Source organism: Streptomyces noursei (genome assembly GCF_001646665.1).
Taxonomy (GTDB): domain Bacteria; phylum Actinomycetota; class Actinomycetes; order Streptomycetales; family Streptomycetaceae; genus Streptomyces; species Streptomyces lavendulocolor.
On the sequence record NZ_LWBU01000169.1, the window covers coordinates 58,493 to 116,163 of the forward strand.

General features: G+C 72.3%; 49 protein-coding genes (2 of these 49 running past the window's edge). 24 read left to right on the forward strand and 25 right to left on the reverse strand.

Going from position 1 to position 57,671, the window contains the following annotated elements; genetic code table 11:
• From A4V12_RS13975 to A4V12_RS14000, 6 genes are all read left to right on the forward strand, one after another.
• Positions 1 to 2,961, forward strand: partial view of a putative T7SS-secreted protein gene (locus A4V12_RS13975; RefSeq protein WP_064069652.1) — the 3' portion only. 1,734 nt of this gene lie to the left of the window's left edge; 2,961 of the gene's 4,695 nt are visible here — the last part of the coding sequence; its start codon lies off the left edge, out of view; the stop codon is at positions 2,959 to 2,961.
• The gene (locus A4V12_RS13980; protein ID WP_064069653.1) at positions 2,951 to 3,283 is read left to right on the forward strand and encodes a hypothetical protein; all 333 of its coding nucleotides are present in this window, start codon (positions 2,951 to 2,953) and stop codon (positions 3,281 to 3,283) included. Before A4V12_RS13975 ends, A4V12_RS13980 begins: the two co-directional genes overlap by 11 nt.
• 308 nt (positions 3,284 to 3,591) lie before the next feature.
• A complete protein-coding gene (locus A4V12_RS13985; protein ID WP_064069654.1) occupies positions 3,592 to 4,026 on the forward strand; it encodes an ATP-binding protein in 435 nt (144 codons plus the stop codon).
• A 270-nt stretch (positions 4,027 to 4,296) separates the two neighbouring features.
• Positions 4,297 to 5,157, forward strand: a complete 861-nt coding sequence (locus A4V12_RS13990; RefSeq protein WP_064069655.1) for a hypothetical protein — start codon at positions 4,297 to 4,299, stop codon at positions 5,155 to 5,157.
• 103 nt (positions 5,158 to 5,260) lie between these two features.
• Positions 5,261 to 5,842, forward strand: a complete 582-nt coding sequence (locus tag A4V12_RS13995) for a DUF6932 family protein (RefSeq protein WP_064069656.1) — start codon at positions 5,261 to 5,263, stop codon at positions 5,840 to 5,842.
• Positions 5,839 to 6,768: a hypothetical protein gene (locus A4V12_RS14000; RefSeq protein WP_064069657.1), complete on the forward strand. Its 930-nt coding sequence runs from the start codon at positions 5,839 to 5,841 to the stop codon at positions 6,766 to 6,768. The genes A4V12_RS13995 and A4V12_RS14000 overlap by 4 nt, the downstream gene beginning before the upstream one ends.
• A 101-nt stretch (positions 6,769 to 6,869) precedes the next feature.
• Here A4V12_RS14000 and aspS read toward each other — a convergent pair whose 3' ends face one another.
• Positions 6,870 to 8,690, reverse strand: coding sequence for an aspartate--tRNA ligase (aspS, locus tag A4V12_RS14005; protein ID WP_064069658.1), 1,821 nt, complete (start codon positions 8,688 to 8,690; stop codon positions 6,870 to 6,872).
• 122 nt (positions 8,691 to 8,812) lie between these two features.
• Between aspS and A4V12_RS14010 the strand changes: the two genes are divergently transcribed.
• On the forward strand, positions 8,813 to 10,927 hold the full coding sequence (locus A4V12_RS14010; RefSeq protein ID WP_064069659.1) for a SpoIIE family protein phosphatase: 2,115 nt from the start codon (positions 8,813 to 8,815) through the stop codon (positions 10,925 to 10,927).
• A 93-nt stretch (positions 10,928 to 11,020) separates the two neighbouring features.
• Here A4V12_RS14010 and A4V12_RS14015 read toward each other — a convergent pair whose 3' ends face one another.
• From A4V12_RS14015 to A4V12_RS14030, 4 genes are all read right to left on the reverse strand, one after another.
• Positions 11,021 to 12,058 (reverse strand): AI-2E family transporter, encoded by a 1,038-nt coding sequence (locus A4V12_RS14015; RefSeq protein WP_064069660.1) that lies wholly within the window; start codon positions 12,056 to 12,058, stop codon positions 11,021 to 11,023.
• A 317-nt stretch (positions 12,059 to 12,375) separates the two neighbouring features.
• Complete coding sequence (locus A4V12_RS14020) at positions 12,376 to 13,368, reverse strand: pirin family protein (protein WP_064069661.1); 993 nt, start codon at positions 13,366 to 13,368, stop codon at positions 12,376 to 12,378.
• Between the two features lie 140 nt (positions 13,369 to 13,508).
• The gene (locus A4V12_RS14025) at positions 13,509 to 13,904 is read right to left on the reverse strand and encodes a hypothetical protein (RefSeq protein WP_159028869.1); all 396 of its coding nucleotides are present in this window, start codon (positions 13,902 to 13,904) and stop codon (positions 13,509 to 13,511) included.
• A gap of 52 nt (positions 13,905 to 13,956) precedes the next feature.
• Positions 13,957 to 14,409, reverse strand: coding sequence for an SseB family protein (locus tag A4V12_RS14030; protein ID WP_064069663.1), 453 nt, complete (start codon positions 14,407 to 14,409; stop codon positions 13,957 to 13,959).
• Positions 14,410 to 14,651: 242 nt separating this feature from the next.
• Between A4V12_RS14030 and A4V12_RS14035 the strand changes: the two genes are divergently transcribed.
• Positions 14,652 to 16,478, forward strand: coding sequence for an acyl-CoA dehydrogenase (locus A4V12_RS14035; protein WP_064069664.1), 1,827 nt, complete (start codon positions 14,652 to 14,654; stop codon positions 16,476 to 16,478).
• A 222-nt stretch (positions 16,479 to 16,700) separates the two neighbouring features.
• Here the strand turns inward: A4V12_RS14035 and A4V12_RS14040 are convergent, their stop codons facing one another.
• Complete coding sequence (locus A4V12_RS14040) at positions 16,701 to 17,138, reverse strand: DUF6083 domain-containing protein (RefSeq protein ID WP_234372181.1); 438 nt, start codon at positions 17,136 to 17,138, stop codon at positions 16,701 to 16,703.
• Between the two features lie 134 nt (positions 17,139 to 17,272).
• Here A4V12_RS14040 and A4V12_RS14045 point away from each other — a divergent pair, with 134 nt between their 5' ends.
• From A4V12_RS14045 to A4V12_RS14055, 3 genes are all read left to right on the forward strand, one after another.
• The gene (locus A4V12_RS14045) at positions 17,273 to 18,565 is read left to right on the forward strand and encodes a M18 family aminopeptidase (RefSeq protein WP_064069666.1); all 1,293 of its coding nucleotides are present in this window, start codon (positions 17,273 to 17,275) and stop codon (positions 18,563 to 18,565) included.
• Between the two features lie 67 nt (positions 18,566 to 18,632).
• Positions 18,633 to 18,857 carry a DUF6458 family protein gene (locus A4V12_RS14050; protein ID WP_064069667.1) on the forward strand — a complete coding sequence of 75 codons (225 nt, stop codon included), beginning with the start codon at positions 18,633 to 18,635 and terminating at the stop codon, positions 18,855 to 18,857.
• Between the two features lie 149 nt (positions 18,858 to 19,006).
• On the forward strand, positions 19,007 to 19,378 hold the full coding sequence (locus A4V12_RS14055; protein ID WP_064069668.1) for a hypothetical protein: 372 nt from the start codon (positions 19,007 to 19,009) through the stop codon (positions 19,376 to 19,378).
• A gap of 3 nt (positions 19,379 to 19,381) precedes the next feature.
• On the opposite strand, the gene A4V12_RS14060 is transcribed toward A4V12_RS14055, so the two are convergent.
• Positions 19,382 to 21,235, reverse strand: a complete 1,854-nt coding sequence (locus A4V12_RS14060; RefSeq protein WP_064069669.1) for an NHL domain-containing thioredoxin family protein — start codon at positions 21,233 to 21,235, stop codon at positions 19,382 to 19,384.
• Between the two features lie 132 nt (positions 21,236 to 21,367).
• On the opposite strand from A4V12_RS14060, the gene A4V12_RS14065 reads away from it, so the two are divergent.
• A complete protein-coding gene (locus A4V12_RS14065) occupies positions 21,368 to 21,853 on the forward strand; it encodes an LURP-one-related/scramblase family protein (protein ID WP_064069854.1) in 486 nt (161 codons plus the stop codon).
• Between the two features lie 96 nt (positions 21,854 to 21,949).
• On the opposite strand, the gene A4V12_RS14070 is transcribed toward A4V12_RS14065, so the two are convergent.
• Positions 21,950 to 22,744, reverse strand: coding sequence for a carbon-nitrogen family hydrolase (locus tag A4V12_RS14070; RefSeq protein ID WP_064069670.1), 795 nt, complete (start codon positions 22,742 to 22,744; stop codon positions 21,950 to 21,952).
• Positions 22,745 to 22,880: 136 nt separating this feature from the next.
• On the opposite strand from A4V12_RS14070, the gene A4V12_RS14075 reads away from it, so the two are divergent.
• On the forward strand, positions 22,881 to 23,705 hold the full coding sequence (locus A4V12_RS14075) for a maleylpyruvate isomerase family mycothiol-dependent enzyme (protein ID WP_064069671.1): 825 nt from the start codon (positions 22,881 to 22,883) through the stop codon (positions 23,703 to 23,705).
• Between the two features lie 102 nt (positions 23,706 to 23,807).
• Here A4V12_RS14075 and A4V12_RS14080 read toward each other — a convergent pair whose 3' ends face one another.
• Together A4V12_RS14080 and A4V12_RS14085 are read right to left on the reverse strand one after the other, a co-directional pair.
• Positions 23,808 to 25,112 (reverse strand): MFS transporter, encoded by a 1,305-nt coding sequence (locus A4V12_RS14080; protein ID WP_064069672.1) that lies wholly within the window; start codon positions 25,110 to 25,112, stop codon positions 23,808 to 23,810.
• The gene (locus A4V12_RS14085) at positions 25,109 to 25,750 is read right to left on the reverse strand and encodes a GntR family transcriptional regulator (RefSeq protein WP_199831286.1); all 642 of its coding nucleotides are present in this window, start codon (positions 25,748 to 25,750) and stop codon (positions 25,109 to 25,111) included. The genes A4V12_RS14080 and A4V12_RS14085 overlap by 4 nt, the downstream gene beginning before the upstream one ends.
• Before the next feature lie 261 nt (positions 25,751 to 26,011).
• Here A4V12_RS14085 and A4V12_RS14090 point away from each other — a divergent pair, with 261 nt between their 5' ends.
• Entirely contained in the window at positions 26,012 to 26,938 is a 927-nt protein-coding gene (locus A4V12_RS14090) for a D-alanyl-D-alanine carboxypeptidase family protein (RefSeq protein ID WP_064069674.1), read from the forward strand.
• An 87-nt stretch (positions 26,939 to 27,025) separates the two neighbouring features.
• Here the strand turns inward: A4V12_RS14090 and A4V12_RS14095 are convergent, their stop codons facing one another.
• From A4V12_RS14095 to pdhA (A4V12_RS14105), 3 genes are read right to left on the reverse strand one after another with little or no spacing between them, the layout of a single operon-like run.
• On the reverse strand, positions 27,026 to 28,471 hold the full coding sequence (locus A4V12_RS14095) for a dihydrolipoamide acetyltransferase family protein (protein ID WP_064069855.1): 1,446 nt from the start codon (positions 28,469 to 28,471) through the stop codon (positions 27,026 to 27,028).
• 29 nt (positions 28,472 to 28,500) lie between these two features.
• Entirely contained in the window at positions 28,501 to 29,481 is a 981-nt protein-coding gene (locus A4V12_RS14100) for an alpha-ketoacid dehydrogenase subunit beta (RefSeq protein WP_064069675.1), read from the reverse strand.
• Between the two features lie 2 nt (positions 29,482 to 29,483).
• Complete coding sequence (pdhA, locus tag A4V12_RS14105; protein WP_064069676.1) at positions 29,484 to 30,653, reverse strand: pyruvate dehydrogenase (acetyl-transferring) E1 component subunit alpha; 1,170 nt, start codon at positions 30,651 to 30,653, stop codon at positions 29,484 to 29,486.
• A gap of 357 nt (positions 30,654 to 31,010) precedes the next feature.
• Between pdhA (A4V12_RS14105) and A4V12_RS14110 the strand changes: the two genes are divergently transcribed.
• Together A4V12_RS14110 and A4V12_RS14115 are read left to right on the forward strand one after the other, a co-directional pair.
• The gene (locus A4V12_RS14110; protein WP_064069677.1) at positions 31,011 to 31,670 is read left to right on the forward strand and encodes a response regulator; all 660 of its coding nucleotides are present in this window, start codon (positions 31,011 to 31,013) and stop codon (positions 31,668 to 31,670) included.
• Between the two features lie 109 nt (positions 31,671 to 31,779).
• A complete protein-coding gene (locus A4V12_RS14115) occupies positions 31,780 to 32,793 on the forward strand; it encodes a phosphotransferase (protein ID WP_064069678.1) in 1,014 nt (337 codons plus the stop codon).
• Positions 32,794 to 32,892: 99 nt separating this feature from the next.
• Here A4V12_RS14115 and A4V12_RS14120 read toward each other — a convergent pair whose 3' ends face one another.
• A complete protein-coding gene (locus A4V12_RS14120; RefSeq protein WP_064069679.1) occupies positions 32,893 to 34,497 on the reverse strand; it encodes a protein kinase domain-containing protein in 1,605 nt (534 codons plus the stop codon).
• A 344-nt stretch (positions 34,498 to 34,841) separates the two neighbouring features.
• Here A4V12_RS14120 and A4V12_RS14125 point away from each other — a divergent pair, with 344 nt between their 5' ends.
• From A4V12_RS14125 to A4V12_RS14155, 6 genes are all read left to right on the forward strand, one after another.
• Positions 34,842 to 36,467 (forward strand): protein kinase domain-containing protein, encoded by a 1,626-nt coding sequence (locus tag A4V12_RS14125; protein ID WP_064069680.1) that lies wholly within the window; start codon positions 34,842 to 34,844, stop codon positions 36,465 to 36,467.
• 495 nt (positions 36,468 to 36,962) lie between these two features.
• The gene (locus tag A4V12_RS37505; protein ID WP_159028870.1) at positions 36,963 to 37,643 is read left to right on the forward strand and encodes a hypothetical protein; all 681 of its coding nucleotides are present in this window, start codon (positions 36,963 to 36,965) and stop codon (positions 37,641 to 37,643) included.
• 86 nt (positions 37,644 to 37,729) lie between these two features.
• Entirely contained in the window at positions 37,730 to 38,362 is a 633-nt protein-coding gene (locus A4V12_RS14140) for a PadR family transcriptional regulator (RefSeq protein ID WP_064069683.1), read from the forward strand.
• Between the two features lie 283 nt (positions 38,363 to 38,645).
• Positions 38,646 to 39,437, forward strand: a complete 792-nt coding sequence (locus A4V12_RS14145) for an ABC transporter ATP-binding protein (protein WP_423563349.1) — start codon at positions 38,646 to 38,648, stop codon at positions 39,435 to 39,437.
• Positions 39,434 to 42,298, forward strand: a complete 2,865-nt coding sequence (locus A4V12_RS14150; protein ID WP_064069685.1) for an FtsX-like permease family protein — start codon at positions 39,434 to 39,436, stop codon at positions 42,296 to 42,298. The genes A4V12_RS14145 and A4V12_RS14150 overlap by 4 nt, the downstream gene beginning before the upstream one ends.
• Positions 42,299 to 42,398: 100 nt before the next feature.
• The gene (locus A4V12_RS14155) at positions 42,399 to 42,938 is read left to right on the forward strand and encodes a bacterial proteasome activator family protein (protein WP_064069686.1); all 540 of its coding nucleotides are present in this window, start codon (positions 42,399 to 42,401) and stop codon (positions 42,936 to 42,938) included.
• A 236-nt stretch (positions 42,939 to 43,174) separates the two neighbouring features.
• Here A4V12_RS14155 and A4V12_RS14160 read toward each other — a convergent pair whose 3' ends face one another.
• From A4V12_RS14160 to pdhA (A4V12_RS14190), 7 genes are all read right to left on the reverse strand, one after another.
• Positions 43,175 to 44,161, reverse strand: a complete 987-nt coding sequence (locus A4V12_RS14160; protein WP_064069687.1) for an NAD(P)H-quinone oxidoreductase — start codon at positions 44,159 to 44,161, stop codon at positions 43,175 to 43,177.
• A 10-nt stretch (positions 44,162 to 44,171) separates the two neighbouring features.
• The gene (locus tag A4V12_RS14165; RefSeq protein WP_234372182.1) at positions 44,172 to 45,254 is read right to left on the reverse strand and encodes a potassium channel family protein; all 1,083 of its coding nucleotides are present in this window, start codon (positions 45,252 to 45,254) and stop codon (positions 44,172 to 44,174) included.
• Complete coding sequence (locus tag A4V12_RS34870) at positions 45,251 to 46,648, reverse strand: molybdopterin molybdotransferase MoeA (RefSeq protein ID WP_107415407.1); 1,398 nt, start codon at positions 46,646 to 46,648, stop codon at positions 45,251 to 45,253. Before A4V12_RS34870 ends, A4V12_RS14165 begins: the two co-directional genes overlap by 4 nt.
• Positions 46,645 to 47,619 carry an NTP transferase domain-containing protein gene (locus A4V12_RS14175; RefSeq protein ID WP_064069689.1) on the reverse strand — a complete coding sequence of 325 codons (975 nt, stop codon included), beginning with the start codon at positions 47,617 to 47,619 and terminating at the stop codon, positions 46,645 to 46,647. Before A4V12_RS14175 ends, A4V12_RS34870 begins: the two co-directional genes overlap by 4 nt.
• A 102-nt stretch (positions 47,620 to 47,721) precedes the next feature.
• Positions 47,722 to 49,164 (reverse strand): dihydrolipoamide acetyltransferase family protein, encoded by a 1,443-nt coding sequence (locus tag A4V12_RS14180; RefSeq protein ID WP_064069690.1) that lies wholly within the window; start codon positions 49,162 to 49,164, stop codon positions 47,722 to 47,724.
• Entirely contained in the window at positions 49,164 to 50,189 is a 1,026-nt protein-coding gene (locus tag A4V12_RS14185; RefSeq protein ID WP_064069691.1) for an alpha-ketoacid dehydrogenase subunit beta, read from the reverse strand. Before A4V12_RS14185 ends, A4V12_RS14180 begins: the two co-directional genes overlap by 1 nt.
• Positions 50,189 to 51,322 carry a pyruvate dehydrogenase (acetyl-transferring) E1 component subunit alpha gene (pdhA, locus tag A4V12_RS14190; protein WP_064069692.1) on the reverse strand — a complete coding sequence of 378 codons (1,134 nt, stop codon included), beginning with the start codon at positions 51,320 to 51,322 and terminating at the stop codon, positions 50,189 to 50,191. Before pdhA (A4V12_RS14190) ends, A4V12_RS14185 begins: the two co-directional genes overlap by 1 nt.
• Positions 51,323 to 51,519: 197 nt before the next feature.
• Here pdhA (A4V12_RS14190) and A4V12_RS14195 point away from each other — a divergent pair, with 197 nt between their 5' ends.
• Positions 51,520 to 52,032 (forward strand): Lrp/AsnC family transcriptional regulator, encoded by a 513-nt coding sequence (locus tag A4V12_RS14195; RefSeq protein ID WP_064069693.1) that lies wholly within the window; start codon positions 51,520 to 51,522, stop codon positions 52,030 to 52,032.
• Between the two features lie 204 nt (positions 52,033 to 52,236).
• Here the strand turns inward: A4V12_RS14195 and A4V12_RS14200 are convergent, their stop codons facing one another.
• Positions 52,237 to 52,830: a TetR/AcrR family transcriptional regulator gene (locus A4V12_RS14200; RefSeq protein ID WP_064069694.1), complete on the reverse strand. Its 594-nt coding sequence runs from the start codon at positions 52,828 to 52,830 to the stop codon at positions 52,237 to 52,239.
• 16 nt (positions 52,831 to 52,846) lie between these two features.
• On the reverse strand, positions 52,847 to 54,358 hold the full coding sequence (locus A4V12_RS14205; protein WP_199831287.1) for a 3-hydroxyacyl-CoA dehydrogenase: 1,512 nt from the start codon (positions 54,356 to 54,358) through the stop codon (positions 52,847 to 52,849).
• Between the two features lie 123 nt (positions 54,359 to 54,481).
• Between A4V12_RS14205 and paaN the strand changes: the two genes are divergently transcribed.
• Entirely contained in the window at positions 54,482 to 56,176 is a 1,695-nt protein-coding gene (gene paaN, locus A4V12_RS14210; protein ID WP_064069695.1) for a phenylacetic acid degradation protein PaaN, read from the forward strand.
• 105 nt (positions 56,177 to 56,281) lie between these two features.
• On the opposite strand, the gene A4V12_RS14215 is transcribed toward paaN, so the two are convergent.
• A complete protein-coding gene (locus A4V12_RS14215; RefSeq protein WP_064069696.1) occupies positions 56,282 to 56,938 on the reverse strand; it encodes a TrmH family RNA methyltransferase in 657 nt (218 codons plus the stop codon).
• Positions 56,935 to 57,671: the 3' portion of an HTTM domain-containing protein gene (locus A4V12_RS14220; protein ID WP_064069697.1), read on the reverse strand. The gene runs 490 nt beyond the window's last position; the window shows 737 of its 1,227 coding nt (coding positions 491-1,227); its start codon lies beyond the right edge, outside the window; it ends in the stop codon at positions 56,935 to 56,937. The genes A4V12_RS14215 and A4V12_RS14220 overlap by 4 nt, the downstream gene beginning before the upstream one ends.

The window sequence follows — 57,671 nt, forward strand, 5'->3', positions numbered from 1 at the left end:
GGCTACACGGACGGTCATCTGACCGAGGTCACCAACTCGTCGGGCCGTCCGCTGTCCTTCGGCTACGACGAGCACGGCCGCATCACGTCGTGGACGGACACCAACGGAAGCCACTTCGACTACGTCTACGACGACCGGCACCGCTGCGTCTACCAGTCGGGGTCCAACGGCCACCTCGAATCCCACTTCACCTGGGACGACACGGACGCGGACACCGGCCTGCGGCAGACGTCCGTCACCGACGCCCTGGGCCACACCACCCGCTTCCTCATCAACGAACGGTTGCAGGTCGTCGGCGAGATCGACCCTATGGGCGCGGTCGTCCGCTCCGAGTACGACCACCACAATCGGCTCCTCTCCCGCACGGACCCCCTCGGCCACGTGACCCGCTTCACCTACGACGAGGCGGGTCGGCCGACCGCGGTGGTGAGACCGGACGGCCGCGAGATGTCCGCCGAGTACAACGCGCTGGGCCTGCCGGTCCGGGTGCGCGGCGCGGACGGCACGGTGGTGCGCCAGACGTACGACGAGAAGGGCAACCCCACGTCGGTCACCGACCCGACGGGCGCCACCACCGCGTTCACCTACGACGCGACCGGCCACCTCACGACGACCACCGACGCGCTCGGCCACTCGACCGCCCTGCGCTGCGACCGCGCCGGCCTCCCCGTCGCGATCACCGACCCACTCGGTGCGACCGTCCACTACGAGCGCGACGCCTTCGGCCGCCCGGTCACCATCACCGACCCGCTGGGCTCGGTGACCCGCCTGGGGTGGACCGTCGAAGGCAAGCTGGCCCGGCGCACCGAACCGGACGGCACCGAGCAGTCGTGGACGTACGACGGCGAGGGCAACTGCCTGTCGCACACGGACGCGATGGGCGGGGTCACGCGGTTCGAGTACACGGACTTTGACCTGCTGACGGCCCGTACCGGCCCGGACGGAGTGCGCTACGAGTTCCGGCACGACGCGAACCTGCGACTGACGCAAGTGCTCAACCCCCAGGGGCTGGCCTGGACGTACACGTACGACGCCGCCGGACGCCTCCTGTCGGAAACCGACTTCGACGGGCGCGTCCTGACCTACGCGCATGATCCGGCAGGCCGACTGACCTCCCGCACGAACGGCCTGGGGCAGACGGTCCGGTTCGATCACGACGCCCTCGGCCGGATCGTCCGCAAGGACGCCGAAGGGGCGGTCAGCACCTACGAGTACGACGTCTTCGACGAACTGGCGGTGGCGACGAGCCCGGGCGCAAGGCTGGAACGAATCCGCGACCGCCACGGCCGTCTGAGGTCGGAGACGGTCAACGGCGCCTCGATGTCGTTCACCTACGACGCCCTCGGTCGCCGTACCGGCCGCACGACCCCGACCGGTGCGGCCAGCACCTGGTCGTACGATGCAGCGGGCCGTCGCACCGAACTGGTGACGGGCGGCCGGACGCTGACGTTCGAGCACGACGCCGCGGGCCGAGAACGGGCCCGGCACATCGGTGACACGGTCAGTCTCCTGCACGAGTTCGACGCCCTCGGCCGCCTCACGGACCAGCAGGTCAGGGGCCTCGGCCGCACGGTCCAGCACCGCACGTACACCTACCGCCCGGACGGCAACCTGATCGGCCTCGAGGACCAGCTCGCCGGAGACCGCACCTTCGACGTCGACGTCACCGGCCGCGTCACCACCGTCCACGCGGACGGCTGGTCCGAGCGGTACGCCTACGACGCCGCCGGCAACCAGACGGAGGCCACCTGGCCCACCTCCCACCCCGGCCACGAGGCCACTGGCCCCCGTGCCTACACGGGAACCCGCATCACCCGCGCGGGCAACGTCCGCTACGAACACGACGCCCAAGGCCGAGTCCTGGTCCGCCAGAAGACCCGCCTCTCCCGCAAGCCGGAGACCTGGCGCTACGCGTGGGACGCGGAGGACCGGCTGGTGTCCGTGATCACCCCGGACGGCACGGTGTGGCGCTACCTCTACGACGCGCTCGGCCGCCGCATCGCGAAGCAACGTCTGGCGGCGGACGGTGCATCCGTGGCGGAGCAAGTCCTCTTCACCTGGGACGGTGCGACCCTCTGCGAGCAGACCACCTCCGGCGACACGCTCCCCAGCCCCGTCACCCTCACCTGGGACCACGACGGCCTGCACCCGCTGACCCAGACAGAACGCCTTGGTGCCGCGGACGCTGCGCAGGACACGGTCGACGAACGCTTCTTCGCCATCGTCACCGACCTGATCGGCACCCCGAGGGAACTCGTCGACGAGTCGGGCGCCCTCGCCTGGCACACCCGCAGCACCCTGTGGGGCACCACTGCCTGGGCATCCTCCAGCACGGCCTACACACCACTTCGCTTCCCGGGCCAGTACTTCGACCCGGAAACGGGGCTGCACTACAACTTCTTTCGGCACTATGACCCGGAGACGGCCCGTTACTTCACGAAGGACCCACTTGGTCTCATTCCGGCGCCGAACCCATCAACGTATGTTGTCAATCCGCATACCGTTTCTGACCCAACTGGGTTGTCACCGTGCCCTGAGCACCTTTTCCGTGGGACAACCAGAGGGTTCGAGGGAAGTCCGGGGGTACAGCGGCACGGCATCACACCGACGTCGTCAGACCCGGGTGTCGCCACCGTGTTCGCGACTCAGGCAGAAAGATTCGGGGATGCGATCGTCGAGGTTTATACACGGGCAGCGCTGGAGGGAGTACCAGTCCACCCCGGGTACATTGCTCGCGAAGCCGAATGGCCGGTGGAGCTGAGTCCGGCGGAGCTGTCGTCCCGCGCATCAGTACAGGTGCCTTCTTCGGTAGCACGGGACATTTTGGCCGGGATGGGGATACACGTGCCACGTAAGATTGGCAACGGTGACATCGATCCCATTCTTGAATACGACGTACCCAAACTTACCGCGGAGCAGATCGCCCGCTTCGTCGAGGAGGCGCACCGACGTGCTGGATAATTCGGATGAGAAGGCGACTCTCACCATCGAAACGATCGAGTCCCTGAAACCAGGTCACGTCGGTGGGAACGACGACATCGCCGTGTGTGTGGTTCGGTGTATCGAGGGAACGGCCCGGCTGGGCATGCTGTTCCAGCACCCCGGGGGGGCCACAGGCGACGCCGACACTGTGGCGGCCAAACTCCGGCTTTCTTCCATCGAGTGGTACGGCAAGCAGGTCGACCAGCTGGATACCGTTCACTCCGGTAAGGTCACGCTGACCGGGGTTGGCGCGGCAACGCTATCCAGGCGGGATGTCTTGAGCTCGGTAGCGCACGGCTAACCGACATCCGCCTTGACGTCCCACGAGCGTCCCGTGGCGCGCTAGGGTATCTAAGGTGGATTTTGAGCTGTGAATGGTCACAGTTATGCGAATGTTTTCACGGACGAGCAGTGGTTGGTATTGGCGGCATCGTTACCAAAGGGGGCGAAGGCAGGTGGCCGCCCGTCTCGCCCGGCGACAGTTGACCGACGGAATACGGCTCAAGGTCCAGCCCCTTTTTCCCGTGCGGGGCGTCCTCGTCGAGTACGGATTATGGGGGCCGGGTCCACTCTGGTACGAAACGGACGGGGAAGGCCACGCTCAGTCCTGTGAATCAGACCAGCGTCGCTCAACTCTCCTGCCGCTCCGACCACTTCCGCGTCCTGCTGTCCCCCACGCCTCGCGGCGCGCGGCTCGCCCGGCTGCTGGCCGTCGAGTGGCTCAGGACCCGGCACGAGGTGCCGTACCGCGTGGCCGAGGCCGCCGCACAGGTCGTCGCGGAGCTGGCGGCGAACGCCGCCACGCACGGGCGGGTGGCCGGCCGGAGCTTTCGGCTCACGCTCCTCTGCGACGGCGGTGTCCTACGGGTCGAGGTGACGGACACCCGGGCCGACGACCTCCCTCGCCGCCGATCGTCGGCGCCCGACGCGGAGTCCGGTCGTGGGCTGCTCCTCGTCGAGGCGCTCGCCGACCGCTGGGGCGCCGGGGCCGGGCCCGCGCCGCAGAAGACCGTGTGGGCGGAACTCGACCTTTTGCTGTCCTGACCGGCGTACGGGAAACGGGAGTTCGGTGGGCCCACCGGTCTACCAAGCAACAACGAGAGAGAAAGAAACCGCACCGAACCCCACCCCTCCTCCCCCTCACCGAGCCGCTCACTCACGCGGGTGAAAAACACCAACTCGGCTGGCTTTGGGAAGGGTTGCTTGATCTACGCTCAGCGCGACACACCACATGACCGCTGACATACGTCGGCCCCCGCCGGGACCGCTAATCCCAGTGCGGGGGCCTGACCATCAAGGAAGAAGCGCTTCCCGATGGATAACCGGAACACTAGCGCGCGCCCGCGCGCCCAGTCCCGTAACGACGGGAAAAACCACCCCTCCCGGGGAGCCCGCAAGGCCACGCGCCGCGGCGGCGTCATCCACGACAACTCCCGCCACACCACCCGCTTCACGGTGATCGGCAACCACCTCGCCCAGCACGCCGAGCTGTCGCTCGTGGCGATCGGCCTGGCCGTCCACATCCAGTCGCTCCCCGCCGGGGCCCAAGTCGACATCGAGACCCTGGCCGACCGCTTCCCCGAGGGAAGGATCCGGATCGCGGGCGCCCTGCGCGAGCTGGAGGCCCACGGCTATCTGCGGCGCACGCGTGTACGCACCGACGGGGGCCTCATGGTCACCCGCACGGTGTCCTGCAACCAGCCCGGCCGGACCGGCGCCGCGGAGGAGCCGAAGCCCCGGCCCCGGCGCGGCACCGACCAGCCGGCCCGCCGCCGCGCGCTGCCCGCCGTACCGCAGCCCGCGTACCCCGCGCCCGACCTCCTCCAGACCGCCCTCGGGGTGCTTTCCGGTCTGCGCCGCGAGGATCCCCGGCTGCTGCTCTCCGCCACGGACGCCGACCACCTGGTCCCGGGCGTCGCCGCGTGGCTGGAGCGGGACCTCACGCCCGAGGCCGTCCAGCGGGCGCTGACCACCGGCCTGCCACCGGAGCCGCTGCATCGCCCGGCAGCCCTGCTGGCCCACCGCCTCGCCGCCCAGCTCCCGCCCCTGCCCGCCTTCCGTACACCGGACACGCCCGCGGCGGTCAGGCATCCGCTCCAGAACTGCGACACCTGCGACCGCGCCTTCCGCGGCCCGGAGCCGGGTACCTGCGGCCTCTGCTCCGCGGAACGGTGATTCGCCCGAAGGATCCCGCCGCCAGGGCCACACCGGGTGAGTCACGCGTACTGCCTCTCCCGACCACGCCGAAGCCGTTCTCCCGCACACGACAGGACCGCATGTGCCCACCTTCGCCGTCAACGGATTCCTGCCCCTGGGCCGTCACTCGGTCGCGCTCGGCGACGCGGAATCGATGCTGGTCAGCGCGCCACAGTTCCGGGACTCCCCGACGCGCCGGACACTTTGGGACGGGCTGATCAGCTATCTCGATGTCTTCCTCGCGCTGGAGGACACCTATGAAGGCCTGCTGAACGGCATCCCCCTCATCCACCGGGTATGGCTGGGCGGCAGTTTCGTCAGCACGAAGCTCGACCCGCGCAACATCGATACGACCCTGCTGATCGACACCGACGCGGAGCGTTCCGTCCGCGGGCATCCCGGCTCCAAATGGCTGACCACCGCCTTCCAGAGCCGCGACAGGATGCGGGAGAAGTACGGTGTCTCCCCCGTCCGTATCGGGTACCGACGTGTTGCCCATGTCTTCGAGCCGGAACGCTTCACACCCGAAGAGCGGACATACTTCACGGAAAGAGGTGTGTGGGACGACTGGTGGCAGCGCTGCCGACTGCCCGACCAGGAGGACCGATCGCCGTCCGAACGCAGTGCCGCCCCGGCACGCGGGTACCTGGAGGTGCGACTGTGACCGGCGACAGCTGGCGCGACCGCAGGCGCGCAGCCCTGGGCGACGACCCGGCCGCGAAAAGCGCTACGGCGCGCCTTCTGGAGACGCTGGGCACGGAGGACAGGGACGAAGACGAGATCGAGGCGGATCACCGGTCGAGCCGCCTCGCGGCGGTACGCGAGTACAGCCCGCACGCCCGCCTCGACGAGGAACTCCGAATCCGTCTGACCGGCCCCGACACCGACGGCGGTGCCCTGCGCTTCCAGTGGGGGCACGCCCTCCTCCACCCGGTCGAAGCCGCTGTCTCGACGGCCGCCGGCACACCGGTGCAACTGGAAGTCACCGGCATCTCCTCGGGCAGTACGGTCATCCATGCCCGGCCGGTCACCAACCCCGCCGCCGGCCCGCCCGGCACGTTCGACGCACGCACCGCATCGGCGGCGAGCACGGGCATGGGCGCACTCACCGCACTCCTGCGAGCCCTTGAGAACGAGAGCGACGTCCGTGAGTGGGCCCGGCTCTTCGATGCCGTCGACTCGCTGTCCCGGGCCCTCGGCAAGTACCGGCTCGACCTGGGTCTGACCTGGTACGACGCCGACGGTGGAACACGCCGGGCGAAACTGTCCGAGCGCGGCCGGCACTATGTGGAGCGTCTCCGGCAGACGCACGACCGGGATCAGGAGATCACGATCTCCGGGCGCATCACGGAGCTCCGTGAAAGCGGCTGGGTGAAGGTGAAAGCCGGGGCAGCCAAGAACGCGCACGCCTACGACGTCCGTTTCGAGGATCCGGAGGAGCTGGTCCGCATGCGCCCGGTGCTCGGGGACAACGTCCACTTCCGCGTTCGCTTCCGGCAACGGCTGGATGCCGTGGGCATCACCCGGTCGACCGATTTCACGTATCTCGGCCGCGCGTCGGAGCAGACCGCGCTGCGCGTCGACGGATAGGGGACCCGCCGCGCAGGTGGGCCGGACCACGCCCGCGGGCAGAGAACCGGAAAGGCCCGGGATCCGTGGATCCCGGGCCTTTCGGTGGCTCGTGCGCGTGCCTACCGCGCCGCGTCCGGGTGCACCGCGTCCGTCACCGGGCGGGCGTCGGAGGGCTTGTCCTTCGCGACCGGCTTGCGGAGCGCGATGTTCAGCTCCTTGAGGCGGGCCTCCTCCAGCTCGGTCGGGGCGCCCATCATCAGGTCCTGGGCGTTGCCGTTGAGCGGGAAGGCGATCGTCTCGCGGATGTTGGGCTCGTCGGCGAGGAGCATGACGATGCGGTCGACGCCCGGGGCGATGCCGCCGTGCGGCGGGGCGCCGTACTGGAAGGCGCGGAGCATGCCGGCGAACTCGGTCTCGACGGTCTCGCGGGAGTAGCCGGCGATCTCGAAGGCCTTGAACATGATGTCGGGCTCGTGGTTCCGGATGGCGCCCGACGACAGCTCGATGCCGTTGCAGACGATGTCGTACTGCCAGCCGAGGACGTCCAGCGGGTCCTGGGTCTCCAGGGCCTCCAGGCCGCCCTGCGGCATCGAGAAGGGGTTGTGCGAGAAGTCGATCTTCCCGGTCTCCTCGTCCTTCTCGTACATCGGGAAGTCGACGATCCAGGCGAAGCGGAAGACGTTCTCCTCGAAGCGGCCGGCGCGCTTGGCGGCCTCGACCCGGACCGGGCCCATGATCTTGGAGACCTCGTCGAACTCGCCCGCGCCGAAGAACACGGCGTGGCCGGGCTCCAGGCCGAGGCGCTCGGTGAGGACCTTGACGTTCTCCTCGGTGAGGAACTTGGCGATCGGGCCGGTCAGCGCGTTGCCCTCGCCGACGCGGACCCAGGCCAGGCCCTTGGCGCCGAGGGAGACGGCGTAGTCGCCGAGGCCGTCGAAGAACTTGCGCGGCTGGTCGCCGGTGTCCGGCACCGCCAGGGCGCGGACGTGCTTGCCGGCGAAGGCCTTGAACTCAGAGTTCGCGAAGACGTCGGTGATGTCGACGAGTTCCAGGTCGGTGCGGAGGTCCGGCTTGTCGTTGCCGTACTTGAGCATCGACTCGCGGAACGGGATCCGCGGGAACGGGGAGGTGACGTGGCGGCCGCCGCCGAACTCCTCGAACAGCTCCGTCATCAGCTTCTCGATCGGCTGGAAGACGTCCTCCTGCTCGACGAAGCTCATCTCGACGTCGAGCTGGTAGAACTCGCCCGGCGAGCGGTCGGCGCGGGCGTCCTCGTCGCGGAAGCAGGGCGCGATCTGGAAGTAGCGGTCGAAGCCGGAGATCATCAGCAGCTGCTTGAACTGCTGCGGGGCCTGCGGCAGCGCGTAGAACTTGCCCGGGTTGAGGCGGGAGGGGACGACGAAGTCACGGGCGCCCTCGGGGGAGGTCGCGGTGAGGATCGGGGTCGCCATCTCGTTGAAGCCGAGGGCCACCATCTTGGAGCGGATGGCGGCGATCACGGCCGAGCGCAGCATGATGTTGCGGTGCATGCGCTCGCGGCGCAGGTCGAGGAAGCGGTACTCCAGGCGCCGCTCCTCGTTGACGCCGTCGTCGGTGTTGATCGTGAACGGCAGCGGGGCGGAGGCGCCCAGGACCTCGACCTCGGCGACCTCGACCTCGACCTCGCCGGTGGGAAGCTCGCTGTTGATGTTCTCGGCCCCGCGCGAGACGACCTTGCCGTCGATGCGGACGACCGACTCCTTGGTCTGCTTGTCGAGTGCCTCGTACGCGGCGGTGCCGGGACGGGCGACGAGCTGCGTGATGCCGTAGTGGTCGCGCAGATCGATGAAGAGGATGCCGCCCAGGTCGCGCCGATTGTGCAGCCAGCCGCTGAGCCGGACGTCGGTGCCGACGTCAGAGGCGCGGAGCTCGCCGCAGGTGTGGGACCTGTACCGATGCATCGTCGTTCATCCAGTCTTCGGGGAGAGGGTTTGGCTCGACCCGTCAAGGTTACCGGGCTCGCCAAGATCGCCGGGGCACAGCTCGGTGGCGGCCGGTCCGGTCGTCTTCTTAGAGTGGGGCAATGCGTACCGAGGACGTCCTGGCCGCCATCGCGACCGGTCTGTGGCGCTGGGACAACGCCTCCGGGATCGTCACCCTCGACGCGGAGGCGGCCCGGCTGCTCGGGCTGCCCGCCGAGCCGGTGGAGCTGACGGAGGCGGCCGTGCGGTCCCGTTTCCACCCGGTGGACTGGAACGAGATCGACGGGGTCGTCAACCTCGCCGTGGCGGAGGGCACCCTCGCCGAGGCCCGGCTGCGGATCATGGACGAGAACGGCCGGGTGATCCGTACCGTACGCAGCCGGTCGAAGCCGTTCGTCGAGGGCACCGACTACCAACTGGTCGGCACGTTGCAGGAGGTCGCCGAGCCGCAGCCCGGCACGGCGGCGCGTACTCCGGTGACAGGTGACTGGCGGCGGTCGCGGGAGGCGTTCCTGCTGGACGCGGGGCGGGCGCTGGCGGAGGCCCGGTCGACGGCCGAGGTGCTGCGGGTGGCGGCCTCGCTGTCGATGCCGGGTTTCTCGCCGGACGGGCTCGCGGTGTTCGGCGTCTCGGGCGACCGGCTGACGATCATCGGCCACCACGGGCACGAGGCGGGCGACGACGGACCGTTCACGGACATGCCGCTGGAGACCGACTACCCGGCGGCCGAGGTGGTGCGGACCGGGCGGGCGATCTACCTGCCGACGCCGGAGGAGTACCGGGCCCGGTTCCCGGTGACCTGGCCGCTGGCGCAACGTTTCGGCCGGGAGTCGTGGGCCTTCCTGCCGCTGATCGTCGCGGGGCGCACGATGGGCGCCTGGATGGCGGCGTTCACCTATCCGGTGTCGTTCACGCCGGACGAGCGGTCGGTCCTGACGACGGTCGCGCGGATGCTGGCGCAGGCGCTGGCGCGGGCCGGGGTCGCCGAGTCGGAGCGCGAGCTGTCGCTGGGCCTCCAGCGCACGATGATGCCGGTGCTCGGCCCGGCCATCCCCGGCATGGAGGTGGCCGCGCGGTACGTGCCGACCGGCGGCGGGTTGCAGGTCGGCGGCGACTGGTACGACGTGATCCAGCTGCCCGGGGGCACCTCCCGTACCGGAGGCCGCGGGGGAGGCCGGGTCGCGCTGGTGATCGGCGACGTGCAGGGGCACGACGTGCGGGCGGCCGGGCTGATGGGCCAGTTGCGGATCGCGTTGCGCGCGTACGCGTCGGAGGGCCACCGCCCGGACGCGGTGCTGTCCCGGGCCTCCCGTTTCCTGTACGGCATCACGGACGGTACCGAGGGCGACCACGGGGCGGCGCGGTTCGCGACGTGCCTGTACCTGGAGGTGGACCCGGCGACGGGGACGCTCGACATCGCGCGGGCGGGCCACCCCGACCCGGCGATCCGGATGGCGGACGGCACGGTGATGCTGCGGCCGACGGCGGGCGGGCTGCCGCTGGGCATCGTCCCCGACACGGACTACCCGACGACCCGGCTCACCCTGGAGCCCGGCGAGACGCTGATGGTCTGCACCGACGGGCTGCTGGAGACCGGCGGGCACGACCTGGAGACCGGGTGGGCGCGGATCCGCACGCTGCTGGAGCGGCACGACCCGGAGGGCGAGTCGCTGGAGGCGCTGGCCGACAGCCTGGTGCAGGCGGTGCACGGGCCGGGTTCGCACCACACCATCGGTCCGCTCGCCGACCGGCGCGAGGACGACATCGCGGTGCTGCTGCTGTCGCGGACGGGTGCGCCGGCGCGGACGGCCGCGGCCCGGCGTACCGCGATGACGATCGCGCAGGCCGAGCCGGAGCGGATCGCGGCGGCCCGGCAGCACCTGCGGGAGCTGCTGCACGACTGGGCGGACCCGGAGCAGGTCGACTCGGCGGTGCTGATGGTGTCCGAGATGGTCACCAACGTGCTGGTGCACACGGACGGCGACGCGCTCCTGGTGGCGGAGGCGACCGGGGACCACGGCAAGCGGCGGCTGCGCGTCGAGGTGGCGGACGCCAGCGACGAGCTGCCGCACCGGCGGCGGCCGGGGGAGATGGCGTCGTCGGGGCGCGGGCTGATCCTCATGGAGATGCTGGCGCACGAGTGGGGCGTCGACCCGCGCGGCGAGGGCAAGTCGATCTGGTTCGAGCTGCACGAGGGGCGCGACGGGCAGCCCTGACGGCGGGGCGGAGGCCCTGACGGGTGGCTTCCCGGAGACCGGCCGGGGCGGGGGCCCGGGTGGGTGGCTTCCCAGGGACGGCCGGGGCGGGCGCTACGGCCCCTCGGCGGCGTACAGCTTCCGCAGTTCGCCGATGACGCCGAACGCGGCCGCGGTGAGGGGGACGGCGAGGAGCATGCCGAGGATCCCCGCGACGGACGCGCCCGCGGTGATGGTGATCATGACGACGGCCGGGTGCATCTGGACGGTACGGCTCTGGATCACCGGTTGCAAAACGTGTCCTTCGATGAGCTGTACGGCGAGGACGACGCCGACCGTCCACAGGGCGATGGCCGCGCCCCGGTCGGCGAGCGCCACGAGGACCGCGACCGCCCCGGAGAGGAACGCGCCGAGGTACGGGATGTACGCGCCGACGAAGACGAGCGCACCGAGCCCCGCGGCACCCGGGACGCGCAGGATCAGCAGGCCGACCGTGATGAGGAGGGCGTCGATCAGCGCGATGAACGTGGTGCCGCGCATGAAGCCCTCGACGGCCTCGAAGGCGCGGCGGGCCATCGCCTCGACCGGGTCGGCGCCGCTCCTCGGCACCAGGGAGCGCAGCGCGCCCATCGCGCGGCCGGAGTCGCGCAGGAAGAAGAAGACGAGCAGCAGGGCGAGGACGGCCATGGCGGCCACCTCGCCGACGACGCTGAGGCCGCTGATGACGCCGGACGCCGCCGTACCGCCGAACTTGCCCAGCAGTTCCCTGGCGTTGCCGGCGAGGTCGTCCAGCGAGGTCCCGGCGGCGCCGAAGTGCTCGGTGAGGTCGAGGGCGGCGCGGCGCAGCGAGGTGACGATCTGGTCGCCGGTGTCGACGAGCGCGGCGGCCACGATGTAGCCGGCGCCGCCGACGACGGCGACCACTGCGGCGCAGGTCAGCCCGGCGGCCAGGGACCGCTGGACCTTCATGGCGAGGAGCCTGCGGTACAGCGGCCGGAGCAGCGCGGTCCCGAGCAGGGCGAGCAGTACGGGGGTGACGGCGGTCCGCAGCGTCACGCACAGCCATACGCCGACCGCCGCCACACCGGCGAGGAGCAGGAGGACGACGCACCAGGCGGCGACGCGCCGGACGGGCTCGGGGAGCGTGTGCACCCCTCAACGGCACCACGCCCCCGGCACCCCCGCCCCCGGACACCCCCCGCCCGGGGGACGGCCGGCCGCCGGCTTAAGCGGACGGCCGGCCCCGAGGGGCTCAGGCAGGCGGCCGGCCTCGGGGGGCTCAGGCGGACGGCGGCGCCCGTCGGGGCTCAGGCGGGCGGCCGGCCCGTGCTGGCGGACGCGCCGGGGCGGGGCGTGGGGCGCCAGCGGTCTCCCGGTCACCCGCCCGGCACCCGGCACCCGCCCAGTCACCCGTCCCGTCCCGCACCCGGCAGGCACCACACACCCCGTCCCGCCCGGCGCCCTTCGGGTCACGCGCCCGGGGTGATCTCCGGGCCCTGGCCGTCCTGCATGCCGTGGACGGCCGGGACGCGGCCGAGGCGGCCGGCCTGGAAGTCCTCGAAGGCCTGCCGCAGCTCGGCCTCGCTGTTCATGACGAACGGCCCGTAGTGAGCCATGGGCTCCCGGATGGGCCGGCCGCCCAGGAGGATGATCTCCAGGTCCGGCGTGTGGCCGTCCTGCTTGTCGTCGGCGCGGACGGTGAGCGAGCCGCCGTCGCCGAAGACGGCCGTCTGGCCGAGGTGGACGGGCCGGCGTTCGGTGCCGACGGAGCCGCGCCCGGCGAGGACGTACGCGAGGCCGTTGAAGTCCTGCCGCCACGGGAGGGTGACCTCGGCGCCGGGGCGCAGGGTCGCGTGGATCATGGTGATGGGGGTGTGGGTGATGCCGGGGCCCTGGTGCCCGTCGAGCTCTCCGGCGATGACGCGCAGCAGTGCGCCGCCGTCGGGGGAGGTGAGGAGCTGGACCTGGCCGCCGCGGATGTCCTGGTAGCGGGGGTCCATCATCTTGTCCTTGGCGGGGAGGTTCACCCACAGCTGGAGGCCGTGGAAGAGGCCGCCGGACACGACGAGGTGCTCCGGCGGGGCCTCGATGTGCAGGAGGCCGGACCCGGCGGTCATCCACTGGGTGTCGCCGTTGCGGATGGTGCCGCCGCCGCCGTTGCTGTCCTGGTGGACGAAGGTTCCGTCGATCAGGTACGTGACGGTCTCGAAGCCGCGGTGGGGGTGCCAGGGCGTGCCCTTGGCCTCGCCGACCCCGTACTCCACCTCGCCCATCTGGTCCATCATGATGAACGGGTCGAGGTGGCGGTAGTTGATCCCGGCGAACGCGCGGCGCACCGGGAAGCCCTCGCCCTCGAAGCCGCCGGGCGCGGTGGTGACGGCGAGCACCCGGCGCGGTACGGCGCCCGTGGGGGCGTCGACGCGGGGCAGGGTGAGCGGGTTCTCGACGGTTACGGCAGGCATGGCGGGTCCTCCTCGGGGGCGGCGTGATCCCACTTTAGTTGAATCCTGAACTTCCTGCCAGGGGAACGCCCCCTCTCCTCCTCCCATTCCCCGACGGGCCGCCCACCCGGGGCGGCCCGCACGACGACCACCCGACCGCGTCAGGCGCGGACGCCCGCCATGGTGTCGGTGATCAGCGCCAGCAGCGCCGCGTCGCGGGTCGGCAGCAACAGCTCGACCGGCCCCCCGCCCCGCGCGTCGCACACCAGGGAGGAGCCGCCCTCGCAGGGCGTGGCGGCGGTGCCGGCCGGCGCCGTCAGGCGCAGCGGCTCCGCCCCGGCGCGGCTCAGCTCCACTGCGCCGCGGAACACGGTGAGCTTCCCGCGCGTCATGGCGGGCCCCTCCTCCGCCACCCGCTGGAGGCAGCGCAGCGCGACCTTCTCGCCGCGCCGGTGGGCGGCCATGCGACGGGCCGCGCGGACCTTGTCGAAGGTCGCGCCGAAGAGGCGCAGGCCCAGGTCCGACAGGGAATGCGCAATGAATTCGAACAACAACACGGGAAACCGTTCCTTGGTGGGGGCGGCGCCGGCGGGCGCCGCGGCCGGCGGATCAGCCGTACATCCGCCGCATGGCGAAGTCGACCATCTGCTCCACGGCCTTCGCGTCGAACACCATCCGGTGGTCGCCCTCCATGTCGAGGACGAAGCCGTACCCGGTGGGCAGCAGGTCGATCACCTCGGCGCCGGTGATCACGAAGTACTTGGACTCCTTGCCCGCGTACCGGCGCAGCTCCTTGAGCGACGTGAACATGGGAATGACCGGCTGCTGGGTGTTGTGCAGCGCGAGGAAACCGGGATTGTCCCCGCGCGGGCAGTAGACCTTGGAGGTCGCGAAGATCTGCTGGAAGTCCTCGGCCGACAGCGAACCGGTGGTGAAGGCCCGCACGGCGTCGGCGAGCGAGGGCGGCGACGGCTCGGGGTACAGCGGCGGCTGCTGCGCGTAGCCCTGCTGGGGCGAGGCGTACTGCTGCTGGGCACCCGGGTTCTGGTCGTAGCCGTACATGCCGGTAAGCGTACTGAGTTGGGCGGCCCCCATGGCGCCCGCCCGGGAGATCCGGCCACGGGCCCGCCGCCGGGCCGCCGGACGGGCCCCGCCCGCCCCCTGGTCGCCGCCCCGCGCACGCGTGACGCGTCACAGATTGCCCCATAGGGGTTGCTCTTATTACCGACGGGTAGCATCATCGTAGCTACTTGCTGGTACGTGTAAGAGGATTCCGCCTCCCCGAGCCTTACGGAGCCGTCGCCATGGGGCACTACAAGTCGAATCTCCGCGACATCGAGTTCAACCTCTTCGAGGTCCTCGGGCGCGACAAGGTCTACGGCACCGGTCCGTTCGAGGAGATGGACGTCGAGACCGCGAAGAGCGTCCTGGACGAGATGCGCCGTCTCGCCGAGAACGACTTCGCCGAGTCCTTCGCGGACGCCGACCGCAACCCGCCGGTCTTCGACCCCGAGACGAACACCGCGCCGATCCCCGAGTCCTTCAAGAAGTCCTACAAGGCCTTCATGGACTCCGAGTACTGGCGCCTCGGCCTGCCCGAGGAGATCGGCGGCACCACCTCCCCGCGCTCGCTGATCTGGGCGTACGCGGAGCTGATCCTCGGCTCGAACCCGGCCGTCTGGATGTACTCCTCGGGCCCCGCCTTCGCGGGCGTGCTCTTCGAGGAGGGCAACGACGTCCAGAAGAAGATCGCCCAGATCGCGGTCGAGAAGCAGTGGGGCTCCACCATGGTCCTCACCGAGCCGGACGCCGGCTCGGACGTGGGCGCCGGCCGCACCAAGGCGGTCCAGCAGGACGACGGCTCCTGGCACATCGAGGGCGTGAAGCGCTTCATCACCTCCGGTGAGCACGACATGTCGGAGAACATCCTCCACTACGTCCTCGCCCGCCCCGAGGGCCACGGCCCCGGCACCAAGGGCCTCTCCCTCTTCCTCGTGCCGAAGTTCCACTTCGACTGGGAGACCGGCGAGCTGGGCGAGCGCAACGGCGTGTACGCGACGAACGTCGAGCACAAGATGGGCCTCAAGGCCTCCAACACGTGCGAGATGACCTTCGGCGACAAGCACCCCGCCAAGGGCTGGCTGATCGGCGACAAGCACGACGGCATCCGCCAGATGTTCCGCATCATCGAGTTCGCCCGCATGATGGTCGGCACGAAGGCCATCGCCACCCTGTCGACCGGCTACCTGAACGCGCTGGAGTACGCCAAGGAGCGCGTGCAGGGCCCCGACCTGGCGAACTTCATGGACAAGACCGCGCCCAAGGTCACCATCACGCACCACCCGGACGTGCGCCGCTCGCTGATGACGCAGAAGGCGTACGCGGAGGGCATGCGCGCCCTCGTCATGTACACCGCCGCCATCCAGGACGAGATCCAGGTCAAGGAAGCGGCCGGCGAGGACGCCAAGGCGCTGATCGGCCTGAACGACCTGCTCCTGCCGATCGTCAAGGGCTACGGCTCCGAGAAGTCCTACGAGCAGCTCGCCCAGTCCCTCCAGACCTTCGGCGGCTCCGGCTACCTCCAGGAGTACCCGGTCGAGCAGTACATCCGGGACGCCAAGATCGACACCCTCTACGAGGGCACGACCGCGATCCAGGGCCAGGACTACTTCTTCCGCAAGATCGTCCGCGACCAGGGCGCCTCCCTGAACGCGCTCGCCGAGGAGATCAAGAAGTTCCTGGCGGTCGGCACCGGCGGCGAGGAGCTGGCCCCGGCCCGCGACGCCCTCGCCAAGGCGGCCGTGGACCTGGAGGCGATCGTCGGCACGATGCTCACCGACCTCACCGCCACCGGCGAGGACGTCAAGAACATCTACAAGGTCGGCCTCAACACCACCCGCCTCCTCATGGCCTCCGGTGACGTGGTCGTCGGCTACCTCCTGCTGCGCGGTGCCGCCGTCGCGGCCGAGAAGCTGGAGACCGCCTCCTCCAAGGACGTGGCGTTCTACCGGGGCAAGATCGAGGCCGCGAAGTTCTTCGCCGCCAACGTGCTGCCGGGCGTCTCCACCGAGCGCGCGATAGCCGAGGGCGTCGACAACTCCCTCATGGAGCTGGACGAGGCCGCGTTCTAGTCCGCGACCCCGGCCGGCCCACGACGGACCGGTCCACCACGGCCCGCCCCCGGACATCCCCGGAGGCGGGCCGCCGGTCTTCCCGGCCGCCTCACCGGGCTCCCCGCCCGGGATCCCGGCCCGGGCCCCCCACCGAGCGAACCACCGGGCCCTCGACCGGATCCCCGCCCGAGCCCTCCGCCGAGCGAGCCCCTCACCCCGGCCCGGGCCGGGCCCCGGCCTTCACCGGGCGGTGCACACCGAGAAGTGGCTCACCCGGCACGTGTCCGACGGCAGCGCCCCGCGCAGCTGCACCGCCGTGCCGTCCCCCGCCACGTACCACCGCTCGCCGCGCGGGACACCCGCCGCCGGACGCTCCCCCGGCTCCATCGCCACCCAGCGGCCGTGCACCGTGCGGTGCCACCGCGCCCGCGCCCCGCAGAAGCGGCAGGTCATCAGCGAACCGGTGCGCGGCGGACGCGGCGCGGGTATCGAGGCCCGCAGCGACGCGGCGGTCACCGGCAGGATGTCCCCGAGGCGCACCGGGTCCCGGTCCGGCGTGCCCACCGCCGCCGTCGTGCACGCCGCGCAGAGCGGCATCCCCAGCGGGGCGCTCCACTCCGCCCCGGGTGTTTCGCACGCGGCACAGACGGGCGAGACGTGCGTGGTCGTCGTGGTCACCAGTGCACCTCCGGTCGCGACCGGCGAGTCAGCGGACTGCTGTCCCGCCACGTCTCCCGATAGTCGCAGCCGCCACTGACAATGGGCCGTTCGCGACGGTCCCTCCCAACTGACCCGCCCGTAAAGTGAGGCCCATGAGCAGCTCACCCCCCCGCTTCGACCGCGGCCACACCGACGACCTCATGACCTTCCTGGCGGACTCCCCCACGCCGTACCACGCCGTGGCCAACGCCGGTGAACGGCTGGAGAAGGCCGGCTTCCAGAAGCTCGACGAGACCGCCGCCTGGGACGGTACGAGCGGCGGCAAGTACGTCATCCGCGGCGGTGCGATCATCGCCTGGTACGTACCGGAAGGCGCAGGCCCGCACACCCCGTTCAGGATCATCGGCGCCCACACCGACTCGCCCAACCTCCGCGTCAAGCCGCAGCCCGACATGGGCGCGCACGGCTGGCGGCAGGTCGCCGTCGAGACGTACGGCGGAACCCTGCTCAACACCTGGCTCGACCGCGACCTGGGCCTGTCCGGCAGGCTGACCCTGCGGGACGGCAGCCACCGGCTGGTGAGCGTCGACCGGCCGCTGCTGCGCGTGCCGCAGCTCGCCATCCACCTGGACCGGCAGGTCAACGAGGGCCTCAAGCTGGACCGCCAGCGGCACATGCAGCCCATCTGGGGCCTGGGCGACGACGTCCACGAGGGCGACCTCATCCGCTTCGTCGCCGACGAGGCGGAGGTCCCCGCCGCCGACGTGGCCGGCTGGGACCTGATGGTCCACGCCCTGGAGGCCCCCGCCTACCTGGGGCGCGACCGGGAGCTGCTGGCCGGCCCGCGCATGGACAACCTGCTGTCGGTGCACGCGGGCGTGGCCGCCCTCGGCGCCGTATCCACCGCCGGGGACCTGGAGTTCATCCCCGTCCTCGCCGCCTTCGACCACGAGGAGAACGGCTCCGAGTCCGACACCGGCGCCCAGGGCCCCCTCCTCGGCACGGTCCTGGAACGGTCCGTCTTCGCCCGCGGCGGCGGCTACGAGGACCGGGCCCGCTCCTTCGCCGGCACGGTCTGCCTCTCCTCCGACACCGGCCACGCGGTGCACCCCAACTACGCCGAGCGCCACGACCCCACGCACCACCCCCGCGCCGGCGGCGGCCCCATCCTCAAGGTGAACGTCAACCAGCGGTACGCCACCGACGGCAGCGGCCGCGCCGTGTTCGCGGCGGCGTGCGAGAAGGCCGGCGTGCCCTGGCAGACGTTCGTGTCGAACAACGACATGCCCTGCGGCACGACCATCGGCCCGATCACCGCCGCACGCCACGGAATCCGGACCGTCGACATCGGCGTCGCCATCCTGTCGATGCACAGCGCCCGCGAACTGTGCGCGGCCGACGACCCGTTCCTGCTGGCCAACGCCCTGGTGGCGTTCTTGAAGTAGCCCGCCCCGCGTAGGTGTTGCGGGTCGGGGTACCCGCAACACCTAAGCAGACGAGGAGGCGGGAATCATGGGCCTGGGTGGCTGCATCATTCTCATAGCGGTCGGGGCGATCCTCACCTTCGCGACCGACTGGGAAGCACAGGGCATCAATCTGGACCTGGTGGGGCTGATCCTCATGGCGGTCGGCATCATCGGCGTCGCGACGTTCACCAGCATCGCCAGGCGGCGCCGGGCGGTCGTCCCGCCGGTCGCCCCGACGGTGGTCGACCCCGCGGACGACCGGCGCTACTGAGCCGGACCACCACCGCACCGGACCACTACCGCACCGGACCGCCACCGGTCCGGAACGCCACCGGTCGGTCCGGAACGCGGTCCGGGCCGTCATCGGCCCGGACCGCCGCGGAAACATCCGCGAAAGGCCGGGCCTGACACCGTGTCGGCATGGTGCTGCTGGGACGACAGACCGAACTCGTACGCCACCGCGGCCCCGGACGCCGGGCCTTCTGGGGCCTGACCGGGGCCGCCGTGGCGCTCGCGGCGACCGTCGGCGCCCTCGCCGTCGGCGCGTACGGCGAACGGCCCCCGTGGGGCACGGACATCGCGTACGAGGCCGGCTACCTCCAGGGCAACCGCGTCCGCCACCACGACATGACCGGGGAACGGGTGCGCGACCTCCTGGACGGCGGCTGCGCCCGCAGGGAGGCCGCGGGCCTCGGCGGCCGGAAGGCCACCCACGACCCGGCGGCATGGGTGGCCGGCTGCCTGGACGGGGCGGCGGGCAGGCCGTCCCGCCACCAGGGCCTGGCGTACTGACCCCTACGCGGTCTCCGCCGGGTCCATCCCCGCGAGGATCAGCGGCAGCCGCGACACGCCCGACTCCGTGACCTTCACCGGAACACCCCAGTCCTGCTGGTGCACGTGACAGGCCGGGTACTCGTTGGCCGGGTCGTCGTCGCACGACGCCGCCATCGCGGACACATGCAGCACACCCTCCGGGACCGCCGGGTCCAGCACCAGCTCCCGGAACAGGTCCGTCCCCGTGCCCGCGCCCGAGACCAGCAGCTCGGGCGGCGTCGACGACACCAGCAGCCGCGTCGACGGACCGTACCGCTCGTCCAGCTTCTGCCCGCTCGGCGCCCGGAACACCACGTCCACCCGGAGCGTGCCCGGCGCCACCTCCGTCGCCTCCCGCCGCGTCCGGTGCGCCACCGCGGCCACCTGGACCGCCTCCTCGGGCAGCCGCAGCCGGGTCAGCCGGTGGCGCGCCGACTCCACCACCACGATGTCGTCGCCCACGAGCACCGCGTCGCTCGGCTCCCGCAGGTCCGTGGCGAGGGTGGTGACCTCACCGGCCGCCGGGTCGTAGCGGCGCAGCGCGTGGTTGTACGTGTCCGCCACGGCGACCGACCCGTCGGGCAGCACCGTGACGCCCAGCGGGTGCTGGAGCAGCGCCTGCCCCGCCTCGCCGTCCCGGTGGCCGAAGTCGAACAGCCCGGTGCCCACGGCGGTGTGGACGGCGCCCTCCGGGTCCACCCACCGCAGGGCGCTGGTCTCGGAGTCGGCGACCCACAGGCGCTCGTCGGTGGCGGCGAGCCCGGACGGCTGGGCGAACCACGCCTCGCCGGCGGGGCCGTCGACGAGCCCCTCGTTCGTCGTCCCGGCGGCGACCCGCACGGTGCCCTTCGCCGGGTCGTACGCCCACAGCTGGTGGACGCCCGCCATGGCGATCCACACCTCGTCCCGCCACCAGGCGACGTCCCACGGCGACGACAGCGCCACCTCCCGTGCGGGCCCCTCGGTCGGCGAACCCTGCCACCACTGCGCCCCGGTGCCGGCGACCGTGGACACCTCGCCGGTGCCCGGGTCCAGCACCCGCAGGGCGTGGTTGACGGTGTCGGCCACGGCCACCTTCCCGCCGGGCAACCGGCACAGCCCCTGCGGCTCGTTGAACCGTGCCTCCTCCGCCGCGCCGTCCACGAGACCGCGCTCCCCGGTCCCGTACCGCCGTACGACGGTCTCCCCGTCCGCGGCCAGCTCCACCACCTGGTGCCGGGTGGTGTCCGTCACCAGCAGGTTGCCGCTCTCCAGCAGCAGCGCCTTGCCCGGGAACCGCAGGTGCGTCGCCACCGGCTCGGGCGGCACGTAGGGCCCGTCACCGCGCCGCAGGGTGCCCTTGGCCTCGTGCTCGACCTCCAGCTCCTCGACGAGCTTCGCGATCGCCCCGGCGTGCCCCTCACCGGCGTGCTGGGCGACGACGTACCCCTCGGGGTCGATCACGACGAGCGTGGGCCACGCCCGTACGGCGTACTGCTTCCAGGTGGCCAGCTCGGGGTCGTCGAGGACGGGGTGGTGCACCCCGTACCGCTCGACGGCGTCGACGACGGCCTGGTGCTCGGCCTCGTGCACGAACTTCGGCGAGTGGACGCCGACGATCACCACGGTGTCCCGGTGCTTCTCCTCCAGCTCGCGCAGCTCGTCCAGGACGTGGAGGCAGTTGATGCAGCAGAACGTCCAAAAATCAACGACAACACACTTACCCCGCAGGTCGGCGAGGGTCAGTTCGTTGCCTCCGGTGTTGAGCCAGCCGCCCTTGCCGATCAGCTCGGGGGCACGGACACGGACACGGCGGGGCGCGGGCGCGGGGGTGGGCGCCGGGGCGGCATCGTTCATGGTTCAAGCTTGCCATTCGGCGGTGGGCGGCGGCTCACGGCGGGTCGTCGCGGTGCCGCGGCGCCGCGTGCGGTGGCGGCGTCCGTGGCGCGTCGGCCGCCGATGGGGCGGTCCGGCGGGTACGCATGGGTCATGAAATATCTGGTACGCGACAAGATCTTCGCCATCGGCGACGACTACTGGATCGAGGACGAGGACGGCCGGCAGGCGTTCCTCGTCGACGGCAAGGCGCTGCGGCTGCGCGACACCCTGGAGCTGAAGGATCCGGCGGGGCGGGTGCTGGTGACGCTGCGGGCGAAGGCGCTGAGCCTGCGGGGCGCGATGACCGTCGAGCGGGACGGGCGGACCGTCGCCACGGTGAGCCGCAAGCGGCTGTCGCTGCTGCGCGACCACTACCGCGTCACCCTGGAGGACGGCCCGGCGCTGGACGTGAGCGGGCGGATCCTCGACCGCGAGTTCGGCATCGAGCGGGACGGGGAGACCCTGGCGCGCATCTCGCGGAAGTGGCTGCGGGTGCGCGACACGTACGCCGTCGAGGTCGTACGGGAGGACGGCGCCGACGCCGCGCTGCTGATCGCGGTGGCGGTGTGCGTCATCCGGATGGCGGACAGGGACTGACGCCGGGGCGGCGGGAGCGGGCGGGGCCGGCCCCGCCGCGGCCGGGCGCGGGACGGCCGGGTGCCCGCGGCCGGGCGCGGGTCGGCGGGGGCCGGGTCAGCGGGGGGCCGGGAGGCCCAGGATGCGGTCCTTGAGGGCGGGGAAGCGGTCCCGGGTGGTCGCCACGAGCGCGGGGTCGAGGTCCACCGTGAGGGTCTCCTCGCCGTCGCCCGCCTCGGCGAGGACCTCGCCCCAGGGGTCGACGACGAGGCTGTGGCCGGCCTGGGGGACGCCCGCGTGGCTGCCGGCCGTGCCGCAGGCGAGGACGTACGCCTGGTTCTCGACGGCGCGGGCGCGGGCCAGCAGGGTCCAGTGCTCGCGGCGGCGTGCCGGCCAGCCGGCCGGGACGACGAGGGCGAGCGCCCCGGCGTCGACCAGCCCGCGGAACAGTTCCGGGAAGCGGAGGTCGTAGCAGGTGGCGAGGCCCAGCGGGAGGCCGGGCACCGGGACGGTGACCAGTTCGTCGCCGGCGGCCATCAGCACGGCCTCGCCCTGGTCGAAGCCGAAGCGGTGGATCTTGCGGTAGGTGGCGGCCAGGTCGCCGGAGGGGGCATAGACGAGCGCGGTGTTGTACAGGGCGCCGTCCGGGGCGCGTTCCACGACGGAGCCGGCGTGCAGCCAGACGGAGGCCTCGCGGGCGGCACGTGACATCGCGTCGTGCGTGGGTCCGGTGACCGGCTCGGCCTCCGCCTCGAACGACTCGTACGCGAAGGCGCCCACCGGCCAGAGTTCGGGGAGGACCACGAGGTCGGCGACCCCACGCTGTTCGGCCACGAGCGACGCCACGCGGGCCCGGCGGGCTTCGGGCGATTCGGCCGGATCTACTGCGATCTGGATCAGCGAGGCGCGCACACTACCACCGTCCTGGCATTCGAGCCGTCAACACGGGCCTACGATCGTCACACGAAAGCACTGCCGGGGTGCCTGCCCGCAGCGTAACTTAGCTGCCACAGCACCCAGCCCGCGTACGAACCGCCCGAGGGGTCCCGTGACCGTCCATCCCAGCCTCCAGCCCTACGCCGACGCCTGGACCCACTCCATCGAAGCGATATCCGAGCTGGTGCAGCCACTTGTCGAGGGTGAGTGGAATCGCGCCACCCCGTGCCCCGGCTGGTCGGTGCGCGACATCGTGTCGCACATCATCGGCATGGAGTGCGAGATGCTCGGCGACCCGCGCCCGATCCACTCGCTGCCGCGCGATCTCTACCACGTACGCAGCGACTTCGCGCGCTACATGGAGATGCAGGTCGATGTGCGCCGGCACCACACCGGTCCGGAGATGACCGCCGAGCTGGAGTACACGCTCATCCGCCGCGCCCGCCAGCTGCGCAACGAGAACCGCTCGCCGGAGACGCTGATCCGGGCGCCGCTCGGTGCGGAGCAGTCCCTCGAACTGGCCTACCGCATGCGCGCCTTCGACGTCTGGTGCCACGAGCAGGACCTGCGCACCGCGCTCGGGGTGCCCGGCAACCTCGACTCCCCCGGCGCGTACGTCGCCCGGGACAACTTCCTGACCGTCCTGCCGAAGGTGGTCGCCAAGGACGCGGGCGCGCCGCCGAACACGGCGGTCGTCTTCGACGTCCACGGTCCGGTGGAGTTCCTGCGGACGGTACGGGTCGACGCCGAGGGCCGCGGTTCGGTGGACGGGGCGCCGTCGCTGGGCCCCGCGGTCACGATCGCGACGGACTGGGAGACGTACGTCCGGCTCGCCTGCGGCCGGGTGCGGCCCGCGGCGGTCGCCGACCGGGTCAAGGTGGAGGGCGACACGGAGCTGGCGGGGGCGATCCTGTCGTCCTTCGCGGTCACGCCGTAGGGCGCGGCCGCGCGGCACCGGCCGCCCGACACCGGCCGCCCGGTCCTCGTGCGGGGCCGCACGGGACCGCCCTCGCGCGGGACCACGCACCCGCCCGCCGCGCTAGGCGGGGACGTGGACGGTCTCCACGCGGCTCGCCACCAGCCTGTCCCGTTCCCGGCGGGCCGTGCGCGCGCGGAGCCGCACGATCTGCGCGACGCCCAGGGCCTGGAGCACGAACACCGAGGAGAAGGCGATCCGGTAGTCGCCGCCGGTCGCGTCGAGCAGCACGCCGACGGCGAGCAGGGTGGTGATGGAGGCGGTGAAGCCGCCCATGTTGACGATGCCGGACGCCGTGCCCTGCCGTTCCGGCGGGTTCGCCGGCCGGGCGAAGTCGAAGCCGATCATGGAGGCGGGCCCGCAGGCGCCGAGGACGACGCACAGGGTGGCCAGGAGCCACATCGGGGCGTGGTCGCCCGGGTGGGCGAGGGTGGCCCCCCACACCGCGGCGGTGGCCGCGACCGTGCCGAGCGCGAGCGGCACCCGTGCCCCGTGGTGGCGGGCGATGATCTGCCCGTAGGTCATGCCGAAGACCATGTTGGCGAGCACGGTCAGGGTCAGCATGTCGCCGGCCGTCCCCCGGGACAGGCCCTGCTCCTCGACGAGGAACGGCAGCCCCCACAGCAGCAGGAACACCATCGCCGGGAACTGGGTGGTGAAGTGCACCCACATGCCGAGCCGGGTACCGGGTTCCTGCCAGGACCGGACGATCTGGCGGCGGACGTACGCCGCACCCGCGTGGTGCGCGGGCTCCGGCGCGTACCCCTCGGGGTGGTCCTTCAGGAACAGGACGAGCAGCACCAGCACGAGCGCGCCGGCCAGCGAGCTGCCGGCGAAGGTGGCGGTCCAGCCGAGCCCGTCCAGCGTCCGGGCGATGACGATCGTGGAGACGAGGTTCCCGACGACGCCGAAGAGCCCGGCGACCTGCGCGATCAGCGGTCCGCGCCGGGCGGGGAACCAGCGTGTGCCCAGCCGGAGCACGGAGATGAAGGTCATCGCGTCGCCGCAGCCGAGCAGCGCCCGGGAGGCCAGGGCCATGCCGTACGAGGGTGAGAGCGCGAAGCCCAGCTGGCCCAGGGTGAAGAGGACCACGCCGAGGGTGAGGACCTTCTTGGTGCCGAGCCGGTCGACCATCAGGCCGACGGGTATCTGCATGCCTGCGTAGACGAGCAGCTGGAGGATGGAGAAGGTCGACAGGGCGGAGGCGTTGACGCCGAAGCGGTCGGCGGCGTCGAGGCCGGCGACGCCGAGGGACGTGCGGAAGATGACGGCGACGAGGTAGACGCAGACGCCGACGCCCCACACGAGGGCGGCGCGGCGGCCGCCGGGCGGGTCGGAGGGCAGCGCCGCGGCGGGGGAGCCGCTCACCGGTCCTCACCCCTGACCAGGACCTTGACGCGGCTGACGTGGCGGCGCACGCACCGGGCGGCGCCCTCGGCGTCGCCGGCGCGGACGGCGGCGAGGATCTCGGCGTGCTCCGCGATGTTCTTGGCGACGCGGTCGGGGTGGGCCTCCATCACGGCGACGCCCATCCGCAGCTGCCGGTCGCGCATCTGGTCGTAGAGGCGGGAGAGGATCTCGTTCCCGGCGTGGCGGACGATCTCGGCGTGGAAGCAGCGGTCGGTGACGGCGACGGCGGCGAGGTCGCCCTCGTCGGCGCGCCGCCGCTGCTCGTCCAGGAGCTCCTCCAGCCGCTCCAGGAGCGCCGCCGGGGCGGGGACGGCCTTGCGTACGGCGAACTCCTCGACCAGCAGGCGGGTTTCGACGACGTCGGCGATCTCCTGGGCGGAGACGGCGAGGACCAGGGCGCCCTTCTTCGGGTACAGCTTGAGCAGGCCTTCCATCTCCAGTTTGAGCAGCGCCTCGCGCACCGGCGTACGGGACACCCCGACGGCCTCGGCGAGTTCTCCCTCGGTGAGGAGGGTCCCGCCCTGGTAGCGGCGGTCGAGGACGGCTTGCTTGACGTGGGTGTAGACGCGGTCGGCGGCGGGAGGGGCGGAAGGCATGCGTACAGCATAGATACAAGAGGGGTGCATCAGAAGGCGTTCGGCGGGGAGGTAGACGCAACTCACAGGCCGGGCGCACCGGGTGACCCACGTCACGTGACCCGCGCCACACGCGCGGTTCTTCCCGCGAATCCGGGATCGCCGTACATCCTTCGGGCCCGTTCGGTGGTCTCTTCATGGGCACTGGTTTTCCGGCCCGCCAGGTTGAGGCGTTTTCGACGTATTTGAGACTCGAACTCGGAGCGTTTTCCTTTGATATCGATGAACACGGCCGTGCGCCGCACCGCCACGGTCGCCCTCGCGGGCGGTCTGCTGCTGACCGCCTCCCCGCTCGCCGCTCCGGCCGCGGCCGCCGTGCCGATCCCCTCCATCAGCGCCAAGGGCGGCTTCCTGCTGGACCAGGCGGACGGCAAGGCCATCTACGGCAAGGCGAACACCACGCGCCGCCAGATGGCCAGCACGACGAAGATCACGACGGCGATCGTGGTCCTCACCACCCCGGGTGTGGACCTCAACCGCAAGGTGACCGTCAAGCAGGCGTACCGCGACTACGTGGTCCGCAACGGCGCGAGCACCGCCGACCTGCGCACCGGTGACAAGCTCACCGTCCGCCAGCTCCTGTCCGCGATGATGCTGCCGTCCGGCAGCGACGCCGCGTACGCCCTCGCCGACACCTTCGGCACCGGCACCACCACCGCCGCCCGCACCAAGTCGTTCATCGGCAAGATGAACGCCAAGGCGAAGCAGCTCGGCCTGACGAACACGATGTACGACTCGTTCGACGGCATCTCGGCGGCCGGGAACAACTACACGACCCCGCCGGAGCTGGCGAAGATGGCCCGCCACGCCTTCAGCAGCGCCGTCTTCCGCGAGATCGTCAAGGCGCCCTCGTACAAGGCCGCGGCGACCACCAGCACCGGCGGTACGCGCACGTACACCTGGTACAACACCAACAAGCTGCTCGGCTCCTACAGCGGCGCCAACGGCATCAAGACCGGCACCGGTACGGCGGCCGGCCCGTGCCTGGTCTTCGCGGCCACCCGCGGCACCAAGACCTACGTGGGTGTCGTCCTCAACGCCCCCGACCGCTTCAACGACGCGGCGAAGCTGCTGGACTTCGGCTTCGGGTCCACCACGGCCAGGACCATGGAGCTGCGCTCCCTCCCGGCGGGCGCCCAGCGCGACTGACGATCAGCGCGACTGGCCGTCGCGCACACGGTGAAGGGCCCGGACGCGCCGTCGCGTCCGGGCCCTTGTCCTGTGTCCCCCGGGGGATCAGGCCCAGGTGATCAGCCGCTTGGGCTGCTCCAGCACCGCGGCGATGTCCGCGAGCACCTTGGAGCCCAGCTCCCCGTCGACCAGCCGGTGGTCGAACGACAGCGCCAGCGTGGTCACCTGACGGGGCTTCACCTTGCCCTTGTGCACCCACGGCTGGAGCTTGATCGCGCCGACCGCGAGGATCGCGGACTCGCCGGGGTTGAGGATCGGCGTACCGGTGTCGACGCCGAAGACGCCGACGTTGGTGATGGTCACCGTGCCGCCCTGCATGGCCGCCGGGGTCGTCTTCCCCTCACGGGCGGTGGACACCAGTTCGCCGAGGGAGGAGGCCAGTTCGGGCAGCGTCTTGTCGTGCGCGTCCTTGATGTTCGGCACGATCAGGCCGCGCGGCGTGGCGGCCGCGATGCCCAGGTTGACGTAGTGCTTGAGCACGATCTCCTGGGCGGCCTCGTCCCAGGAGGCGTTGATCCCCGGGTTGCGCTTGATCGCGACGAGCAGCGCCTTGGCGACGAGCAGCAGCGGGTTGACCCTCAGGCCCGCCATGTCCTTGTCGGACTTGAGCTCCTCGACCAGCTTCATCGTGCGGGTGACGTCGACCGTGATGAACTCGGTGACGTGCGGCGCGGTGAAGGCGGACCCGATCATCGCCTGGGCGGTGGCCTTGCGGACGCCCTTGATCGGGATGCGGGTCTCGCGGCCGGTGGCCGGCTGCGCCTGCGGTGCCGGCTGTGCCTGCTGCGGGGCCTGCGGGACCTCGGCGGCCTGCGGCTGTACGGGGACGGCGGCGGGCGCGGCGACCGAGGCGGCGGCCAGGTCCACCGCCGCGTGCACGTCCTCGCGGGTGATGATCCCGTCCGGGCCGGTCGGGGTCACCGCCGCGAGGTCGACGCCCAGGTCCTTGGCCAGCTTCCGCACGGGCGGCTTGGCGAGGGGACGGGCGGCGGCCACGGGGGCGGGAGCGGGGGCGGCGGGGGCGGCCTGGGCCGCGCCCGCGTGGCCGTTCAGCTCGCCCTGGACGGCGGACCGGGCGGCGGACTGCTCCGCCGGAGCCGTCGCGCCCTTGCGCGGGCGGCGCTTGGTGGACGACTCGGCGACGCCGTAACCGACCAGCACGGGCTGGCGGCCCGTCGGCGCGGCCTCCTCGGCGGCGGGCGCGGCGGCGTCCTTGGCGGCCGGTTCGGCGGCGGCGGGCTGGGCGGTCTGCGGCTGCGCGGCGGCGTCCCCGCCGACGTTCACCGAGATGATCACTTCGCCGACGTCGACGGTCGTGCCCTCGGGGAAGCGCAGCTCGTGCACGACGCCGTCGTACGGGATCGGCAGCTCGACGGCCGCCTTCGCCGTCTCGACCTCGCAGACGACCTGGCCGTCGGTGACGGTGTCACCGGGCTGGACGTACCACTTGAGGATCTCGGCCTCGGTGAGCCCCTCGCCCACGTCCGGCATCTTGAAATCGCGGATCACGGTGGGTCTCCTCAGTACGCGAGCGAGCGGTCGACGGCGTCGAGCACCCGGTCCAGGCCCGGCAGGTATTCCTCTTCCAGCCGTGCCGGCGGATACGGGGCGTGGTAGCCGCCCACCCGCAGGACCGGTGCCTCCAGGTGGTAGAAGCACCGCTCCGTGATGCGCGCGGCGATCTCGGCTCCGGAGCCGTAGAAGACCGGCGCCTCGTGGACGACGACCAGCCGGCGGGTCTTCTCGACCGACGTCTGGATGGCGTCGAAGTCGATCGGGGACATCGACCGCAGGTCGACGACCTCCACGGAGCGGCCCTCCTCGGCGGCGACCGCGGCCGCCTCCAGGCAGAGCTTCACCATGGGGCCGTAGGCCACGAGGGTCAGGTCGGAGCCCTCCCGCACCGTGCGGGCCTTGTGCAGCTCGCCCGGGATGGCCTCGGTGTCGACCTCGCCCTTGTCCCAGTAGCGCCGCTTCGGCTCGAAGAAGATCACCGGGTCGTCGCTCTGGATGGCCTGCTGGAGCATCCAGTACGCGTCGGACGAGTTCGACGGCGAGACCACCTTGAGGCCCGCGACGTGCGCGAACAGCGCCTCGGGCGACTCGCTGTGGTGCTCGACGGCGCCGATGCCGCCGCCGTAGGGGATGCGGACGACGACCGGCAGCTTGATCTTGCCGAGCGCACGGGCGTGCATCTTGGCGAGCTGGGTGACGATCTGGTCGTACGCGGGGAAGACGAAGCCGTCGAACTGGATCTCCACGACGGGGCGGTAGCCCCGCAGCGCGAGCCCGATCGCGGTGCCGACGATGCCGGACTCGGCGAGCGGGGTGTCGATGACCCGCTCCTCGCCGAAGTCCTTCTGGAGCCCGTCGGTCACGCGGAACACGCCACCGAGCTTGCCGACGTCCTCGCCCATGACGAGGACCTTCGGGTCGGTCTCCAGGGCCGTGCGCAGCGACTCGTTGAGCGCCTTGGCGAGGGGCAGCTTCTGAACAGCCATGGTTACTTGACCTCCCCGTCCGCGTCGGCGAACGATGCCTGGTAGGCGGCGAACTGGGCCCGCTCCTCGTCGACGAGCGCGTGCCCGTCGGCGTACACGTGGTCGAACATCGCCATGTGGTCGGGGTCGGGCATGGCCCGGACGGCCTCGCGGACGCGCTTGCCGAGGGTCTCCGACTCGGTCTCCAGCTCCTCGAAGAAGGCGGCGTCGGCCAGACCCTGCTTCTCCAGGTACGTGCGCAGCCGCAGGATCGGGTCCTTGGCCTCCCACGCGGCCCGCTCGTCGTCGAGGCGGTAGCGGGTGGGGTCGTCGGAGGTGGTGTGGGCACCCATCCGGTAGGTGAACGCCTCGACCAGGGTCGGGCCCTCGCCGCGGCGGGCGCGCTCCAGCGCGGACCGGGTCACGGCCAGGCAGGCGAGCACGTCGTTGCCGTCGACGCGGACACCGGGGAAGCCGAAGCCCTGCGCGCGCTGGTAGAGCGGCACCCGGGTCTGCTTCTCGGTCGGCTCGCTGATCGCCCACTGGTTGTTCTGGCAGAAGAACACGACCGGGGCGTTGTAGACGGCGGAGAAGGTGAACGATTCGGCGACGTCGCCCTGGCTGGAGGCACCGTCACCGAAGTAGGCGATCACGGCGCTGTCGGACCCGTCCTTGGCCACGCCCATGGCGTAGCCGGTGGCGTGCAGGGTCTGCGAGCCGATGACGATCGTGTACAGGTGGAAATTGTTGCTGGTGGGGTCCCAGCCACCGTGGTTCACGCCACGGAACATTCCCAGCAGATTCGTCGGGTCGACCCCGCGGCACCAGGCGACACCGTGCTCGCGGTAGGTCGGGAAGACGTAGTCGTCGTCGCGCAGGGCCCGGCCGGAGCCGATCTGGGCGGCCTCCTGCCCGAGCAGCGAGGCCCACAGGCCCAGCTCGCCCTGGCGCTGGAGGGAGGTTGCCTCGGCATCGAACCGCCGGGTCAGCACCATGTCGCGGTACAGGCCGCGCAGCTCTTCGGGGCTGAGGTCGATGTCGTACTCCGGGTGCTGGACGCGCTCACCCTCGGGCGTCAGCAGCTGTACGAGCTGGGGCTCGGCGCTCTGGGCGCCGGGTGCCTTGGTTGCGCTCGCGCTGGTGCGCTTACTGCTGCGTCGCGGCTTGCGCGCGGCAGTGCCTTCCACGGTCACGTGCGTGCTCCTCCGTCTGTCCGGCCCCCGGGGTCCGCCGGGATGGCTGGGGTTCCCCGTGCTCCTTGCGGAGCCCGGAGAGCGGCTCGCCTGTCTCCGTACGGGTGCACGGGGTGGGTGCCCTCGACCGGGAGCAGGCGTGACAGGTGCCCCGGCGAGCCCCCTGTCATAGGCACGTTACCCAGTGCACCGCATTACTGCGAAACCCCCTTTGACCTGCGTTTTTGCTTGGATTTCCAAGTAAATCGCAAAGGGGTGGACAAATGACTGGTCACAGCCTCGTGAGCCGCCGGAACAGGGGGCACGTTATCCCGCGCACCCCGGGCACGGGAAGAGTCAGTATGTGAGACTGAGTCGGTGCGCAAAGAAGGAAAAATCACGGTATTTCTGCTGGACGACCATGAAGTGGTCCGGCGTGGCGTTCACGAAATGCTCTCCGTCGAGGACGACATCGAGGTCGTCGGAGAGGCCGGCACGGCGGCAGATGCGCTGGTCAGGATTCCGGCGGCCCGTCCGGACGTCGCCATTCTCGACGTACGCCTCCCCGACGGCAGCGGGGTGGAGGTGTGCCGCGAGGTGCGGGCACTGGACGAATCCATCAAATGCCTGATGCTCACCTCCTACGCGGACGACGAGGCCCTCTTCGACGCGATCATGGCCGGTGCCTCCGGGTACGTCCTGAAGGCCATCCGGGGCAACGAGCTGCTGTCGGCGGTACGGGACGTGGCGGCCGGCAGGTCGCTGCTGGACCCGGCGGCCACCGCGCGGGTGCTGGAGCGGCTGCGGGACGGCCACGGCGCGAGGAACGACGACCGGCTGGCGGCGCTGACCGAGCAGGAGCGCCGGATCCTCGACCTGATCGGCGAGGGGCTGACGAACCGCGCGATCGGCGAGCGGCTGCACCTCGCCGAGAAGACGATCAAGAACTACGTCTCCGGTCTGCTGTCCAAGCTCGGCATGGAACGGCGCTCGCAGGCCGCCGCGTACGTCGCCAGGCTGCAGGCCGAGCGCCGCTGACGGGCCGGACGGGGGACCGTCCCGGCCCCTGGACTCCCGGGATCGTCACGGAACGGCAGGTTCCGGGGAGCGATCCCGCCACCACGCTCCGTGATCTAACATTTGGTGAGTGCCGCGCTCATCTGCAACCCCCGTCCCACCCGTGAGTGCGCTGCTGCGCCGCTACGACGACCCGGGCGAACCCCTCTCCTGCGTACCCGTCACCCAGGGCCTCCTGAACCGCGGCTACCGCCTCTCCACCACCCACGGCGCCTACTTCCTCAAACAGCACCTGGACGCCCCCACGGCCGACCGGGCCACCATCGTCCGCCAGCACCGCGCCACCCAGCGCCTGCACGCCCTCGGCGTACCCGTGGCCCCGCCGCTGCCCGACGCGGAGGGCGAGACCGTCGCGGAGATCGACGGCCGCTGCTACGCCCTGCACCCCTGGGTCGACGGGCGGCACCGGGCCGGGGCGCAGCTGTCCGAGGCCGGGTCGCGGCGGCTGGGCGCGCTGCTCGGGCTCGTGCACACCTGCCTGGAACAGGTCATGGAGCCGCACGGCGACCACCGGCACCACAGCGCCGACCCGGAGGACACCTTCCGGCTCATCGACCGGCTGCTGGTGCTGGCGCGGGCCCGCCGGCCGCGGGACGCCTTCGACGAGCTGGCCGAGCACCGGCTGCTGGAGCGGCGGCGGCTGCTGGCCGACCACGCCCACCGCCGCCCGCCGCCGGCCTCGGCGGGCGGCTGGGTGCACGGGGACTTCCACCCGCTGAACCTGCTCTACCGGGGCGCGGAGCCCGCGGCGATCATCGACTGGGACCGGCTGGGCGTGCAGCCCCGGGCGGAGGAGGCGGTACGGGCGGCCGCGATCTTCTTCGTCCAGCCGGCCGGGGGCCTGGAGCTGGAGAAGGTCCGCGCCTACGCGCGCGCGTACCGGCGGGCGGCCGGCGCGGACCAGGCCGAGCTGGCGGCTGCGGTGCACCGCGTGTGGTGGGAGCGGCTGAACGACTTCTGGATACTGCGCTGGCGCTACCAGCTGCACGACGGCAGGGCCGACCCGCAGTTCCCCGCGGCGTCGGCCCTGGCAGTGTGGTGGACCCGGGAGTACGAGGCGGTGCGCGACGCCTTCGCCGGGTGAACGGCACGCACGGGGCCGCGAGCATGCGGCAGGCGGGCGGGCCGGGGGATGCGGCAGGCGGGCGGGCCGGGGCGCGTGCCCCGGCCCGCCCGCGCGGGCTCAGGCGCCCCCGGTGCCCGTGGTGGTCGCGCCCTGGTCGGTGGTGCCGGTGGTGGTCCCGCCCTGGTCGGTCGTACCGGTGGTGGTGCCGCCCTGGTCCGTACCGCCGTCGGTCGTCCCGCCCTGATCGGTACCGCCGTCCGTGGTCCCGCCCTGGTCGGTGCCCTCGGTGGTCCCGGGGGTCGACGGCTGGCCGCCGGTCGGCGGGGGCGGGTTGTTGGTCTTCGGGTCCGACGGGTAGTCGGGGTTCGGGTCGCCCCAGTTCTGGCCGTTGCCGCCGTTGCCGCCGCCCGTGGAGCCGCCCGGGTCCTCGGTCTTCTCGTCCGTCTTCTCGTCGGACGGGGTGGGCTTGGTGGTGTCGCCGGGCTTGGACGGCGCGGTGGAGGCCGGCGGCTTCTGCTTGCCGTCGTCGCCCGCCTTCCTGGTCTGGTCGATCGCGTACGCCACACCCGCCACGATCGCGATCAGCGCCAGGGCGGCGAACAGCCACACCTTGCCGCGGCCGCCCCTGCGGCCCTGACCGCCGTCGTAGGCGTAGGCGCCGTCGTCGGGGTTGGCCGGCGGCAGGATCGGACCCTGCGAGGTGTCGCCGTGCAGCGGGTGGCCCATCGCGGTGGTCGCCGCGACACCGCCCATCGCGGTGCGCCCGCCGTCGTGCATCTCGACCGGGCCGGTGTTCCAGGTACCGCTGTGGCTGCCCTGCTGCTGGAGCATCTGGAGCCCGTACTGGACCAGGCCGCGCATCTCCTCGGCGCTCTGGAACCGGTCGTCCGGGTCCTTCGCGAGGGCGCGCATGGCCAGACCGTCCAGCTCCGGCGGGGCGACGTCCGAGACCTCGGACGGCGGCACCGGGATGTCCTGGACGTGCTGGTAGACCACGGACAACGGTGTCTCGCCGGTGAAGGGCGGGCGCAGCGCGAGCAGTTCGTACAGCAGGCAGCCCGTGGCGTACAGGTCGGAGCGGTGGTCGACGGCCTTGCCGAGGGCCTGCTCCGGGGAGAGGTACTGCGGGGTGCCCATGACCATGCCGGTCTGCGTCATGGTGGACTGCGCGCCGTGCAGGGCGCGGGCGATGCCGAAGTCCATCACCTTGACCGCGCCGCCGTGCGTGATGATCACGTTCGCGGGCTTGATGTCACGGTGCACGATGCCGTGCTGGTGCGAGTAGGCGAGGGCCTCCAGCACACCGGAGACGATGATCAGCGCCTGCTCGGGCGGCGGCGCCTCCGCGTTGATCAGCAGGTCGCGGATGGTGCGGCCCTCGACCAGCTCCATGACGATGTACGGCACGGACTGGCCGTTCACCACGTCCTCGCCGGAGTCGTACACGGCGACGATCGCGTGGTGGTTCAGGCCGGCGACGGACTGTGCCTCGCGGGTGAAGCGGGCCTTGGAGACCGGGTCCTCGGCGAGGTCGGCGCGCAGCAGCTTCACCGCCACGGTGCGCCCCAGCCGTACGTCCTCCGCCGCGAACACCTCGGCCATGCCGCCGCGGCCGAGACGGTGGGTCAGCCGGTAGCGGCCGTCTCCGACGAGTCCGCCGACGCCCCACTCGGCGGACTCCGGCACTCCTCCGCCGCCGCCTGCCTCGGATTCGGATGCCATCAGTCCTCGCCGTCGTTTCTGTCCGCCTGCTTCGCGCGTGCGGGGTGCCGCCGTGTTTTAAGGGGTACTACGCCACGTCACGCTACAGCCTCCGCGCGCCGCGCCGGTTCGAGATTGACCGGCCATCCAACCGGTTCCCCGTACGCCTGTGCAAATCTCCCGCCGGTTCCATGGCGGTCCGGTACGGGTCCGGTAACACTTCCGAGACGCTTCTTGTGCGTACGGTCACGGAACGGGCACCCGGCTTGACGTGTCACTGCCCTCGGGCAGACTTGGCCCGTAAAAACCGGATCACCGCGATTCACCGCGGCCACCACGGACGCGCGCGCACGGGGGAGCAAGACATGAGCCAGGACGGCGCACAGGGCCGCTATGCGGGCGGCTCGGTGGCGGGCGGCCGGTACCAGCTTCGCGACCTGCTGGGCGAGGGCGGCATGGCGTCCGTGTACCTGGCGTACGACAGTGCGCTGGACCGGCAGGTCGCCATCAAGACCCTCCACACCGAGCTGGGGCGCGAGCAGTCGTTCCGCGAGCGCTTCCGCCGCGAGGCGCAGGCCGTCGCCAAGCTGCAGCACACCAACATCGTGTCGGTCTTCGACACCGGCGAGGACGACCTCGGCGGCTCGCTCATGCCGTACATCGTCATGGAGTACGTGGAGGGCCAGCCGCTCGGCTCGGTGCTCCAGGCCGACATCCAGGCGCACGGCGCCATGCCGGCCGACAAGGCGCTGAAGGTCACCGCCGACGTGCTCGCCGCCCTGGAGACCAGCCACGAGATGGGCCTGGTCCACCGGGACATCAAGCCGGGCAATGTGATGATGACCAAGCGCGGTGTGGTCAAGGTCATGGACTTCGGCATCGCCCGCGCCATGCAGTCGGGCGTCACGTCGATGACCCAGACCGGCATGGTCGTCGGCACCCCTCAGTACCTCTCCCCGGAGCAGGCCCTGGGCCGCGGCGTCGACGCCCGCTCCGACCTGTACTCGGTCGGCATCATGCTGTTCCAGCTGCTGACCGGGCGGATCCCGTTCGACGCGGACTCTCCGCTGGCCATCGCGTACGCCCACGTGCAGGAGGAGCCGGTCGCGCCCTCCTCCATCAACCGGTCGATCACCCCGGCGATGGACGCGCTGGTGGCGCGCGCCCTGAAGAAGAACCCGAACGAGCGCTTCCCGAGCGCCGCCGCCATGCGCGACGAGTGCCTGCGGCTGCTGTCGGCGGGCCAGGGCCAGACGGGTGCGCCGGTCATCGTCCAGGGCGCGCCGCACGCGAACAGCGGGGCGGGGGTGGGTTCGGCGGTGTTCCCGCCGGTCGACCACACCACCCCGGCGCCGGGGCCGCACGGCGTCCAGACGCCGTACCAGCCGCCGTACGGGACGCCGGCGCCCACCCCGTCCCCGGCCCCGTCCTACGGCTACCCGCAGCAGCAGCCCCAGCCGGCTCCCGCGTACCAGACGCCCGCCCCGCCGTACACGATTTCGCCGCAGACCGTGGGTCCGTCGCCGTCGAGCGGCGGGGGCAAGAGCAACATGCCCGTCATCGTGGGGGCAGTCGCGGTGGCCCTGCTCGCGATCGGCGGTCTCATCGCGGCCATCTCCATGAACGGCGACGACGAGGACCCGGGCAACCAGGCGGGCGGCGGCGGCGCCAGCCAGTCCGCCGAGGACCCCCAGGCGGGTCACAAGCCCCCGGAGCGGCACCGCACGATGGAGACCACCAAGTGCACGGACGCGTCGGAGGACTCCGACGACCCGTCGAAGGTCCAGGCACCCAGCTTCACCTACAAGGACGTCATCTCGGTGAAGAGCTGCATCCAGGCGGCGGGCTGGAAGTTCAACATCAAGGAAGTGGACGACCCGCAGTTCGCCGAGGACCAGGTCATCTCCCAGTTCCCGACCGAGGGGACGGCCGTGGTGCCCGGCAACCAGACCTTCGAGCTGACCGTCGCGACGGGCGATCCGGGTCAGTAACGGCGACACGGCGCGGTGGCCCGAGCGCCCGGTCGGGTACCGGTACTGGCGCGGTGGCTTGAACGCCCGGTCGAGCACCGGCGCCGGGACTTGCTGCGCCGGGTCGAGTACCGGTACCGGCGCGGTGGCTTGAACGCCCGGTCGAGTACCGGCGCCGTGGGCGTCCGCGGTTCTCGGCGCCGATCTCCCTGCGCGGCATGTGCGCCGCCCCGTCGGCGGTCGCGCGGCGACCTCGGCTTCGCGCGGCGGGTCGTGCCTCGCGGTGATCCCGGCCGGCGTGCGGCGGGTCGCGCCGCGGTGACGCGGCCGGGAGGATCCGGGCCCGCCCCTGCGGGCGGTCGGGGACGAGAGGCGCCTGGCGAGGGGCCGCGTAACTCCTGTGGGTGGCTGTGGAGTCGCCCGGGATGCCGGGCGGCTTCCCCCGTGTGAGGCTGAGTCCGTTGTGGAGCCCGTCGTGACGGCTCCTGGCGGTTCGGCACGGGAAGGGGTCACCCGGTGGCTCCCAGACTTGACTCACGGTGCGCGACGGCGGTCGCCGCCCTGCTGCTGGCCGCGTCCACGGTGTGGGGCGCCCCCGCCGCGTACGCGGAAGAGACCCGCCCCGCCGGGGAGCCCGGCGGCCCCGGGCTCGTCCGGCCCGGCGGTGACGCGTCCTCGGGCGCGCCCTCCGCGCCCTCCCCGTCCGCCCCTTCCTCCTCGCCCCCGGCTTCGGCCTCCGGGGCCGGCAGGGGTACGGACATCGGGCCGGGCGCGGTCCTCGGCCCCGGCGCGATCCTCGGGCCCACGCGGCACGCCGCCGTGACGCCCTCGCTCGCCGGGCGTCCCGCGGGGGAGGGGCGGCAGCGGCCCGGGCGGCCCGTGTCGCCGTCCATGACCCCCTCCGACGACGCGTCGCCGGGCGCCGCATCCGGTTCGGCCGACCCCGCTCGTACCAAAACGGCAACAGCGCCGGGCATGCCCCCGGAGGACGAGCCGGAGGCCGAAGCGGTACCCGAGACGGAGTCCCCCGCGGCGGTCGACCCGCCGCGCTCGCCGCCCGCAGCCGCGTACGAGCCGGCCGCGCAGGCCGCCGACACCCTCGCTGACCGGCAGATTCCCGTACTGACACTGGGAGTCGGACTCGCGATGATGGGCCTCGGGCTCGGCTTCCTCGGGCTGCGCATAAGGCGCCGCTGACCCCCCGGGGTCCCTCTTGAGGCGGACACCGCGCCTCCCTCTCAGGTCGCTTGTCGGCGCCGACATACTCGGTATACATACTGAGTATGTCCATCCGGCACGGGCTTCTGGCCCTTCTCGAACGCGGCCCGCGCTACGGCTCGCAGCTCCGTACGGAGTTCGAATCGCGCACGGGCTCCACCTGGCCCCTCAACGTCGGGCAGGTCTACACGACGCTCAGCCGCCTGGAGCGCGACGGCCTGGTCGAGCAGGACGGGGAGGACGGGGCCGGGCACGCGCTCTACACGATCACCGAGGCCGGCCGGGCGGAGCTGAAGCTCTGGTTCGAGAAGCCGGTCGACCGCACCAGTCCCGCCCGTGACGAGCTGGCCATCAAGCTCGCCATGGCGGTCGGCGCACCGGGGGTCGACATCCGCGACGTCATCCAGTCGCAGCGACGGCACACCGTCAAGGCGATGCAGGACTACACGCGGCTCAAGGCACAGGCCCTGACCGCGCTGGAGAGCGGCGCGGAGCGCGAGCGGGACGACGTGGCCTGGCTGCTCGTCCTGGAGCAGCTGATCTTCCAGACGGAGGCGGAGGCGCGGTGGCTCGACCACTGCGAGGCCCGCCTGATCAGGCTCTCCGCCACCGCCCCCCGGGACGGTGCCCCGCCCGCTCCGGCCACCCCGCCGCGCCGGGCCGAGCCGGGCCGGGCGGTGTCGCGTCCAGGGGCGTGACCTGCCCCCGGCGCGGGCCCCTACAGCGGCTCGCGCGCCGACCGGTACGCCCGTCCCGTGATGCCTGGTACGGCCAGGCATCACGCACCTCATCAGTCCCGCGCATTCCGCGCGACCCGTGCGCCTGTCGTCACGTCGCAGGCGCGCACCACCACTCGTCCACCCGTACACCCGTACACCCGTACACCCGTACACCCGTACACCCGTACACCCGTACACCTCGTACGCATCCGCTCCGTACGCCCGCGCCGCCGCGGCCGTGCGTCAAGGGGGAACCGTCTCCATGTCCTCACCATCCCGCTCACCGCAGCAGAGCCAGCCGAACCAGCCGGGTCAGCCGGGTCCGCACACCGTGCAGCCCGTGCTGCAACTGCAGAACCTGACCCGCGTCCACGGGTCCGGCGCCACCGAGGTGCACGCCCTGCGCGGCATCGACCTCGATGTCTTCCCCGGCGAACTCGTCGCCGTCATGGGGCCGTCCGGCTCCGGCAAGTCGACGCTGCTCACCATCGCCGGCGGCCTGGACACCCCCAGCTCCGGCAGGGTGATCGTGGAGAACACGGACATCACCGCGGCCGACCGCAAGACGCTCGCCGCGCTGCGCCGCCGCAGCATCGGGTACGTCTTCCAGGACTACAACCTCATCCCGGCGCTCACCGCCGCCGAGAACGTGGCCCTGCCGCGCGAACTCGACGGCACCTCCGCCCGGAAGGCGCGCCGGGAGGCGATCGCCGCGCTGGAGGAGATGGACCTCGGTCACCTGGCCGACCGGTTCCCCGACGAGATGTCCGGCGGCCAGCAGCAGCGCGTGGCGATCGCCCGCGCGCTCGTCGGCGACCGTCGGCTCGTCCTCGCCGACGAACCGACCGGCGCCCTGGACTCCGAGACCGGCGAGTCCGTGCTCGCGCTGCTGCGGGCCCGCTGCGACGCGGGCGCGGCGGGCGTCCTGGTCACCCATGAGCCCCGGTTCGCCGCCTGGGCGGACCGGGTGGTCTTCCTGCGGGACGGCGCGGTCGTCGACCAGACGATACGCAGCGATGCCGACTCCCTGCTCACGGGGCGGACGGCCGAGTGAACAACTGGATCCACTCCTGGCGCGCCGCGGTGCGCATCGCCCGCCGTGACGCCTGGCGCTTCAAGGGCCGCAGCTTCCTCGTGCTGGCCATGATCGCGCTGCCGATCCTCGGTGTCAGCGCCGCCGACCTGACGCTGCGCACATCGGAGCTGTCCACCGAGGAACGGATGGCCCGTACGCTCGGTGCCGCCGACGCCCGGATCGTCGACCCCGACTACGGCGGGGTGCCGATCTTCCAGCACCCGGTGGAGGAGACCTCCACGCCGGTGGGCGACTACGAGAACAAGCCGTGGCCGGAGGGCCGTACGGATGTCACCAAGTCCTTCCCGGCCGGCTCCACGGTCCTGACCGACTCCACCGGCATGGGGAAGGTCCGTACCGCGCACGGGATCCTCCAGACCGAGATCCGCGAGCTCAAGGCGGACGACCCGATGGCCCGGGGCATCCTGTCCCTCCAGGACGGCCGGTTCCCGCAGAAGGCCGACGAGGTCGCGGCGACCACGCATTTCCTGGAGTCCAGCGGACTCGGCATCGGCTCGACGGTGGCCGCGCGGGGACTCGACCGCGAGTACCGGATCGTCGGCTCCTACGAGCTGCCCAACGATCTGAAGGCCGACCAGCTCAACGCCCTTCCCGGGAGCTTCCTGGGCCCGCTGGGCAAGGCCCTCGACGCGGCCGGCATGTCCAGTGCGGGCACGTCCACCACGCACCTGCTGGCCCTTCCCCGCTCGGGGGGTTCGGACGGTTTCACGTGGAACATGGTCAAGGACGCCAACACCAAGGGCGTCATGGTGATGTCGCGGGCCGTCGCGCTCGACCCGCCGGCCGACTCCGACGTCCCGATGTTCCAGCAGGACGGCTGGGGCAACTACGGCAACAGCGCGGCTGCCGACGCCGCCGCGCTCGCGGCCGCCGGGACCGTCGTCGGCCTGGCCATGCTGGAGATCTGCCTGCTGGCCGGTCCCGCCTTCGCGGTCGGCGCCCGCCGCTCGCGGCGCCAGCTCGGGCTGGTCGGGGCCAATGGCGGCGACCGCCGGCACATCCGGGCGATCGTCCTGGCCGGTGGCCTGGTGATCGGCGCCGTCGCCGCGGTGGTGGGCACCGTGCTCGGCCTGATCCTCGCCTTCGCGCTCCAGCCGGTGCTGGAGGAGTCCTTCGGCCAGCGCTTCGGCGCCTTCGACGTCCGGCCGCTGGAACTGCTCGGCATCGGTCTGCTCGCCGTGCTCACCGGTCTGCTGGCCGCCGTCGTGCCGGCCGTCACCGCGTCCCGCCAGACGGTGCTCGCCTCGCTCACCGGGCGGCGCGGAGTGCGCCGCAGCAACCGCGTCCTGCCCCTCGTGGGCCTGGCCGCCGTCCTCCTGGGCGGCGCGATCGCGCTGTACGGGTCGGTCGTCTCCGACCAGTTCATCATCGTGGCGGGCGGCAGTGCCCTCGCCGAGCTGGGTGTCGTCGCCATGACGCCCGCCCTGGTGGGCCTCTTCGGGCGCACCGGCCGCTGGCTGCCGCTCTCGCCGCGCCTGGCGCTGCGTGACGCGGTGCGCAACCGGGGGCGTACGGCTCCCGCGGTCGCGGCGGTGCTGGCCGCGGTGGCGGGCACGGTCGCCGTGGCCACGTACCAGGCGAGCGACGACGCCCAGCAGCGGGCGGCGTACGAGGCGCGACTGCCGCACGGCGCGGTCTCCGTCGTGGTCACCGAGGGCGGCGGCCGGGACGTCCCGGCGGTGAGCGACGCGGTGCAGAAGAACCTGCCCGTCGACGTGCGGGCCGATGTGAACCGGATCGTGGTGGGCAAGGCCACCTGCGAGATGTACGGGGACGCCGAGGGCTGCGGCCGTCACGAGGTGGTCATCCCCGTGACCAACCAGTGCCCGCTGTGGGTCTACCAGCCCGACGGCTCGGACCCGTCGGACAAGTACACCAAGGCCGAACGCCGCAAGCTAGCCCAGGACTGGCGGTGCAAGGAGACGCCGAGCTCGGCGTACACCGAGAGCGGCCTGGTCGTCGCCGACGCCAAGCTCCTGAAGGTGCTCGAGATCAAGGACCCGGCGGCCGAGAAGGCGCTGGCCGAGGGCAAGGTCGTGACCTTCTCCCGCACCATGGTCGACGCCAAGGGCAAGCTGGGCATCAGGCTGATCACCGACATCGACAAGGCCGATGCGGCCATGGCCAAGGGTCAGGAACCGCCGGGCAGGATCGCCTCGTTCGACACGTACCAGGCGGCCTCGGGGACCGAGTCCTACGGCTTGGCGGGCATCGTCCCGCCGGCCGCCGCCAAGGCGGCGGGGATCACGACCGTGCCGTTCGGTACGTACTTCTCGACCGACCGCATGCCGAGCACGGAGCAGCGCCAGAAGCTCGACGACGAGCTGTCCAAGACGGGCGCCAATGCGGAACTGCATGTGGAGGAAGGATTCGTCAGCAAGAGCAGCATCGTGCTGCTGGCGCTGACCGTCTTCGCCGGTCTGATCACCATCGGCGCCGCCGGGATCGCCACCGGTCTCGCCCAGGCCGACGCGGAGGCCGACCTGAAGACGCTGGCCGCCGTCGGTGCCCCGCCGCGCGTGCGGCGGACGCTGAGCGGCTTCCAGTGCGGGGTGGTCGCCGTGATGGGCGTGCTGCTCGGATCGGCGGCGGGCGTCCTGCCGGCGATCGGGCTGCGGCTGACCGAACGGCGGCAGCAGATGAGCTGGTACGAGACGGCCCTGGACCTCGGCGGTCTGGCGGACATGCCGCACGTGCCGATCATCATCCCGTGGGCGACGCTGGCCGCCCTGCTGGTCGCCGTCCCGCTGGGCGCGGCGCTCCTGGCCGCCGCCGTCACCCGCTCGCGCGGAGCCCTGGCCCGCCGCGCGGCGACGTAACGGGCGCCGTCCCGGGCGGTTGTGCCCCCGTACGAGGGTGGATCACCCTCGTACGGGGGCAGACCGTGTGATGACGCACCCGTGCGAGAGAATGGCTGGCATGGAGATGCCGAGGAATGAACGGTCGCACGAGAACCCTCAGATCCTGGTCGTGGGCCAGGACGGCATGGCGCTCGGCGGCAGTGACGGTGACGACGAGTCGCGCGAGGTCCCGGTGACGGAGATGGTCGAACAGCCCGCCAAGGTCATGCGCATCGGCAGCATGATCAAGCAGCTTCTGGAAGAAGTCCGCGCGGCACCTCTCGACGAGGCCAGCCGGGTCCGCCTGAAGGACATCCACGCCAGCTCGGTGAAGGAGCTGGAGGACGGTCTGGCCCCGGAGCTGGTGGAGGAACTCGAGCGTCTCTCCCTGCCGTTCACCGACGAGGCGATCCCCTCCGAGGCGGAACTGCGCATCGCGCAGGCCCAGTTGGTGGGCTGGCTGGAGGGTCTGTTCCACGGCATCCAGACGGCGCTGTTCGCCCAGCAGATGGCGGCTCGTGCCCAACTGGAGCAGATGCGCCGGGCGTTGCCTCCGGGCGCGCCGACCGACGACGAGGACGGCGGCCACGGCGCGATCCGTTCCGGCCCCTACCTGTAGACACGCCCTGTAGGGCAGGGCGTGCAGGACACGGCCGGTGGGACACGCCCTGTGGGACACGCCCTGCCGGACACGGCCTGTGGGGCAGGCGGCACCGGCGACCGGCCGGTACCGGCCCTGCGGCGGCCTGGAGCATCCAGCGCGAGGCCCGGCACACGACGCGTGTGCCGGGCCTCGCCGCTGCGTGGGGGCCGGTCGGCTTCAGCAGCCGGTCGGCGCCGCGCGGGCACTGGCCGTCAGGCGGCCGGTGTGGTGAGCAGCACCTTGCCCACGTGGGAGCTGTCCTCCAGCGTGCGGTGGGCCTCCGGCGCCTCCGGCATGGGGTAGGCGCGGTCCACGACGGGGCGGACGCTGCCCGCTCCGACCAGCGGCCAGACGTGTTCACGGACGGCCGCGATGATCGCGGTCTTCTCGTCCAGCGGCCGCTTCCGCAGCGACGTCGCCGTCACCGCCGCGCGCTTGTTCAGCAGGGCGCCGAGGTCGAGTTCGGCCTTCCGCCCACCCTGGAGGCCGATCACCGCGAGCCGCCCGTTCACCGCGAGCGCCTTCACGTTCCGCTCCAGGTACTTCGCGCCCATGATGTCGAGGATGACGTCCGCGCCCGCCCCGTCCGTCGCCTTGTGCAGCTCCTCGACGAAGTCCTGCTGGCGGTAGTCGATCAGGATGTCGGCCCCCAGCTCGGCACAGCGCGCCAGCTTCTCCGGGCCGCCCGCCGTCACGGCGACCCGCGCGCCCACCGCCTTGGCGAGCTGGACCGCCATCGTGCCGATGCCGCTGGCGCCGCCGTGGACCAGCAGCGTCTCCCCCGGACGCAGGTTCGCCACCATGAACACGTTCGACCAGACCGTGGCGGTCACCTCGGGCAGCGCCGCCGCCGTCACCAGGTCCACGCCGTCCGGCACGGGCAGCAGCTGCCCCACCGGTACGGCGACCTTCTCCGCGTAACCGCCGCCCGCCAGCAGCGCGCACACCTCGTCGCCGACGGCCCAGCCGGCCACCCCGGGCCCGAGCGCCGCGATACGACCGGAGCATTCGAGACCGGGGTAGGGGGAGGCGCCGGGCGGGGGGTTGTAGAAGCCCTGCCGTTGCAGGAGATCGGCACGGTTGACGGCGCTCGCCGCCACCTCGACGAGGACCTCGCCCTCGCCGGGCACGGGGTCGGGCACCTCGGCCCACACAAGAGCCTCGGGACCACCGGGTTCGGGAATCGTGATCGCATGCATGGCCGCGAGGCTACTCCGGGGGCGTCCTCAGCGGCGGCACACTGCGCGCCCGTACGATCGTGATGACCCGGTCGGTCAGCTGCAACGGGCTCGCCGACGGGTCGTCGTACCCGAGCAGCCGGTGACCGCGCAGGACACTGATCACCAGGTCGTCCGTCTCCCGTACGTTCTTGCCGACCTCGGCCTTTATGACCGGGCGTTCGACGAGGTCGAGGCCGCTGCCCTGCTGGATCAGGTCCTCCATCACCGTGCCCGCGCTCGGACTCAGCACGGACAGGCCCAGCAGCCGGCCGGCGGCGCTGGCACTGGTGATCACTGCGTCGGCGCCGGACTGGCGCAACAGCGGCGCGTTCTCCTCCTCCCGCACCGCCGCGACGATCTTCGCGCCGCGGTTGAGCTGGCGGGCGGTGAGGGTGACCAGGACGGCGGTGTCGTCGCGCTGGGTCGCGATGACGATCTGCCGTGCGCGCTGCACCTCGGCGCGCAGCAGGACGTCACTGCGGGTCGCGTCGCCGATGACGCCCGTGAACCCGTCCGCGTTGGCCGTCTCGACGACCTTGCTGCTCGGGTCGACGATGACGATCTGGTCCTTCTTCAGACCGGTGGCGCACAGCGTCTGGATCGCCGACCGACCCTTGGTGCCGAAGCCGATGATGACGGTGTGGTCGCGCAAGGTGGACCTCCAGCGCTTGAGCCGCCACTCCTCGCGGGTCCGTTGGGTGAGGACTTCGAGAGTGGTACCGACCAGGATGATCAGGAACAGCACGCGCAGCGGGGTCACCAGCAGCACGTTCACCAGGCGCGCGCTGTCGCTGTGCGGAACGATGTCGCCGTAGCCCGTCGTCGACAGAGTCACGGTCGCGTAGTAGATGGCGTCGAGAAGGTCGACCGACTCGTCGGCGTTGTCGTGGTAGCCACCGCGGTCGAGATAGACGATGGCGACGGTGAGGAGAAGCACGGCCAGGGCCATCAACAGCCGTGCGCCCACCTGCCGCAGCGGCCGCTGGATGATGGGGTTCGGGAGCCGGATCTGCCCGCCGACGAGATGCTCCTCGGCGCCGCGGGCCATCACGTCCTGGCCTGGAAGTTTCACGTGAAACACCTCTCGGTGGTCGCCGCCCAGGGCAGATCGAGGATTTCCAGTACGTCACCGGCTCGGGCGCCGCCCGGCGGCACGACCGCGAGCCCGTCCGCCGCGGCGATGCCGCGCAGCATGGCCGGGCCGTTGTAGTGCAAAGGTACGACGAGCGGTGCGCCGGAGGCCGATGCTCCGGAGCCCCGTGCACGGCCGGTCGGGTGTCCGGTGGAGCCGTGTGCGGTGGAGCCGTGTCCGGCGGCGGTGTGTCCGGCGGCGGTGTGTCCGGCGGCATGTCCGGTGGCGCTGGTGACCGGCACCAGCCGGGTGTCGTGGGGGTGGCCGTGCACCGCGTCGCGGACGGCCGCCCGGCGCGCCTGTGGGTCGCGGCGGCCGGCCAGCCCGCGGAGCAGCGGCTCGGCCAGGGTGAGCAGGCCCGAGACGGCCGCGAGCGGATTGCCGGGGAGCCCCACGAGGTACGAGGCCGGGGTGAGCCGGGCGAGCAGCATCGGGTGGCCGGGGCGGACCTTCACCCCGTCGACCAGCAGTTCGGCGCCCGCCTTGTGCAGGACGGGGTGCACATGGTCGACGGGTCCCGCGGCTGTCCCGCCGGTGGTGATCACCACGTCCGCCCGGGTACCGCTCACCGCCGTGTACAGCGCGTCGGCGTCGTCCCTGATACGGCGGGTCACGGTCACGTCGGCGCCGAGCGCGCGCAGCCAGGGTGCGAGCATCGGGCCGAGGGCGTCGCGGATGAGCCCGTCGTGCGGGAGTCCGGAGGTGAGGAGTTCGTCGCCGAGCACGAGGACCTCGACGCGCGGGCGTTCGACGATGTGCAGCTCGTCGTATCCGGCAGCGGCGGCGAGGCCGAGGACGGCTGGGGTGACGGGGGTGGCGGCGGGCAGCAGGTGGTCGCCCGAGCGGCACTCCTGTCCGCGCGGCCGGATGTCCTGCCCGTGCGTCACGTCCCGCTGGGCGTGCAGTTGACCGCCGGAGTCGGTCCGGGAGTGCTCGCTGCGGATCACCGCGGTGGCACCGGGCGGTACCCGGGCCCCGGTGGCGATCCGTACCGCCTCGCCGTCGGGGAGCGGTGCGGTCCGCGCGTGCCCGGCCAGGACGGAGCCACCTTCCCCGACGCGCCAGGGGCCGGGGCCGGCGACGGCCCACCCGTCCATGGCCGAGGTGTCGAAGGACGGCAGGTCGGTGAGCGCCGCGAGCGGCTGGGCGAGGACACCGCCCAGCGCCTGGTCGAGGGGGACCCGCCGCGTCGGGGCGGGGCGTGCGGTGCCCAGGCGGGCGGCGACGGACCGGGCCTCGGCCCAGGGCGTGGCCCGGTGCCGCTCCGGCTTCCGGGCCGGTGGCCCCACCAGGGCGAGCGCTTCGTCGACGCCGTCGACTTCCGGGTCGGTCATCTCTCGCCGGTCCCGCTCTCGGTTCCGGTGCCGCTCCCGGGGCCAGTGCCGGTCGAGGGGCCGGTGCCGGTCGCGGGGCCGCTGCCGGTCGAGGGGCCGCTGCCGGTCGCGGAGCTGGGGGCGCCGTCCGCCTCGGCGGCCCAGCGGTCGGCGAGGGCCGACGCCCGGCGCGCGGCTTCGGCCACCGCCCGCGAGACGGCCTCGGGGCCGTCCCCGGCCGCCTTGGCGGCCGCGTACCCGACCAGGAAGGTGGTGAGCGGCGCGGCCGGCCGGGCGACGCCGTGCGCGGCGTCCCGGGCGAGGTCGAGCAGGACGCCGGTGTCGACGTCCAGGTCGATGCCGAGCTCGGCCTTGACTGCGGTGATCCATTCGTCCAGCACGTTCCCATGCTCCCTGATCGTGGCCCGGGCGGCGGCGATGTCCTCCCAGGTGTCGCAGTCGAAGGAGGCGAGGGGGGCGGCCGGGATCCGCAGGAGGCGCAGCTCCTGCACGAGCAGGCGCAGCGGCAGTCCGGTCAGGTTGCCGTGTTCCGCCGCCAGGAGGGCGAGTTCGCGCCGCAGCGGCTCGGTGCGGTACGCGGCGACGAGCGGCTGGTCCCGTCCGTCGGCGTCCACGGACAGGACGCCCTCGGCGTCCCCGGCCGTCAGCGCGTCGGCCAACTGCCGGACGCCGCCGTCCTGGAGAAACGGCAGGTCGCCGCCGAGGACGACCACCGTGTCGGCCTCCACGTGCCGCACACCGGCCGCCAGCGCGGCCAGCGGCCCGCCGCCCGGCGGCTCCTCGCGCGCCCACACCACGGGACGCGCGGTGGCGCGGCGTCCGCCCACGACGACGGCCCGTCCGGCGTCCGGGCAGGCCCCGAGCACGCGATCGAGCAGGGTCCTCCCGCCGATGCTCACGCCCGGCTTGTCCACGCCACCGAGCCGCCTGGCGGCACCCCCGGCGAGTACGACGACGTCAAATGGGCTCACGGCACCAGTATCCCCAGGGGTGCGCGTGCGCCCACCCCCGGGGCTGCCGGGGCCGGGGACGCGCCGCCCCCGGCCCTCATGCGGTCACAGGAACCACAGGTGTCACAGCGTTCGCAGCAGCACCGCCGGTTGTTCCACGCAGTCGGCCACGTACCGCAGGAAGCCGCCCGCCGTGCCGCCGTCGCACACCCGGTGGTCGAAGGTCAGGGACAGCTGGACGACCTGCCGGACGGCCAGTTGGCCCTCGTGCACCCACGGCTTGGGGACGATGCGGCCGACGCCCAGCATCGCCGCCTCGGGGTGGTTGATGATCGGCGTGGAGCCGTCGACCCCGAACACGCCGTAGTTGTTCAGCGTGAACGTGCCGCCCGTCAGGTCGGCCGGCGTCAGGGTCCCGGCCCGGCCGGCCTCGGTCAGGCGGGTGAACTCCGCCGTGAGGGACTCCGCCGTGCGCCGGTGCGCGTCACGGACGACGGGCACGACCAGGCCCCGGTCGGTCTGCGCGGCGAAGCCCAGGTGGACCTCGGGCAGGCGCACGATCTCCCGGGCGGCCATGTCGACCCGGGAGTTCAGCTCGGGGTGGCGCGCGAGTGCGGCGACACAGATCCGCGCGAGGAGCGCCAGGAGGGAGATCTTCGGCCCTCCGGCCGCGTTCATCGCGGCCCGGGCGGCCATCAGCTCGGTGGCGTCCGCGTCGACCCAGCAGGTGGCGTCGGGGATCTCGGTCCGGCTGCGGGCCAGCTTGTCGGCGACCGCGCCGCGCACGCCGCGCAGCGGCACACGCTCACCGGCGCCGGCCGCCACCGCCCCGGCGGGTGCGGGTGCGGGGACCTCCTCCGTCGCCGGAGCGGCCACCGCCCGTTCCACGTCCGCCCGCAGGATCAGGCCGTCGGGGCCGGAGCCCCGCAGCCGGCGCAGGTCCAGCCCCTTCTCCCGGGCCAGCTTCCGCACCAGCGGCGAGATCACCGGAACCGGCCCGTCGGCGGGCGCGGGGACCCCCGGTGCCGGAGCCGCGCCGGTCGTGACCGTGGCCGTGGCGGTGGCCGACGCCGAGGCGGGTGCCGGAGCGGGCGCCGGGGCGCCGGCCGGGCCCGCCGGGCCGGTCGCGTCCCGCCGGACCCGGCGCCTGCGCGCCGCCGGGGCGGCCGTGCCGTACCCGACGAGCACGTTCCCCGAGCCCTCCGCGGCCGGGCCCGACGCGCCGGCCGCCCCGGACCCGCTCGCCGCCCCGGACCCGTTCGACGACGCCGGCACGGATTCCGCGGCGCCGGCGGCGGATGCCGCTCCCGGCATCGAGGTGGCGCCCACCGCGACCGTCAGGAGCGGCGCCCCGACGGGCAGTTCCGTGCCCTCCTCGCCGAACCGCGCGGTGACCACGCCGCCGTACGGGCAGGGCACCTCGACCATCGCCTTGGCCGTCTCGACCTCGACGACCGGCTGGTCGACGGCGACGACGTCGCCGACGTCGACCAGCCAGCGCACGATCTCGGCCTCGGTCAGCCCCTCCCCGAGGTCCGGCAGCTTGAACTCCAGCACCTGGGCCATCAGCTCTGTGCCTCCCACTGCAGACGCGCCACGGCGTCGAGGATCCGGTCCACGCCCGGCAGGTGGTGCCGCTCCAGCATCGGCGGCGGGTACGGGATGTCGAACCCGGCCACCCGCAGCACCGGCGCCTCCAGGTGGTGGAAGCACCGCTCCGTCACCCGCGCGGCGATCTCCCCGCCGGGTCCGCCGAAACCGGTCGACTCGTGCACCACGATCGCCCGCCCGGTGCGCCGCACCGACGCGCAGACCGTCTCGTCGTCGAACGGCACCAGCGAGCGAAGGTCCACGACCTCCAGGTCCCAGCCCTCCGCCTGCGCGGCCTCGGCGGCCTCCAGGCACACCGGCAGCGACGGGCCGTACGTGATGAGGGTGGCGCCGCGGCCGGCCCGCCGGACCACCGCGCGGCCTATCGGCTCGACCGGGTCGGGCGCGTCCGGCGACCACTGGGCCTTCGACCAGTAGAGCCGCTTGGGCTCCAGGAAGACCACCGGGTCGTCGGAGGCGATCGCCGCCCTGAGCAGCCCGTAGGCGTCGGCGACCGTCGCGGGCGTGACGACATGGAGCCCCGGAGTCGCCATGTAGTACGCCTCGGACGAGTCGCTGTGGTGCTCGACGCCGCCGATCCCGCCGCCGTACGGCACGCGCACGACGATCGGCAGCGGCATGGCGCCCCTGGTGCGGTTCCGCATCTTCGCGACGTGGCTGAGCAGCTGCTCGAACGCCGGGTAGGCGAAGGCGTCGAACTGCATCTCGACCACCGGCCGCAGCCCGTACATCGCCATGCCGACGGCCGTGCCGAGGATGCCCGCCTCGGCGAGCGGGGTGTCGGTGCAGCGGTCCTCGCCGAACTCCTTGGCGAGCCCGTCGGTGACGCGGAAGACGCCGCCGAGCGTGCCGACGTCCTCTCCCATCACGTGGACGGACGGGTCCTCCGCCATGGCGTCGCGCATGGCGCGCTGGAGCGCCTGGGCCATGGTGGCGGGCTTGGTCGCGGGCTTGGCCGCCGCGTTTGCCACGGTCGTCATCACACATCACCCTCGGCGTCGAGCTCGGCACGCAACTGCGCCGCCTGCTCCCGCAGTTGTGCCGTCTGCTCGGCGTACACGTGCGCGAACAGGTCCATCGGGTCGAGGCGGGCGTCGGCGTTCATCCGCTCCCGCAGCCGCGCGGCCATGGTCTCGGCGTCCTCGGCGGCCTGCCGTACGCCGTCCTCGTCGAGCAGACCACGGTCGGTCATCTCGCGCTCCAGCAGCCTGATCGGGTCGTGGGCCCGCCAGGCCTCCACCTCGCCGTCGCCCCGGTACCGGGTGGCGTCGTCGGCGTTGGTGTGGGCGTCGATGCGGTACGTCACCGCCTCCACGAGCGTGGGGCCGCCACCGCGCCTGGCGCGGGCGACCGCCTCGGAGAGGACCTGGTGCACGGCCGGGGCGTCGTTGCCGTCGACGAGCCGGCCGGGCATCCCGTACCCCACGGCCTTGTGGGCCAGGGAGGGGGCCGCGGTCTGCTTGGCCAGCGGGACGGAGATCGCGAAGCCGTTGTTCTGCACCAGGAAGACGACCGGTGCCTGCCAGACGGCGGCGAAGTTCAGCGCCTCGTGGAAGTCGCCCTCACTGGTGCCGCCGTCGCCCACCATCGCCAGCGCCACCACGTCGTCGCCCTTGAGCCGGGCCGCGTGGGCGAGACCCACGGCGTGCGGCAGTTGGGTGGCGAGCGGAGTGGACAGCGGAGCGACACGGTGCTCGCGCGGGTCGTACCCGGTGTGCCAGTCGCCCCGCAGCAGGGTCAGCGCCTGTACGGGGTCGAGGCCGCGCGCCACGGCGGCGAGGGTGTCGCGGTACGACGGGAAGAGCCAGTCCCGGTCCTCCAGCGCCAGGGCGGCGGCGACCTCGCACGCCTCCTGGCCGGTGCTCGACGGGTAGACCGCCAGCCTGCCCTGCTTGGTGAGGGCCGTCGCCTGCGTGTTGTACCGGCGGCCGCGCACCAGCTCGGTGTAGAGCCGGCGCAGCAGCTCGGGGGCGAACCCGGCCGCGGCGTCCGTGCCCAGCACCCGGTACGGCTCGGGGTCCGGGAGCAGCGGTGCGGGGTCGGTACGCGGCTTCCACGCCGGGGGCGGGGTGGGCCGGTAAGGGGCGGCACCGGGCAGCTCTTGGACCGTCATGACAGCACCTCCTCGTGGGAGCGGGCATAAGACCCGTGGGGGGACGCGACTGTGACGCGCCTCACCTACCGATTGTTCGGTCGTGGCGGCATTTTGGCTACAGGCGCCTCCGGTCTGTGGACAAACGGTTCTCCACAGCCTGGGATAGAGACAGGTCGTCCATGCATGAGAGGCGGGGGGACGTGGCAGCTGAACAAATGGCCGAAGGCAGGGACCAGGGGCCGCCGGGCGACGATGCCCAGGCGCCGCCCCGGCCGCTCGACGCGATCGACCGCGACATCCTCCGCATCCTCCAGACGGACGGCCGCGCCTCGATACGGTCCGTGGCCGATCGCGTGCACGTGTCGCGCGCCAACGCCTACGCACGCATCAACCGGCTGATCGAGGACGGGGTGATCCGTGGCTTCAGCGCCCGGGTCAACCATGAACGAGCAGGTCAGGGCGCCTCCGCCTACATCACGCTCAAGATCGTGCAGAACTCGTGGCGCACGGTCCGCGAACAGCTCCAGGCGCTGCCGGGCGCGGCACACATCGCCCTGGTCAGCGGGGATTTCGACGTACTCCTGCTGGTGCACACGCCGGACAACCGCACGCTGCGCGAACTGGTCCTGACCCGGCTCCAGGCCATCCCGGAGGTGCTGTCCACCCGCACGCTGCTGGTCTTCGAGGAGACCGACCTCAACCGGCGGGCCCTGACGGACGAGCTCTGACGCACGGGCCGGGGGACGACGGGGCGCGGCGGGGCGAGGCGGGACGGCTCAGGAGGACGGATGCCGTCACCGCCCGGGAGAGGGGGCCGCGGCGGCCCGCCGCGCGGCCGTGTTCCGGCCACGTCCGGCGGCGAGGCGCGGCCGCCCCGTCCGGCGAGGCGCGGCCCCGCCGGGCAGTGGCGCCCCGCCGAGGGGCCCAGGGGCTCAGGGGCTCGTGCGCAGGCCGTCGAAGGCGAGGTGGACGATCGTCTCGACGACCTGCCGGCGTTCGGCGTCGCCGCCCGGCTGCGGCCGGTACCACTCCACCAGCGAGTTGACCATGCCGAAGAGGAGCCGGGTGGCCAGGCGTATGTCCACGTCGGCGCGGAGGTCGCCGTCGGCGGCGGCCGCCTTGAGGAGGTCGGCGACCCGGTGGTCGAACTCGCGGCGGCGCTCCAGAGCCCACCGCTCGGTGGTGGTGTTGCCGCGTACGCGCAGCAGGAGCGTCACGTACGGCAATTCGTCCATCAGCACCTCGACGGTGCGCCGGGTCACGTACTCGACCCGCTCGATGGCCCGCCCCCGGGTGGCCCCGGGTTCGTCGAGGACCGCGAAGAGCCCGTCGAGGGCCCGGCTGACGGCACGCCGCAGCAGCTCCTCCTTGCCCGCCACGTGGTGGTAGATCGAGGACTTGGAGATGCCGGCCGCCTTGGAGAGGTGCTCCATGGAGGTACCGTCGTAGCCGCGCTCGTTGAAGACGCGGACGGCGACGGAGAGCAACGTCTCGGGGGTGTACGTATCGCGCTTGGCGGTGGTCATCGGCGGTCCTTGCCCTTCATCGCGCCCTCTCCTCGTACTCGCGGCGGACGACGCCGAGACAGGGGGCGTAGCGGCCGTTGGGGTAACGCGTGTGCAGGGCGCCGAGCAGCTGGGAGACCTTCTCGTAGCCGAGCAGGGCGGCCCATTCGAAGGGACCGGCCGGATAGTTCACCCCGAGGCGCATGGCGGTGTCGATGTCCTCGGCCGAGGCGACGCCGCGGTCGGCCGCGTCCACGGCCAGGTCGACGAGCATCGCGACGGTACGGGCGACGATCATGCCCGGGACGTCGCCGATCACCGTGACCTCCTTGCCGAGGGCCTGGAAGAGGCCGACGGCTTCCTGGAGGGTCTCGGGCGAGGTGGTCGGGGCGGTGGCCAGGGCGATCCGGGTGGCGGCCGTGTAGTCGTGGGCGAGGTCGAAGTAGACGATCTCCTCACCCTCGTACTCGAAGACCGCCTCGCCGTCCGCGAGCAGGAGGTGGCCGCCGCCCGGCAGGGTGAAGTGGCCGCCGCGCTTCTGGCGCCGCACCTTGATGCCCGCCGCCTCGATCAGCCCGACCAGCGGCTCGGCGTGGCCGAGGTCGCCGTGGACGGTGACCTTCGCGGGAGCGGGTGCGGGCGCCTCCGACCGGGGCGCGGGCCGCTCGGCGCCCTCGGTGTACGCGAACCAGCCCTGGCCCGTCTTCCGGCCGAGACGTCCCGATTCGACCAGGCGCCGCTGGGCGAGGGACGGAACGAACTTCGGGTCCTGGTGGAAGGCGTCCCAGACGGAGCGCGTGACGGCCTCGTTGACGTCCTGGCCGATCAGGTCGGTCAGCTCGAACGGCCCCATCCTGAAGCCGCCGCAGTCGCGCAGGACGGCGTCGATGGTGGCCGGGTCGGCGGCCTGCTCCTCGTACAGGCGCAGCGCCTCCGCGTAGAAGGGGCGGGCGATGCGGTTGACGAGGAAGCCCGGGGTGTCGGCGCAGCGCACCGGCGTCTTGCCCCACTCCTTGACGGTGGCGTACGCGCGCGTGGCGGCGGTGTCGTCGGTGGCGAAGCCGCTGACCACCTCGACGAGCGGCAGGAGGGGGGCCGGGTTGAAGAAGTGGAGCCCGACGAAACGCCCGGGCAGGCGCAGCTTCCCCGCGATGGCGGTGACGGACAGGGAGGAGGTGTTGGTGGCGAGCAGGCAGTCGTCGGCGACCGTCTTCTCCAGCCGGGCGAACAGCTCCTGCTTGACCGCGAGCCGCTCGACCACGGCTTCGATCACGAGGGCGGCGTCGGCGAGGTCGTCGAGGGCCTCCGCCACGCTCAGCCGTCCGGCCGCCGCGTCCCGCTCCTCCGGCGACATCCGGCCCTTCTCGACCAGCCGGTCGAGGCGCCCAACGATGGCTTCGGCGGCCTCCCGCGCACGGTCGGGCGCGGTGTCGTGGAGCCGTACCGGGTGGCCGGCCACCAGGGCGACCTGGGCGATCCCCTGCCCCATGGTGCCGGTGCCCACGACGGCGACGGTGCGGCTCCGCTCGATGGCCATGTTGTCGGTCATGACAGTGATCCTCCCCGATGAGCTGTCCACAGGTTCGGGAGACCCCCTTGTCCCGACCGATCGTTCGGTTACTCTAGCTCTGTCCGCCTGTCCCTGCCCAGCTCGACGAGGAGTTGGTCCGTCATGGCCGCCGCTCAGCTCACCTCCGACCACCTGACCGAGAGGCACCGCTCCACGCTGGAACAGGCCCTCGAAGCCATCCGCACCCGGGCCTACTGGTCCCCGCACCCCGAGCACCCGAAGGCGTACGGGGAGGACGGCTCGCTGAGCGCCGCCGACGGGCTGGAGGCGCACAAGGCCACGCTCGGCGCCCGCTTCGAGCTGGACCAGCCCGGCACGGACGGCTGGACCGGCGGCGAGGTCTCTCCGTACGGCCCGGAGCTGGGCGTGGAGTACCCGCACGCCGACGTGGACGTCCTGCTCCCCGCGATGCGCGCCGGCATGGCGGCCTGGCGGGACGCCGGGCCCGACACCCGCGCCCTGGTCTGCCTGGAGATCCTGGCCCGCATCAGCGGCCGTACGCACGAGTTCGCGCACGCGGTGATGCACACCAGCGGCCAGGCGTTCATGATGGCGTTCCAGGCGGGCGGCCCGCACGCGCAGGACCGCGGCCTGGAGGCGGTGGCGTACGCGTACGCGGAGCAGGTCCGCACCCCGCTGGACGCCGACTGGTCCAAGCCGCAGGGCAAGCGGGACCCGCTGGAGCTGCGCAAGACGTTCACCCCCGTACCGCGGGGCGTCTCCCTGCTGATCGGCTGCAACACCTTCCCGACGTGGAACGGCTACCCCGGCCTGTTCGCCTCCCTGGCCACCGGCAACCCGGTGCTGGTCAAGCCGCACCCCCGGGCCGTGCTCCCGCTGGCGCTGACGGTCCGGGTGGCGCGCGAGGTGCTGGCCGAGGCCGGCTTCGACCCGAACCTGGTCGCCCTGGCGGTCGAGCGCCCGGGCGAGGGCATCGCCAAGGACCTGGCCGTCCGCCCGGAGATCCGGATCATCGACTACACCGGTTCGACCTCCTTCGGCGACTGGCTGGAGGCCAACGCCCGCCAGGCGCAGGTCTACACGGAGAAGGCCGGCGTCAACACGGTCGTCGTCGACTCCACCGACGACTACAAGGGGATGCTGTCCAACCTGGCCTTCTCCCTGTCCCTGTACAGCGGCCAGATGTGCACCACCCCGCAGAACCTGCTGATCCCGCGCGACGGCATCACCACGGACGCCGGACCCAAGTCTTACGACGAGGTGGTGGCCGACCTGGCGGCCGCGGTGAGCGGGCTGCTGGGCGACGACGCCCGGGCGAACGCCCTGCTCGGCGCCATCGTCAACCCGGACGTGAAGGCCCGCCTGGAAGCGGCCGCGGGGCTCGGCGAGGTGGCCCTGGCCTCCCGCGAGGTGGCCAATCCCGACTTCCCCGGCGCCGTGGTCCGCACACCCGTGCTGGTCAGGCTGGACGGGTCCAAGCCGGACGCGGAGGCGGCGTACATGTCCGAGTGCTTCGGCCCGGTCGCCTTCGCCGTCTCGGTCGAGTCCACCGCCGACGCGCTGGAGCTGCTGCGCCGTACGGTGCGGGAGAAGGGCGCGATGACGGTCGGCGCCTACACGACCTCTCCGGACGTGGAGCGTGCCGTCGAGGAGGTCTGCCTGGAGGAGTCGGCCCAGCTGTCGCTGAACCTGACGGGCGGGGTGTACGTCAACCAGACCGCCGCGTTCTCCGACTTCCACGGCTCGGGCGGCAACCCGGCAGCGAACGCGGCCCTGTGCGACAGCGCGTTCGTGGCCAACCGCTTCCGGGTGGTCGAGGTGCGCAGCCAGGCGTGACGGGCGGCTGAGCGGGTGTGCCGGGCCCGGGACCACCGGGCCGGGCACCCACCGGCATCACGGGCCCGGGCCACCGGACGCCACGGAGCCGGCGTCACCGCGGGATCAGGCCCCCGGCCCGGAGATCTCCGCGTAGCGCTGCACCCAGGCGTGCATGGCGATCGCCGCCGCCGCTCCGGCGTTGATCGACCGGGTGGAGCCGAACTGGGCAATGGAACAGACCATCGCGGCGTGCTTGCGCGCCTCGTCCGTGAGGCCGGGGCCCTCCTGCCCGAAGAGCAGCACACAGCGGCGCGGCAGCTCCGTCCGCTCCAGCGGCACCGCCCCGGGGAGGTTGTCGATCCCGATGATCGGCAGCCCCTCGGACTCGGCCCATGCGGTCAGCGACTCGGTGTCCGGGTGGTGGCGCACGTGCTGGTACCGGTCGGTGACCATGGCGCCGCGCCGGTTCCAGCGCCGCCGGCCCACGATGTGGACCTGCCGGGCCAGGAAGGCGTTCGCGGTCCGCACGACGGAGCCGATGTTGAAGTCGTGGCCCCAGTTCTCCACGGCCACATGGAAGTCGTGCCGCCGGGTGTCCAGGTCGGCGACGATCGCCTCACGCCGCCAGTACCGGTAGCGGTCGACCACATTGCGCCGGTCGCCGCCGGCGAGCAGCTCCGGGTCGTACCGCTCGTCCTCCGGCCACGGCCGGGGGTGCGGGCCGACGCCGATCTCGGGGGCGTAGCCGTCGTCGTACTGGAGGGGGGTCTCGCTGCTCACCCCACGAGGGTACGGGGGCCGGGCTCCTCCGACGCGTCCCGCTGTCGCTGCGGTATCCGGCGGGAGCCCGCCAGGAGCCGGTCACGGCCGCGCCGGACGCGGGTGCCCAGCCAGATCAGGAACACCGTCGGCAGGAACACGGCATCGGCGGCGATCATGGCGAGCGAGAAGAAGGGCAGCCCGAGCAGCAGCGCGATCCCGGCGTGCTCGAGCATCATCACCACCAGCAGGACGTTCTTGACCCGCCGGTTGAACAGCGTGAAGGGGAAGGCGACCTGCACGATCACGGTGCCGTAGGTCAGCACCATCACCATCACGCCGCTGGCGGCCAGCACGTCCGACAGCAGGGGCCAGGGGGTGAAGTAGTCCAGCTTGAGCGGGTAGTACAGCGCCGTGCCGTCCTGCCACCGTGAGCCCTGGATCTTGTACCAGCCGGCCGTCGCGTAGATCAGGCAGACCTCGGCCATGATCACGACCAGGGTGGCGTTGTGCACCAGGTTGGCAAGGACGTCGGCCAGGATGCGCGGCTGCCCCGGCGCGTACCGGCACACCAGCCACCACACGCCCTGTGCCGCCCACACCAGCCACAGCAGCACCAGAAGCCATGGCTCGCCGGTCCGGCCGATGAACAGCGACGCGGCGACCAGGCCGAGGGCGAGGACCACCCACATCACCGGCCCCAGCGGATCGCGCGCGGGCCCGGGGCGCGCCGCCCGGCGGGCGTCGACGGACC

Excerpts from the sequence above, each read along its gene's own strand:
- paaN (WP_064069695.1), top strand. The coding sequence starts at position 54,482 with ATGGCCGCCGCTCAGCTCACCTCCGACCACCTGACCGAGAGGCACCGC.
- aspS (WP_064069658.1), bottom strand. The coding sequence starts at position 8,690 with ATGCATCGGTACAGGTCCCACACCTGCGGCGAGCTCCGCGCCTCTGAC.
- A4V12_RS14140 (WP_064069683.1), top strand. The coding sequence starts at position 37,730 with ATGTCCATCCGGCACGGGCTTCTGGCCCTTCTCGAACGCGGCCCGCGC.
- A4V12_RS34870 (WP_107415407.1), bottom strand. The coding sequence starts at position 46,648 with ATGACCGACCCGGAAGTCGACGGCGTCGACGAAGCGCTCGCCCTGGTG.
- A4V12_RS14085 (WP_199831286.1), bottom strand. The coding sequence starts at position 25,750 with ATGCCTTCCGCCCCTCCCGCCGCCGACCGCGTCTACACCCACGTCAAG.
- A4V12_RS14095 (WP_064069855.1), bottom strand. The coding sequence starts at position 28,471 with ATGCCGGACGTGGGCGAGGGGCTCACCGAGGCCGAGATCCTCAAGTGG.
- A4V12_RS14035 (WP_064069664.1), top strand. The coding sequence starts at position 14,652 with ATGGGGCACTACAAGTCGAATCTCCGCGACATCGAGTTCAACCTCTTC.
- A4V12_RS14195 (WP_064069693.1), top strand. The coding sequence starts at position 51,520 with ATGGCCGAAGGCAGGGACCAGGGGCCGCCGGGCGACGATGCCCAGGCG.
- A4V12_RS14045 (WP_064069666.1), top strand. The coding sequence starts at position 17,273 with ATGAGCAGCTCACCCCCCCGCTTCGACCGCGGCCACACCGACGACCTC.
- A4V12_RS14030 (WP_064069663.1), bottom strand. The coding sequence starts at position 14,409 with ATGTACGGCTACGACCAGAACCCGGGTGCCCAGCAGCAGTACGCCTCG.
- A4V12_RS14090 (WP_064069674.1), top strand. The coding sequence starts at position 26,012 with ATGAACACGGCCGTGCGCCGCACCGCCACGGTCGCCCTCGCGGGCGGT.
- pdhA (WP_064069692.1), bottom strand. The coding sequence starts at position 51,322 with ATGACGGTCCAAGAGCTGCCCGGTGCCGCCCCTTACCGGCCCACCCCG.
- A4V12_RS14050 (WP_064069667.1), top strand. The coding sequence starts at position 18,633 with ATGGGCCTGGGTGGCTGCATCATTCTCATAGCGGTCGGGGCGATCCTC.
- A4V12_RS14205 (WP_199831287.1), bottom strand. The coding sequence starts at position 54,358 with ATGACCGACAACATGGCCATCGAGCGGAGCCGCACCGTCGCCGTCGTG.
- A4V12_RS14020 (WP_064069661.1), bottom strand. The coding sequence starts at position 13,368 with ATGCCTGCCGTAACCGTCGAGAACCCGCTCACCCTGCCCCGCGTCGAC.
- A4V12_RS14145 (WP_423563349.1), top strand. The coding sequence starts at position 38,646 with ATGTCCTCACCATCCCGCTCACCGCAGCAGAGCCAGCCGAACCAGCCG.
- A4V12_RS14200 (WP_064069694.1), bottom strand. The coding sequence starts at position 52,830 with ATGACCACCGCCAAGCGCGATACGTACACCCCCGAGACGTTGCTCTCC.
- A4V12_RS14010 (WP_064069659.1), top strand. The coding sequence starts at position 8,813 with ATGCGTACCGAGGACGTCCTGGCCGCCATCGCGACCGGTCTGTGGCGC.
- A4V12_RS14155 (WP_064069686.1), top strand. The coding sequence starts at position 42,399 with ATGGAGATGCCGAGGAATGAACGGTCGCACGAGAACCCTCAGATCCTG.
- A4V12_RS14160 (WP_064069687.1), bottom strand. The coding sequence starts at position 44,161 with ATGCATGCGATCACGATTCCCGAACCCGGTGGTCCCGAGGCTCTTGTG.
- A4V12_RS14055 (WP_064069668.1), top strand. The coding sequence starts at position 19,007 with ATGGTGCTGCTGGGACGACAGACCGAACTCGTACGCCACCGCGGCCCC.
- A4V12_RS13990 (WP_064069655.1), top strand. The coding sequence starts at position 4,297 with ATGGATAACCGGAACACTAGCGCGCGCCCGCGCGCCCAGTCCCGTAAC.
- A4V12_RS14120 (WP_064069679.1), bottom strand. The coding sequence starts at position 34,497 with ATGGCATCCGAATCCGAGGCAGGCGGCGGCGGAGGAGTGCCGGAGTCC.
- A4V12_RS14185 (WP_064069691.1), bottom strand. The coding sequence starts at position 50,189 with ATGACGACCGTGGCAAACGCGGCGGCCAAGCCCGCGACCAAGCCCGCC.
- A4V12_RS14060 (WP_064069669.1), bottom strand. The coding sequence starts at position 21,235 with ATGAACGATGCCGCCCCGGCGCCCACCCCCGCGCCCGCGCCCCGCCGT.
- A4V12_RS14125 (WP_064069680.1), top strand. The coding sequence starts at position 34,842 with ATGAGCCAGGACGGCGCACAGGGCCGCTATGCGGGCGGCTCGGTGGCG.
- A4V12_RS14065 (WP_064069854.1), top strand. The coding sequence starts at position 21,368 with ATGAAATATCTGGTACGCGACAAGATCTTCGCCATCGGCGACGACTAC.
- A4V12_RS14180 (WP_064069690.1), bottom strand. The coding sequence starts at position 49,164 with ATGGCCCAGGTGCTGGAGTTCAAGCTGCCGGACCTCGGGGAGGGGCTG.
- A4V12_RS14100 (WP_064069675.1), bottom strand. The coding sequence starts at position 29,481 with ATGGCTGTTCAGAAGCTGCCCCTCGCCAAGGCGCTCAACGAGTCGCTG.